The sequence below is a fragment of the Trueperaceae bacterium genome, from assembly GCA_023954415.1.
Lineage (GTDB): Bacteria > Deinococcota > Deinococci > Deinococcales > Trueperaceae > JAAYYF01.
In genome coordinates this window covers 57,508-115,178 of the sequence record JAMLIB010000008.1, presented here as the reverse complement: position 1 = coordinate 115,178, position 57,671 = coordinate 57,508, and the positions used below count along the sequence as shown (strand labels likewise).

At 72.1% G+C, this 57,671-nt stretch carries 46 protein-coding genes (2 of these 46 only partly in view); 25 read left to right on the top strand and 21 right to left on the bottom strand.

Annotation, left to right across the window (positions count from 1 at the left end; translation table 11 throughout):
- The 3 genes in view from M9914_11100 to M9914_11090 are tightly spaced (at most 11 nt apart) and all read left to right on the top strand, a layout consistent with a single transcriptional unit that may run on beyond the window.
- Positions 1 to 814, top strand: partial view of an SPFH domain-containing protein gene (locus tag M9914_11100; GenBank protein MCO5174724.1) — the 3' portion only. 65 nt of this gene lie to the left of the window's left edge; only the last 814 of its 879 coding nucleotides appear in the window; the start codon falls outside the window, past its left edge; its stop codon occupies positions 812 to 814.
- 11 nt (positions 815 to 825) lie between these two features.
- Positions 826 to 2,628, top strand: coding sequence for an alpha/beta hydrolase (locus tag M9914_11095; GenBank protein MCO5174723.1), 1,803 nt, complete (start codon positions 826 to 828; stop codon positions 2,626 to 2,628).
- Positions 2,629 to 2,639: 11 nt separating this feature from the next.
- Positions 2,640 to 2,843 (top strand): PTS ascorbate transporter subunit IIC, encoded by a 204-nt coding sequence (locus tag M9914_11090; GenBank protein ID MCO5174722.1) that lies wholly within the window; start codon positions 2,640 to 2,642, stop codon positions 2,841 to 2,843.
- An 87-nt stretch (positions 2,844 to 2,930) separates the two neighbouring features.
- On the opposite strand, the gene mltG is transcribed toward M9914_11090, so the two are convergent.
- From mltG to alaS, 4 genes are all read right to left on the bottom strand, one after another.
- Positions 2,931 to 4,010 carry an endolytic transglycosylase MltG gene (gene mltG, locus M9914_11085; protein ID MCO5174721.1) on the bottom strand — a complete coding sequence of 360 codons (1,080 nt, stop codon included), beginning with the start codon at positions 4,008 to 4,010 and terminating at the stop codon, positions 2,931 to 2,933.
- Complete coding sequence (gene ruvX / locus M9914_11080) at positions 4,007 to 4,507, bottom strand: Holliday junction resolvase RuvX (GenBank protein MCO5174720.1); 501 nt, start codon at positions 4,505 to 4,507, stop codon at positions 4,007 to 4,009. Before ruvX ends, mltG begins: the two co-directional genes overlap by 4 nt.
- Entirely contained in the window at positions 4,500 to 5,279 is a 780-nt protein-coding gene (locus M9914_11075) for a Cof-type HAD-IIB family hydrolase (GenBank protein MCO5174719.1), read from the bottom strand. The genes ruvX and M9914_11075 overlap by 8 nt, the downstream gene beginning before the upstream one ends.
- A 96-nt stretch (positions 5,280 to 5,375) precedes the next feature.
- Positions 5,376 to 8,114: an alanine--tRNA ligase gene (gene alaS, locus M9914_11070; GenBank protein ID MCO5174718.1), complete on the bottom strand. Its 2,739-nt coding sequence runs from the start codon at positions 8,112 to 8,114 to the stop codon at positions 5,376 to 5,378.
- A gap of 102 nt (positions 8,115 to 8,216) precedes the next feature.
- Here alaS and M9914_11065 point away from each other — a divergent pair, with 102 nt between their 5' ends.
- Entirely contained in the window at positions 8,217 to 9,374 is a 1,158-nt protein-coding gene (locus tag M9914_11065) for an MFS transporter (protein ID MCO5174717.1), read from the top strand.
- Here the strand turns inward: M9914_11065 and M9914_11060 are convergent.
- The 8 genes from M9914_11060 to M9914_11025 all read right to left on the bottom strand — a co-directional run bounded on the left by M9914_11060 (position 9,313) and on the right by M9914_11025 (position 16,261).
- Entirely contained in the window at positions 9,313 to 10,557 is a 1,245-nt protein-coding gene (locus tag M9914_11060; GenBank protein MCO5174716.1) for a hypothetical protein, read from the bottom strand. The genes M9914_11065 and M9914_11060 overlap by 62 nt on opposite strands.
- 5 nt (positions 10,558 to 10,562) lie before the next feature.
- Positions 10,563 to 10,997: a hypothetical protein gene (locus tag M9914_11055; protein MCO5174715.1), complete on the bottom strand. Its 435-nt coding sequence runs from the start codon at positions 10,995 to 10,997 to the stop codon at positions 10,563 to 10,565.
- A 42-nt stretch (positions 10,998 to 11,039) separates the two neighbouring features.
- Positions 11,040 to 11,858, bottom strand: a complete 819-nt coding sequence (phnE, locus tag M9914_11050) for a phosphonate ABC transporter, permease protein PhnE (GenBank protein ID MCO5174714.1) — start codon at positions 11,856 to 11,858, stop codon at positions 11,040 to 11,042.
- 8 nt (positions 11,859 to 11,866) lie between these two features.
- On the bottom strand, positions 11,867 to 12,652 hold the full coding sequence (gene phnE / locus M9914_11045) for a phosphonate ABC transporter, permease protein PhnE (GenBank protein MCO5174713.1): 786 nt from the start codon (positions 12,650 to 12,652) through the stop codon (positions 11,867 to 11,869).
- Positions 12,645 to 13,439: a phosphonate ABC transporter ATP-binding protein gene (gene phnC, locus M9914_11040; protein MCO5174712.1), complete on the bottom strand. Its 795-nt coding sequence runs from the start codon at positions 13,437 to 13,439 to the stop codon at positions 12,645 to 12,647. The genes phnE (M9914_11045) and phnC overlap by 8 nt, the downstream gene beginning before the upstream one ends.
- Before the next feature lie 100 nt (positions 13,440 to 13,539).
- On the bottom strand, positions 13,540 to 14,421 hold the full coding sequence (locus tag M9914_11035) for a phosphate/phosphite/phosphonate ABC transporter substrate-binding protein (GenBank protein ID MCO5174711.1): 882 nt from the start codon (positions 14,419 to 14,421) through the stop codon (positions 13,540 to 13,542).
- A 116-nt stretch (positions 14,422 to 14,537) separates the two neighbouring features.
- Positions 14,538 to 15,263: an amino acid racemase gene (locus M9914_11030; protein MCO5174710.1), complete on the bottom strand. Its 726-nt coding sequence runs from the start codon at positions 15,261 to 15,263 to the stop codon at positions 14,538 to 14,540.
- Complete coding sequence (locus M9914_11025; GenBank protein MCO5174709.1) at positions 15,263 to 16,261, bottom strand: D-cysteine desulfhydrase; 999 nt, start codon at positions 16,259 to 16,261, stop codon at positions 15,263 to 15,265. The genes M9914_11030 and M9914_11025 overlap by 1 nt, the downstream gene beginning before the upstream one ends.
- An 88-nt stretch (positions 16,262 to 16,349) precedes the next feature.
- Between M9914_11025 and deoC the strand changes: the two genes are divergently transcribed.
- The 8 genes from deoC (at position 16,350) to M9914_10985 (ending at position 33,723) form a co-directional block, all read left to right on the top strand.
- The gene (deoC, locus tag M9914_11020) at positions 16,350 to 17,357 is read left to right on the top strand and encodes a deoxyribose-phosphate aldolase (protein ID MCO5174708.1); all 1,008 of its coding nucleotides are present in this window, start codon (positions 16,350 to 16,352) and stop codon (positions 17,355 to 17,357) included.
- 73 nt (positions 17,358 to 17,430) lie between these two features.
- Positions 17,431 to 19,848 (top strand): aldehyde dehydrogenase family protein, encoded by a 2,418-nt coding sequence (locus M9914_11015; protein ID MCO5174707.1) that lies wholly within the window; start codon positions 17,431 to 17,433, stop codon positions 19,846 to 19,848.
- Between the two features lie 221 nt (positions 19,849 to 20,069).
- Positions 20,070 to 20,489 (top strand): cupredoxin domain-containing protein, encoded by a 420-nt coding sequence (locus M9914_11010; GenBank protein ID MCO5174706.1) that lies wholly within the window; start codon positions 20,070 to 20,072, stop codon positions 20,487 to 20,489.
- 178 nt (positions 20,490 to 20,667) lie between these two features.
- Positions 20,668 to 21,891, top strand: coding sequence for a glycine C-acetyltransferase (locus M9914_11005; GenBank protein ID MCO5174705.1), 1,224 nt, complete (start codon positions 20,668 to 20,670; stop codon positions 21,889 to 21,891).
- Positions 21,888 to 22,919 carry an L-threonine 3-dehydrogenase gene (tdh, locus tag M9914_11000; protein MCO5174704.1) on the top strand — a complete coding sequence of 344 codons (1,032 nt, stop codon included), beginning with the start codon at positions 21,888 to 21,890 and terminating at the stop codon, positions 22,917 to 22,919. Before M9914_11005 ends, tdh begins: the two co-directional genes overlap by 4 nt.
- A 59-nt stretch (positions 22,920 to 22,978) precedes the next feature.
- The gene (locus M9914_10995; GenBank protein ID MCO5174703.1) at positions 22,979 to 23,989 is read left to right on the top strand and encodes a CopD family protein; all 1,011 of its coding nucleotides are present in this window, start codon (positions 22,979 to 22,981) and stop codon (positions 23,987 to 23,989) included.
- Positions 23,990 to 24,238: 249 nt separating this feature from the next.
- On the top strand, positions 24,239 to 25,168 hold the full coding sequence (locus M9914_10990; GenBank protein MCO5174702.1) for a universal stress protein: 930 nt from the start codon (positions 24,239 to 24,241) through the stop codon (positions 25,166 to 25,168).
- Positions 25,165 to 33,723, top strand: a complete 8,559-nt coding sequence (locus M9914_10985) for a hypothetical protein (protein MCO5174701.1) — start codon at positions 25,165 to 25,167, stop codon at positions 33,721 to 33,723. The genes M9914_10990 and M9914_10985 overlap by 4 nt, the downstream gene beginning before the upstream one ends.
- A gap of 49 nt (positions 33,724 to 33,772) precedes the next feature.
- Here the strand turns inward: M9914_10985 and M9914_10980 are convergent, their stop codons facing one another.
- Together M9914_10980 and M9914_10975 are read right to left on the bottom strand one after the other, a co-directional pair.
- On the bottom strand, positions 33,773 to 34,009 hold the full coding sequence (locus M9914_10980; protein MCO5174700.1) for a ferredoxin family protein: 237 nt from the start codon (positions 34,007 to 34,009) through the stop codon (positions 33,773 to 33,775).
- Positions 34,010 to 34,534: 525 nt separating this feature from the next.
- Positions 34,535 to 36,646, bottom strand: coding sequence for a sodium-translocating pyrophosphatase (locus tag M9914_10975; GenBank protein ID MCO5174699.1), 2,112 nt, complete (start codon positions 36,644 to 36,646; stop codon positions 34,535 to 34,537).
- Between the two features lie 335 nt (positions 36,647 to 36,981).
- Between M9914_10975 and pgm the strand changes: the two genes are divergently transcribed.
- Complete coding sequence (gene pgm / locus M9914_10970; protein ID MCO5174698.1) at positions 36,982 to 38,724, top strand: phosphoglucomutase (alpha-D-glucose-1,6-bisphosphate-dependent); 1,743 nt, start codon at positions 36,982 to 36,984, stop codon at positions 38,722 to 38,724.
- A 90-nt stretch (positions 38,725 to 38,814) separates the two neighbouring features.
- Here pgm and M9914_10965 read toward each other — a convergent pair whose 3' ends face one another.
- Positions 38,815 to 39,648 (bottom strand): universal stress protein, encoded by an 834-nt coding sequence (locus tag M9914_10965; protein MCO5174697.1) that lies wholly within the window; start codon positions 39,646 to 39,648, stop codon positions 38,815 to 38,817.
- A gap of 181 nt (positions 39,649 to 39,829) precedes the next feature.
- On the opposite strand from M9914_10965, the gene M9914_10960 reads away from it, so the two are divergent.
- Genes M9914_10960 through M9914_10945 form a run of 4 tightly spaced genes read left to right on the top strand, consistent with a single transcriptional unit; the run spans position 39,830 to position 42,270 of the window.
- Positions 39,830 to 40,279 carry a universal stress protein gene (locus M9914_10960; protein MCO5174696.1) on the top strand — a complete coding sequence of 150 codons (450 nt, stop codon included), beginning with the start codon at positions 39,830 to 39,832 and terminating at the stop codon, positions 40,277 to 40,279.
- 27 nt (positions 40,280 to 40,306) lie between these two features.
- The gene (locus M9914_10955; protein MCO5174695.1) at positions 40,307 to 40,891 is read left to right on the top strand and encodes a universal stress protein; all 585 of its coding nucleotides are present in this window, start codon (positions 40,307 to 40,309) and stop codon (positions 40,889 to 40,891) included.
- A 21-nt stretch (positions 40,892 to 40,912) separates the two neighbouring features.
- Positions 40,913 to 41,611, top strand: coding sequence for a histidine kinase (locus M9914_10950; protein MCO5174694.1), 699 nt, complete (start codon positions 40,913 to 40,915; stop codon positions 41,609 to 41,611).
- Positions 41,612 to 41,619: 8 nt separating this feature from the next.
- Positions 41,620 to 42,270 carry a response regulator transcription factor gene (locus M9914_10945; protein ID MCO5174693.1) on the top strand — a complete coding sequence of 217 codons (651 nt, stop codon included), beginning with the start codon at positions 41,620 to 41,622 and terminating at the stop codon, positions 42,268 to 42,270.
- A gap of 9 nt (positions 42,271 to 42,279) precedes the next feature.
- Here the strand turns inward: M9914_10945 and M9914_10940 are convergent, their stop codons facing one another.
- Positions 42,280 to 44,787, bottom strand: a complete 2,508-nt coding sequence (locus tag M9914_10940; protein ID MCO5174692.1) for a hypothetical protein — start codon at positions 44,785 to 44,787, stop codon at positions 42,280 to 42,282.
- Between the two features lie 314 nt (positions 44,788 to 45,101).
- Here M9914_10940 and M9914_10935 point away from each other — a divergent pair, with 314 nt between their 5' ends.
- The 4 genes from M9914_10935 (at position 45,102) to M9914_10920 (ending at position 48,791) form a co-directional block, all read left to right on the top strand.
- Positions 45,102 to 45,869 (top strand): SDR family oxidoreductase, encoded by a 768-nt coding sequence (locus M9914_10935; protein MCO5174691.1) that lies wholly within the window; start codon positions 45,102 to 45,104, stop codon positions 45,867 to 45,869.
- 174 nt (positions 45,870 to 46,043) lie between these two features.
- On the top strand, positions 46,044 to 46,994 hold the full coding sequence (locus M9914_10930) for a WYL domain-containing protein (GenBank protein ID MCO5174690.1): 951 nt from the start codon (positions 46,044 to 46,046) through the stop codon (positions 46,992 to 46,994).
- A gap of 49 nt (positions 46,995 to 47,043) precedes the next feature.
- Positions 47,044 to 47,820, top strand: coding sequence for an NTP transferase domain-containing protein (locus tag M9914_10925; GenBank protein ID MCO5174689.1), 777 nt, complete (start codon positions 47,044 to 47,046; stop codon positions 47,818 to 47,820).
- Positions 47,817 to 48,791, top strand: coding sequence for a hypothetical protein (locus M9914_10920; GenBank protein ID MCO5174688.1), 975 nt, complete (start codon positions 47,817 to 47,819; stop codon positions 48,789 to 48,791). Before M9914_10925 ends, M9914_10920 begins: the two co-directional genes overlap by 4 nt.
- Positions 48,792 to 48,872: 81 nt before the next feature.
- Here the strand turns inward: M9914_10920 and M9914_10915 are convergent, their stop codons facing one another.
- Genes M9914_10915 through M9914_10900 form a run of 4 tightly spaced genes read right to left on the bottom strand, consistent with a single transcriptional unit; the run spans position 48,873 to position 53,041 of the window.
- The gene (locus tag M9914_10915; GenBank protein ID MCO5174687.1) at positions 48,873 to 49,382 is read right to left on the bottom strand and encodes a GreA/GreB family elongation factor; all 510 of its coding nucleotides are present in this window, start codon (positions 49,380 to 49,382) and stop codon (positions 48,873 to 48,875) included.
- Complete coding sequence (locus tag M9914_10910; protein MCO5174686.1) at positions 49,379 to 51,421, bottom strand: hypothetical protein; 2,043 nt, start codon at positions 51,419 to 51,421, stop codon at positions 49,379 to 49,381. Before M9914_10910 ends, M9914_10915 begins: the two co-directional genes overlap by 4 nt.
- 46 nt (positions 51,422 to 51,467) lie before the next feature.
- Positions 51,468 to 52,775 carry an amidohydrolase family protein gene (locus tag M9914_10905; protein MCO5174685.1) on the bottom strand — a complete coding sequence of 436 codons (1,308 nt, stop codon included), beginning with the start codon at positions 52,773 to 52,775 and terminating at the stop codon, positions 51,468 to 51,470.
- Positions 52,772 to 53,041 (bottom strand): hypothetical protein, encoded by a 270-nt coding sequence (locus M9914_10900; GenBank protein ID MCO5174684.1) that lies wholly within the window; start codon positions 53,039 to 53,041, stop codon positions 52,772 to 52,774. Before M9914_10900 ends, M9914_10905 begins: the two co-directional genes overlap by 4 nt.
- Positions 53,042 to 53,175: 134 nt before the next feature.
- Between M9914_10900 and M9914_10895 the strand changes: the two genes are divergently transcribed.
- The 4 genes from M9914_10895 to M9914_10880 all read left to right on the top strand — a co-directional run bounded on the left by M9914_10895 (position 53,176) and on the right by M9914_10880 (position 57,181).
- On the top strand, positions 53,176 to 53,817 hold the full coding sequence (locus M9914_10895) for an ABC transporter ATP-binding protein (GenBank protein MCO5174683.1): 642 nt from the start codon (positions 53,176 to 53,178) through the stop codon (positions 53,815 to 53,817).
- Positions 53,814 to 55,280, top strand: a complete 1,467-nt coding sequence (locus M9914_10890) for a hypothetical protein (protein ID MCO5174682.1) — start codon at positions 53,814 to 53,816, stop codon at positions 55,278 to 55,280. Before M9914_10895 ends, M9914_10890 begins: the two co-directional genes overlap by 4 nt.
- Positions 55,281 to 55,361: 81 nt before the next feature.
- Complete coding sequence (locus tag M9914_10885) at positions 55,362 to 56,312, top strand: hypothetical protein (protein ID MCO5174681.1); 951 nt, start codon at positions 55,362 to 55,364, stop codon at positions 56,310 to 56,312.
- A 74-nt stretch (positions 56,313 to 56,386) separates the two neighbouring features.
- A complete protein-coding gene (locus M9914_10880) occupies positions 56,387 to 57,181 on the top strand; it encodes a hypothetical protein (protein MCO5174680.1) in 795 nt (264 codons plus the stop codon).
- Here the strand turns inward: M9914_10880 and M9914_10875 are convergent.
- Positions 57,178 to 57,671, bottom strand: the end of a protein-coding gene (locus M9914_10875; GenBank protein ID MCO5174679.1) for a hypothetical protein. 2,278 nt of this gene lie beyond the right edge of the window; only the last 494 of its 2,772 coding nucleotides appear in the window; the start codon falls outside the window, past its right edge; it ends in the stop codon at positions 57,178 to 57,180. The genes M9914_10880 and M9914_10875 overlap by 4 nt on opposite strands.

Genomic DNA, 57,671 nt, shown 5'->3' with positions numbered 1-57,671 from the left:
GCTCGCCATCCTGGGCGGCGGCGCCATGTTCGTCCTCGGCATCTACTACGAGGTGTGGCCCATCTTCGCGGCCGGCTTGCTGCTCGTCCTCGTAGGCGTGTTGGGGGCCAACGGCCTCGTGGCCGTCCAGCCCAACCAGGCCCGCGTCCTCACGTTCTTCGGCTCGTACGCCGGGTCCGTCCGCCGCTCGGGCTTCTGGTACGTGAACCCGTTCACCGCCAAGAAGAGGGTGAGCCTGCGCGTCCGCAACTTCACGAGCGAGCGCATCAAGGTCAACGATGCCGACGGCAACCCCGTCGAGATAGCCGCCGTGGTCGTATGGCGCGTGGCGGAGTCCGCCAAGGCAGTCTTCGACGTCGACGACTACGAGCAGTTCGTCGGCATCCAGTCCGAGACGGCGCTGCGCGGCCTCGCCACGCGCTACCCGTACGACTCGGCCGGCGAGGAGCGCCCGTCGCTGCGTGAGAACCCCGAGGAGCTCGCCAACGCGCTGCGGCTCGAGCTGGAGGAGCGCCTCCAGGTCGCCGGGGTGGACGTCATCGAGGCGCGGCTCACCCACCTGGCCTACGCGCCGGAGATCGCCCAGGCCATGTTGCGCAGGCAGCAGGCGCAGGCCGTCGTCTCCGCCAGGCGCCTCATCGTCGAGGCGGCGGTCGGCATGGTCGAGGACGCGCTCAGGGGCCTCTCCGAGCGCGGCGTGGTCGACCTGGACGACGACAAGCGCGCAGCCATGGCCAACAACCTCATGGTCGCGCTGACGAGCGAGCAGTCCGTCTCGCCCGTGGTCAACGCCGGCACGCTGTACGGCGGCTAGGAGGGGTGGCGATGAACCGCACGACGTTCGCACACCGCCGGCCGGCACCGCGCACGAAGCTCCTGGTCGGCCTTACCGGCCTCTCGGCCTTCCTGGCCCCTCTCGCCGCGGCTCAAGGCGCGGCGGGGACCGGCGAGCCCGCCCCCGCTGTCGTCTACGACCTGTCGGTCGGCGGCGCCGCGATCGGCGAGGTCGGGGTCGCGCTCACGAGGGCCGGGGCCGCCGGCGGCGAGTCGCGCTCGCACCTCGAGGTGCCGGGCGCCTTCGACCTCACGGATCACCTCGTCACCGCCGAGAACGGCGCCGCGCGCGCCTACGCGCTCACGGGCACGTTCCAGGGCGTGGCGATCTCGATAGCGGTCGGCTTCGCGCCGGACGCCGCCGCCTTCACCATCGAGCAGGGCGGCCAGAAGCAGCAGCTGAGCCTGCCCCTTCCGGGCGACGTCTACGTCATGGACAACAACTTCCTCGACGGCATGCAGTTCATCGTCGACCGCGCGGTGGCGGCAGGCGGTGACCTCGAGGTCGACGTGATCGTGCCCCAGGCCGTCGTCCTCGGCCGCATGGAGCTGCAGGCGCCCGTCGCCGCCACCGTCCGGTACGCGGGCGCCGAGGTGGCGGCCAGGCGCGTCGAGGCCTCGATGAGCGTCGGCGCGCAGACGGCCAAGCTCGTCGCCTACCTCGACGACGCCGGCACCATCCTCGTGCTTACGTCCGACCCCGGCGCGGCCCGCTTCGAGCGGCGAGCGCAAGGCGCGGAGGACGCGGGCGCCCAGGGCGCCGCGCGGGCCACGGGCGCCGCCGCGACGCTCGCAGCGCAGCAGGCGGCGCTCGACGCGCGCCTCGCCGAGCAGTCCGCGTGCCTGGTCGAACGCGACGCCGCCGTCGTGAGCGCCGGCGCCCAGCTGGTGGGCAAGCTCACCCTGCCGCGCTCCGCCGCGGACGGCGGACGCCCCGCACCGACGCTCGTCCTGCTGCCGGGCTCCGGCCCCGTCGACCTCGACGGCAACACGCCCCCCGTGCTCGTCAACGCGGGCTACAAGCAGCTCGCCTACGCCCTCGCCTGCCACGGCTACGGGGTCCTGCGCGCCTCCAAGCTCGGCATCCCGCCCTCGACGGGCGACGCGAACGCCGTCACCATCGCGACCTACGCCCGGAACCTCGCCGACTGGTTCGCGTTCCTGGCCGACCAGCCGGGCGTCGACGCGACCCGCCTAGGCGTGATGGGCCACTCCGAAGGCGGGCTCGTGGCCCTGTACGCCGTGGCCGAGGGGTACGTCGCGCCGGCGGCCGTCGTGCTCCTCGCCAGCCCGGGCCGACCGCTCGACGTGGTCCTCAGGGAGCAGCTCCTCGCCCGCAGCGCCGAGGCGGGCGCCGGTCAGGAGCAGCTCGCCGAGCTGGCCGGCCAGATCGACGACCTCGTGGCGGCTGTTCGCGCCTCGACCGGCACTGCGCTGGAGGTCACGCCCGAGCTGCAGGCCAACCCGCTCACGCCGCTCTTCGCCAACGCCGCCGGGCTGCTGCGCAGCGAGTTCGCCCAGGACCCGGCCGAGCTGGCGGCGCGCGTGAGCGTGCCCGTCGCCGTCCTGCAAGGGGAGAAGGACATCCAGATCGGCGTGAACGACGCCGAGGCCATCGCGGGGGCCGCGTCCGGGTCCACGCTCTTACTGTTCCCGGACCTCACGCATAACCTCGTCGATACGCGCGGCCCCGCCCTGTCGCTGCCGTTGCCGGGCGCCGGAGCGCAGGTCTCGCCGACGCTCGTCCAGGTCATCGCCACCTACTTGGCCGGCAACCTGCGCCCCGGCAGGTGAGGCGGGCCTAGATGCCCGAGAAGCACCGCTTCCTGCTGCGGCTCGACCAGAAGGTGCACGCTGCCGTGGAGAAGTGGGCGGCGGACGACATGCGCAGCCTCAACGCCCAGATCGAGTACCTGCTGACCGAGGCGTTGAAGCGGGCCGGTCGTTACAAGGAGGACCCGGCACGCGAGGCAGCGGGCGCCCCGCGTCCGCAGGGGGGCGACCGCTAGCGCCGGCGCCGACCGCCCCGCCTGCGGCGAAGCGCCCCGTGCCGCGAAGGCGGCTACCGCCGGCGCCATCCTCTCCGCTCGTCGGTATCAGCGCGACGGGTTGCGCAGGTAGCGGTCGACGTCGCGGTTATGCGCCTGCAGGTTCGTGTTCGGGCGGAAGATGGGCTGGCCGCCCTCCGTCCCGTGGAGGAAGTAGAGGTACGGCACCCCCTCAGGGTCGAGGCGCTGCGGCTGCAGCACGGCCAGCAGCGCCTCGCGCCCCGGGTTGCCGATGGGCCCCTCGGGCAGGCCCGGGCGCGTGTAGGTGTTCCACGGCGTGTCCTTGCGCAGGTCGCCGGCCACGGCGTCCAGCTCGGGGAGCGCCTTGCCGAGGCCGTACGCCACCGTCGGGTCGGACTGGAGTGGCATCCCGTCGTCGAGGCGGTTACGGAACACCCCGGCGATGATCGGCATCTCCTCGGCCGACGCGGCCTCGGCCTGGACCATGCTCGCGAGCGTCACCCACTCGTGCACCCGCAACCCGCTGGCCGCGAGGTCGGCCACGACGGCGCCCGTCAGCTCGTCCTCGAAGCGCGCTACCAGCGCGCCGAGCGCCTGCGCGGCGCTCGTGCGCACGGGCAGGTCGTAGCTGGCGGGGAAGAGGTACCCCTCCAGCGAGGCGCCCTCGGGCAGCCCCGGCGGGGCCAGCTCGCCGGGCGAGCGCACGAGCGCGGCGAGCTCCAGCTCCTCACCCAGGTCGTTGGCCGCCAGGCGGGCGATGACCGCCTCCGCGCGCCAGCCCTCGGGGATGACTATGCGAACCGTGCGTGGCCGCCCGCCCGCGGCGAGCGCCGCCGCGATCTCGCGGCTGCTCATGGCCGGCGTCAGGTCGTAGAGCCCCTCGCCCATCTTGCGGTCCAGGTCGGTGAGGCGCAGGAGGAGCTCGAACGCCAGCGCGGAGCGCACGAGCCCGGCCGCCTCCAGGGCGTCCGCGATCCGCGAGCCGCCCCAGCCGGGCAGGACCTCGAACTCTACGGGCGTCGCGGTTGCGCTCACGGGCGAGAGGACGAAGCGCACTGCGCTCGCCCCTAGCGCGGCCAGCACGACGAGCACGAGGAGCGCCAGCGCCAGGCCGCGACCCCTGCGCTTCGGCGGGCGGGCGGGTGGGGTGGTGGCGGCGCCACTCATGCGGCCCCGCTCCCGGCCGGCTCGTTCACCCGGCGCAGGTACGACTCCAGGATGAGCACGGCCGCCGCCTCGTCGAGGAGCGCCTTCTCCTGCCTGCGCGACCGGGGCAGGTCCGAGCCGCTCAGCTGACTCTGCGCGATACGCGTGGTGAGGCGCTCGTCCTCGAAGAGCACGGTCGCCCCGGCCTCGCCGAGCGCAGTGGCGAACCGGCGCACCCGCTCCGTCTGCGGCGACTCGCTGCCGTCCAACCGGATCGGGATGCCGACGACCACGGCCGCCGCCCCCTCCGCCGCCACCTTGGCGAGCACGGCGGGCACGTCCTTACGCGTGCCCTGACGCGTGATGGCGCCCCTGCCGAAGGCGAGGAGCGAGCCGACCGTGCCTACGGCCACGCCGATGCGCGCGTCGCCGACGTCGAGGGCGATGACCTTGGCGCCGACAGGAAGCCGGCCTGCCGGGCTTCGAGACCCGAGCGGTCGGTCCAGCGCGTCAGGCACGCAGCCAGCTCTCGACGACCTGCGCCAGCCCGTCCTCGGAGTTGGGCGGACCGAGCACGTCGGCCGCCTCTAGCGCCTCCCGCTCCGCGTTGCCCATCGCCACCCCCACGCCCGCCCAGGCGAGCATGCCGCTGTCGTTCTGCTGGTCGCCGAACGCCGCGACCTCGCCGGGCGCGACGCCGAGCTCGGCGCAGAGCCACGCCAACGCCAGGCTCTTGTCCACTTGCGCGTCGTGCACCTCCAGGAGGAACGGGAGGCTCCACATCCCGACCAGGTCGAGGCCGGCCAGCTCGGCTGCGAGGCGCGAGGGGTGGAGCTCATCGTGCACCACGTTCAGCTTGATGAGCCCCCCGCCGAAGAACCCCTCGAGAGGCCCGACAGCCAGGGGCGGGCCGCCGCGGTAGAGGTGGGCGAGCTTGCCCGCCGGCAGCGCGGCGTCGACCCCGGCCGCCGGTTCCAGGAACCAGCCCTCGGCCGTCTCGAGTGCCAGGCTGGCGTCCGGCGCGAACGCGCGCAGCCTGGTCAGGGCGTCGGCGGCCGCGAGGGCGCCCAGCTCGCGGACGAGCTTGAACTCGCCGCGCCAAAGCATGGCGGCCCCGTTGTAGGCCACGACCGTTTCGCCGATGCCGAGCTCGGAGGCGATGGGCACGGACGTGCGCAGGGGGCGGCCCGTGGCGAGCACGACGTGTGCGCCGCGCGCCTGCGCCGCCCTCAGCGCGGCCGCGGTACGCCCGCTCACGGCGCCGTCAGGGGTGAGCAGGGTGCCATCCATGTCGCACGCGATCAGGCGCGGGAGCGGCGCGCCTGACGGTAGCGGGGGTGGTGAGCCGGTGAACGGCGCGGGGGTGCGCATGCTGCCGCCGGCTGCTCAGGCGCCCCGGGCCTTGCCCGTGGCCGCGACCGGGGTCGTTCCCGGAGCGGCGGACGTGGCGGCGCCCGCGGCGAGAGCAGGACCGACCGCGGCCAGCGCCTCGCTCAACCGACCGGCGTCCTTCACGCCTGCCTGCGCCATGTCGGCGCGGCCGCCGCCGCTGCCCCCTACGCTGGTCGCGGCGGCCCGCGCGATGCGGCCCGCGTCGGCGCCCCGCCCCTGCGCGGCGGGGGAGACCTTCACGACGAGCGCGTTGCCGGAAGCCACCGCGACCACGTCGGCCCCGCTCTTCGTGAGCAGCGCGTCGGCGGCGTTGCGCAACGCGTTCGCGTCCAGGCCGTCGAGCAGCGCCGTAAGGTACTTGTACCCGCCCGCCTCGCGCGTCTCGCTGCCGGCCCCACCCGCGTTCGTCTGCGCCGCGGCCAGCCGGTCGCGCAGGCGCGCGGCCTCCTTCAACGCCTCCTTGTGATCCGCCTGGAGCTTGGTCAGGCGCTCTTCCAGCTCGGAGGGGCGCCCGCCAAGGTGCGCGGCGAGGCGCCCCTGGGTGTCGCGGAGCTCTTGGAGGTAGCGCAGCGCGGACGCGCCGACGCGCGCCTCGACACGCCTCACGCCGGAGGACACGGCCTCCTCGGCGACGATGACGAACGGTCCGATCTGGCCCGTCCGGGCGACGTGGGTGCCGCCGCACAGCTCGCGCGACACGGCGTGGGGCAGCTCGCCCATGCTCACCATGCGCACCCTCTCGCCGTACTTCTCCCCGAAGAGCATCATGGCGCCCGCGCCGCGCGCCTCCGCGATCGGTACCACGCGCCAGTCGACGGGCAGGTCGTCCTGCACCCACCGGTTCACCAGCTCCTCGACGCGCCGTTGCTCGGCGGGCGAGACGGCGTGCGGGTGCGAGAAGTCGAAGCGGAGCCTGTCGGGGGCCACGAGGGAGCCGGCCTGCGCCACGTGGGCGCCGAGCACGTCGCGTAGCGCCGCGTGCAGGAGGTGGGTGGCCGAGTGGTGCTTCTCCGTCTCGCGCCGCGCCGGGTCGACGCGTGCGACGACGCTCTGGCCGCGCGTGAGGGTGCCGCGCACGACGCGGGCGTGGTGGAGGGTCAGCCCATGGCGGGACTTGCTCGTGCCGCTCACGATGGCCTTCCCGCCCTCCCACTCGAGCACGCCGGCGTCGCCGACCTGACCGCCGCCCTCGGGGTAGAAGGGCGTGCGACCGAGGATCACCGTGCCGGTCGCGCCTTCGCCAAGCGCGTCCGTCTCCTCGGCGGCGTCGCCGGGCGTAACGAGCGCCACGACCGCGGCCTCCCCCTCCGTCTGCCGGTAGCCGAGGAACTCCGTCTCGCCGACGCGCTCGGCCACCTTGCCGAGCGCGTCCGAGGTCGCGGCGAAGAGCTCGCGCCCCGCGGTGCCGCCGCGCGACAGCTCGCGCGCGCGTTCCCGGGCGGCCTCGTAGCCGTCGGCGTCGACCTCGACGCCCCGCTCGGCCGCCATCTCGCTCGTCAGGTCGAGCGGGAAGCCGTAGGTCTGCCACAGGTCGAAGGCCACGTCGCCGGGCAGCACGGCGCCCCGCAGGTCGTCGAGGAGCACGCCGACCCGCTGGATCCCGGCCTCGAGGGTGCGAAGGAACTGCTCCTCCTCGGCCTGGATGATGCCCTTGACGCGCCGTGCGCCGTCCTTCAGCTCCGGGTACGGCTCTCCCATCGCCTCGACGACCTGGTCGACGAGCGTGTGCAGCACCGGCTCGCGCAGGCCTAGCAGCCAGGCGTGGCGCGACGCCCTGCGCACGAGCATCTTCACGACGTAGCCGGCGCCGTCGTTGGCGGGTAGCACGCCGTCGGTGATGGCGAACGTCACGGCGCGCAGGTGATCGGCGATCACGCGGTGCGAGACGGAGGCCTTGCCGGCGTACGGCACGCCGGAGAGCGCGGAGACGCGCCGGATCGTCGGCTGGAAGAGCTCGGTCGCGTACGCGTCCTCCAGGCCCGTCATGACGGCGACGAGGCGCTCGAAGCCGAGGCCCGTGTCGATGTTCTTCTGGGGCAGGGGCTCGAGGTGCCCGCCGTCGCGGCGGTCGAACTGCGTGAAGACGAGGTTCCAGAACTCGATGTAGCGGTCGCCCGAGCCCGTGTTCGGGCCGGACTCGTCCGCCGAGCCGAAGTCGGGGCCGCGATCGTAGAAGATCTCGGAGCACGGCCCGCACGGGCCGTTGGGGCCCTTGCTGACGGCGTTGGCCGGCCAGAAGTTGTCGTCCTCGCCCCAGCGGGAGATGCGCGCCTCGGGCACGCCGACCTGCTCGCTCCAGATGCGGAACGCCTCGTCGTCGTCCTGGTAGACGGTGACGTACAGCCGCTCCGGGTCGAGCCCGAGGTACTCGCTGGAGGTCGCGAACTCCCAAGCCCAGGCGGCCGCCTCGGGCTTGAAGTAGTCGCCGAACGAGAAGTTGCCGAGCATCTCGAAGAACGAGTGGTGGCGCAGGGTGCGCCCGACGTTCTCGATGTCGTTGATGCGCAGGCACTTCTGCGCGGTCGTCACGCGGTGCCACGTGCCGCTCACGCCCGCGAACTTGGGGGTGGCGCCGAGGAAGTACGGCTTGAACTGCACCATGCCGGCGCTCGTGAACATGAGGGTCGGGTCGTCGCTCTTCAGCGACGCGGACGGGTGGATGAGGTGCCCGCGGTCCTGGAAGAAGCGCAGGTACTTCTCACGCAGTTCGTTGATCTGTTGGATGCCGTTCACCACGAGGTGCCTCCGAGAGTAGCCGAGGCGTAAGTATACCCGCCTGCCCCGGCATCATCGGGTGGCGCGCCGGCGCTCTCCGGCGCGGTAGATTCGCTGGACATGTCGAGCCAGCTCGCGGCGCTAAAGCCCGTCACCTCCCGGCCCGTCACCCGCAGGGCCGTCCTCTGGGCCGCCATCGCGGCCTTCTTCCTCATCGGGGCGGTCCAGGCCCTGTACGGCCCGGCCTTCCCCCTCCTCAGGGAGCGCTTCGGCATCGGCCTCGAGCGAGTGAGTATGGTCGTGAGCGCCCAGTTCCTCGGGGCCTTCCTCGGCATCATCCTGTCCGGGCTGCTGCTGAGGGCTCTCGGCTACCGTCGAGTGCTCCTCGCCGCGTGCGTGACCCTCGCCATCGGCGTAGGCGTCGTCGCCGTTGCCCCCGTCTGGTTGGCCGTCCTGGCGGGGGCCGTGCTCGCCGGAGCCGGGACCGGGCTCCTGAACGTCAGCGGCAACCTGATGATCGCGGTCGTGTTCCGCCCGAAGGCGGCGCCTGCGCTCAACTACATCAACGCCGCCTTCGGCGTCGGAGCCGTCGCCGGCCCGCTCCTCGTCACGTTCATGGCGCCGCACTACGGCTGGGCGTTCGCGGCCGCGGCCGCGGTGGCCGTCCTGCTACTCCCGTGGTTCGGCCGGCTGGGCGTGCCGGACACGGCGCCACCCGAACGGGGCGCCGCTCCCGTCGCCTGGGGCAGCCTGGTCGCGTTCGTGCTCCTCTACGTGTTCTACGTCTCGGCCGAGGTCGGCGTCACGTCGTGGGAGACGGAGTACCTCACGCCCAGCTTCGGCGCGAGGGCCGGGGCGTTCACCTCGCTCTACTGGCTCGCCATCACGGCCGGGCGGCTACTGGCCGCGCCGCTCTCCGCCAGGATCCGGACGCACCACCTCGTCCTGGTCGCCACCGCCGCCACGCTCGTCTTCATGGTGGCCGCGCACCGCGTGGAGAGCGCGCCCATCGCGTTCGTGCTCGTCGGCCTCAGCCTCGCGCCCATCTTCCCGACCGCCCTGGCCTGGCTGACGGAGGTCTTCCCGCAGCGCGCCGAGCAGGTCACGCCCGTCGTCGTGGCGGCCGCCAACTTCGGCCCCGCCCTGAGCGCGCCGATCATCGGCACCGTGGTGAACGCGTGGGGGGTGCAGGTGGTACCCAGCGCCCTGTCCGCCCTCACCTTCGCGCTGTTGCTCGCGGTCGTATGGCTCTGGAGCCGGACCAGAGGTCGAGCCTGAGCAGCGCCTGCAGGGCCACGAGCAGGGGCCCGAGGCTCGTGACGGCCGTCGCGTAGAGCACCCAGGGGCCGGACAGGGCGCTAGGCCAGACAGGCGTCAGGGTCACGAGCGCGCCGACCATCACCCCCACCGCGACGATGAAGGCGGTCGCCCCCTTGAAGGCCGTTGGACCGATGGTCGTGCGGACGCCGTACAGGAGCGAGAAGCTTACGGCGCCGAGCAGGAAGGCGTGGAGGAAGAAGACGTGGAAGGGTGCGGCCATGAGCTCCGCGCGCACGGCCGGCAGCGCGCCGGTGAGCTCGACCGTCCCCTTGAGCGCGATGAGCGCCAGTGCGAGCTGCCGGAGCCACAAGGTGCTGCCACGCAGCTCCGCCTTGGTGGCGACCGGCCAGACGGCCCGCACGAGCAGCAGGCAGGCGAGGGCGGCGACCGCGCTGGCGACGGCGTCGAACCCGGCGGGCCACTGCCAACCGAGCCCGTCCGTGGCGAAGCGGGCGGCGCTGCGCACGCCGATGGCCGCGACGAGCGCCCACGTCAGTAGCCCGACGGGGGTCCGGCTCAACCCGGCGGGAGGCGAGTGCCTGGCCGCGAGCGCCAGCACGGCGAGGCCGAACCAACCGTCCGCGAAGCACGTGAGGAACCAGTCGACGAGCGCGAGCATGAGCGGCCGCGCCACCTGGCCGCTCATGCCGAGGTAGGCGAGCCCGGCTATCGCGACCGTGCTGATCACTATCATCGCCACGGCCCCGTCGAGCAGCCGGAGCACGGGCCCGCGCCTCACGCGCCACGTGGCTACGAGGTAGGCGGCGACGAAGAGGTACCACGCCACGCCGTTGGCGCCCGAGATCATCATCGATATCGGCAAGGCTTTCGAGCCGACGACCATCAGGTGGTAGCCGCTCTTCAGGAACGGGAGGTAGGTCGCGAGCCCGCTGAAGGCGGCGAGCGCGGCCGTGAAGCCGAAGAGGCGGGGCCTCAGCCCCGCGCGCGCCAGGTACGCCCCGACGAGCAGCACCAGGACGGGCGTCACCCACGAGAAGAACATCAGGTGCGAATGGGCGTGCCTGACGTACTCGAGCACGCCGGGCAGCGGGTAGACGAGCTTGAGACGGTAGTAGGCGCCGGTGCCGGCCGCCAGCACGAAACAGCCGAGCGCCAGGCCCCAGACCCAGCGAGCCTTCACGGTGCTCAGCCTGGCATCTTCAGGAGGCGCTTAAGCTCGCTCAGGAACGCCGCCTCGTCGGCGCTGATGCCGCCCCAGAACCCGCCTGACGCCTTGGCGACGCGCTCGGCCAGCTCGAAGAGGAACGTCTTGAACTCGGCGCCCTCCTCGTCGTCGTTGAGGGCCTCGCCGACCTCGGCCAGGCGCTCGAGCAGGCGCTCCCTCGTGAGCGGCTCGTCGTCGCTAGCGCGCTCCTCGTTCGACGAGGTGTGCTCGAAGAGGGCGGTGATGAGCGCGTTGTGGGCGTACTTGCGCTGGGCGTCGTAGAGGTAGCGGCCGGCGGCCAGCACCTCGCGGTAGTAGGCGATCACGCCCGTGCGGTCGGCCGCGACGGTCGCTAGTAGCACTTCCGCCGCTGCGTCGAGCAGGCGGGCGCGCGTGGCTGGTGGGTAGTCGCTCATCCTGGCGATCATGGCACGCCGGGACGAGCGGCGGGGCTCGCGCTAGACGAGCCGGCGCCGGACCCGGGAGCTCAGCGCGTCGACCACGATGATGAACACGACGATGACGATGAGGAACATCGACACCTCCGCCCAGCGGCGGAACTGCAGGCGCTGGATGAGCGGCAGGCCGATGCCGCCCGCGCCGACCATGCCGAGGACGGCGGCCGAGCGCAGGTTGATCTCGAAGCGGTAGAGCACGTTGGAGGCGAACTCCGGCAGGACCTGCGGCACGACGGCGAAGAGGAACGTGTGGAGCTGGTTGCCCCCGGCCGCGCGGATGGCCTCCATGGGCCCCTGGTCTATCCCCTCGATTACGTCCGAGAAGACCTTGCCGAGGTAGCCGATCGAGTGGATGCCCATCGCCATGATCCCGGCCGTCGGGCCGGGGCCGGCGGCGGCAACGAAGATGACCGCGAGGACGATCTCCGGGAACGTCCTGACGGCCACGAGCAGCGCCTTGCCCGGTAGCGCCCAGCGTGTGCCGCCGAGGAGGTTGCCTGCCGCGATGAACGAGAGGGGGAAGGCGAGCAGGGCGCCGAGCGCCGTGCCGAGGATGGCCATGAAGAAGGTGACGACCATCGAGTTCCACGCCAGCTCGAAGACCTTGGTCTCGGGCCGCACGAGCCCGCGCAGGAGCGGGAGCGCGTTGCGCTGCAGGCCGCTGGCGACGCGCGACCAGGTCGGCAGGCTCATCGTGGCGATGGCGAGGACGAAGAGCGCGACGAGGACCGCGATGCCGGCGATGAGCATGGCGCGGTTCCTGCGCACGTGGGCAGGAGCGGGCGGTATCACGGTCGAGACGGGGCGAGCGGCACTCATCCGGCGCCTCAGATGAGCCGCGAGCGAGCCCAGACGCTGAGCCCGTCGATGGCGAGGACGACGATGAAGATGACGAGGATGAGGGCGCCGAGGCCGGGGTAGTCGAAGAAGTTCATGTAGGTCTGCAGGAGCACCCCGATGCCGCCCGCGCCGACGAAGCCGATCACGACGCTGGCGCGCACGTTGATCTCGAACACGTAGAGCATGTAGGAGACCATGGTCGCCGCGATCTGCGGCACGACGGCGAAGACGATGGTGCGGTTGCGGCCGGCGCCGACGGCCTTGAGCGCCTCGAGCGGGCCGGGGTCGATGGACTCGACGGTCTCCGAGCCGAGCTTGGCGAGCACGCCGACGGAGAAGAGCGTGAGCGCGACGACGCCGGGGAGGGCCCCGAGGCCGAGCACGGCTACGAAGAGGGCGGCCCACAACAGGTCGGGGATGCTGCGCAGCACGGTCAGGAGCGTGCGCGCCAGCCACATCGACACGGGGTCTACGGCCGTGTTGGCAGAAGCGAGGAACACGAGCGGGATGGCGATGACGGCCCCGATGATCGTGGCGACGTAAGCGATCTGGATGGTCTGCAGGAGCGGCGGCCAGATCTGCGGCAACGCCGTCAGGTCGGGGGCGAGGCGGCCGAAGAAGCGGAAGAAGTCCGAGGCCCCCGTGAAGAGCGCTCCCAAGTTGAACTTCGTCTGGCCGAAGGCCACGACGAACAGGGCCGCCACCAGGGCGAGCGTCACGAAGGACTTGACGCGACCCGTGGCGCGCGGAGGCGCGGACGCGCCGTCAGGCACCGCGCAGGTCCTTGTCGTCGATCGGGCGGCCGTAGATCTCCTCGAAGGCGGCGTCCGTCGCCTCCTTTGGCGTGCCGTCGAAGACGACGACGCCGTCGCGCATGCCGATGATGCGATCAGCGTAGTCGCGCGCCATGTCGATGAAGTGGAGGTTGACGATCGTGGTGATGCCGTCCTCCCGCGCGATGCGCTTGAGGTCGGACATGACGGCATGGGACGTGGGCGGGTCCAGGCTCGCGACCGGCTCGTCGGCCAGCATCACGCTGGGGCGCTGGGCGAGGGCCCTGGCGATGCCGACGCGCTGCTGTTGACCGCCCGAGAGTGCGTCGGCGCGCACGTAGGCCTTCTCCGGGATGCCGACGCGGGCGAGGCAGTCGTGCGCGTAGGCCTGATCGGCCTTGGGGAACGCGCTCAGCACGCCGCGCCAGGCCGGCAGGTCGCCAAGCCGGCCGGACAGGACGTTGCGGATGACGCTCGAGCGCTTCACTAGGTTGAAGGTCTGGAAGATCATCCCGATGTCGGACCTGGCGGCCCTCAGCGCCTGCCCGCGCGCGTGGGTGACGTCCACGCCCTCGACGACGACGCGCCCGGACGACGGGGTGACCAGGTTGTTGACCGTACGGATCAAGGTGGACTTGCCCGCACCGGAGAGGCCGACCACGACGACGAATTGGCCTCTGGGGATGCTGAGCGTCACGCCTTTCAAGGCCTTCAGCCCGGTCTTGTAGACGACCTCGACGTCATCGAACGCGATATGTCCAACGGCAGGTCCAACGGTTTCTGTCACGACGGCAACAACGCTACACGGAAACGGGCGGCCGGGTCTATATCCCGGCCGCCCGTTCGCGCTCACCCGGTCGGCTAGACCCGGGTGGAGCCTGCCCGACTCAGCGCTGGAAAGTCTTGGAGACCTCGCGCACGATGTCGTACGCGGACGCGTCGACGCGGGCGAACTCGGTGACGTTGAAGAGGGTGCTGGTCAGCGCCTTGCCCTCGGGGGTGTTCGCGATGTCGATGAGGGCCTGGGTGATCTGCTCGACGAGCTGCGGGTCGAGGCCCTTGCGGACGACGGCGCCGTCGTTCGGGATGTAGTCGGAGTAGCCGAGGATGCACACGACGTCCTTGACGTCGGGGTAATCGCCCTCGATGGTCTCGCGGCCGTCGGAGCCGGGGGAGCCGCCGAACGTGACGGACACGTCGACGTCACCGTTGTAGACGGCGAGGGCGGACGCGTCGTGCGAGCCGGCGAAGATGGAGGTCATCTCCGTGTTCGGGTCGATGCCGTACGTGGTCTTGAGGGTCACGAACGGGAACTGGTAGCCGGAGGCGGAGCCGGGGTCGACGAAGGCGATCGTCTTGCCGCGGAGCTGCTCGAAGGTCGTGATGCCGCTGTCGCACCGCACGTTGAACTGCGCGCGGTAGGACGTGGCGCCCTGGCGCACGGAGGCGAGGATGACCTCGGCACCGTAGTTGTCGACGGCCTGGACGAGCGCGGCGGGTCCGAAGAGGCCGATGTCGACGCGGCCCGTGCCGACGGCTTCCACGAGGCCGACGAAGTTCGTCGACACGAAGGTCTCGACGGGGATGACGAGGCGCTCGGACAGCATGGCGGCGATGGGGTCGAGGCTGTCGACGATGGCGTCGGCCTCGCGGCTCGGGACCATGCCGAGCACGAGCTTGCTCGGGATGTCGCCCTGCGCGGCGGCCATGCCCGAGAAGAGCGTGACGGCCAGGACGAGCGCGATCGAGGTGGAGATGAGTCGCTTCACTTATCGCCTCCGAAGGTGGTGTTCGAGGCCCAACTCGACCCGCGGGCGTGCCCGTAGCGGTCTCTCGTTGGCGCCTTCGCGGGGGAAGCTTAGCACGGTGGTTCGAGCGCCGAGGTTCATCTCTCGTCGACGGGCGGACGGGCGCCCGTCCCGATGGCCACGGCCGCGCTCACCAGTGCGTCCGTCGACGAGACGAGCGGGACCGATCCGACGTCGGCCTGGGCCAGGACGAGCGGGACCTCGGTGCAGCCGGCGACAACGGCCTCGGCTCCGAGCCCCACGAGCTCGAGCGCGATGGCGCGCATGTCCGAGCGCGCGCCCTGCCCCGTGTCGCCCGCCTTGACGCGGTAGAGGAGCGCCATGAACCGCTCGCGGAGCTCGCCGTGCGGCTCGACCACGTTCACGCCGTGCCGGGCGAACTCCGTCTGGTAGAGCCGGGCGTCCTGGGCGCCGGCCGCGGCCAGGACGCCGACGCGCCGCGCGTTCGGCGCGGCCGCCAGCGTCGCCGCCGCGGTCTCCTCGATGATGCTCACCAGCGGCACGGCGACCGCGGCGCGTATGGCCGGCGCGTAGGCGTGGGCGGTGTTGCACACCATGAACAGCGCCTCGGCGCCGGCCGCCGCGAGGCGCGTCGCCATGCCGACGAGCTGGGGCTCCGGGCTCGGACCGACGCCCGCCACGGCCTCGTTGCGGTTCGGCGTGCTCGGGTCGGCGTCGATGATCACGTGGATGTGATCCTGGTCGCGCAGCGCCGGGGTGGCCGCCACGAGCTTGGCGTAGAAGTCCACCGTGGCGGCCGGCCCCAGCCCGCCGAGGACGCCGATGACCCGCCGCTCGCCCATCAGTCGGTCAGGACGTCCTGGTAGGCGTACAGCGCCGGGCTGCCCCCCGTGTGGAGGAAGACGACGTTCTCATGGCGCCCGAACGCCCCGCGCCGCACCATGTCGATCAGGCCGGCCGCGGCCTTGCCCGTGTACACGGGGTCGAGGAGCACGCCCTCGTGCCTGGCGAACAGCTTGACGGCCTCGATCATGCCGTCCGTCGGCAGCGAGTAGCCCGCGCCGACGTAGTCGTCGAGCACGACCACGTCGTCCGCCGTCGGCAGCGAACGCGCGCCGGCCAGCTCGGCCGTCGCTCGCGCCAACCCGAGGATCTTCTCTTCCTGGGGCGCCTTGGGCGCGCGCACGCTGATGCCCGTGATCGGCACGCCGGCGCCCGTGCCCGTCAGGCCCGCGACGACGCCGGCATGGGTGCCGCCGCTGCCGCTGGCCGTCACGAGGTGGTCGATACGCAGCCCCGTCTCGAACGCCTGCTGCATCAGCTCCTGGGCGCAACTCACGTAACCGAGCGCGCCGAGGGTGTTGGAGCCGCCGCCCGGGATGATGTAGGCCGATCGCCCTTGCGCGGCCAGCTCCGCGGCGACCTTGTTCATCTCGGCCATGAGGTCGGTGCCGGCCGGCACCACGGTGACCGCCTCGACGCCCAGGAGGCCGAAGAGGAAGTTGTTGCCGCTCGCGCCGGGCGAGTAGCTGTTCGCGACGCGCTCTTCCAGCACGAGGCGGCACGCGAGCCCTTCGCGCACGGCCGCCGCGAGCGTGAGGCGGCAGTGGTTCGACTGCACGGCGCCCGTCGTGACGAGCGTGTCGGCGCCCCTCTCGATCGCGTCGGCGACGAGGAACTCGAGCTTGCGCGTCTTGTTGCCACCGGCGGCGAGGCCCAGCAGGTCGTCGCGTTTGATCCAGAGGTTCGGTCCACCCAAGTGGGCGCTCAACCGCGGGAGTGGCTCTAGGGGAGTAGCGGCCGCCGTGTAGCGGCGGCGCGGGAACTCGGTGAGTCTCATCGTTTGCCTCCATGGGCCGCTTGAAGTTGGCAGTGGCGAAAGATCCGACCCAGACGCCAGTGTATGCTCCGTTCATAGGAGAGAAGGCATGACCATCTCGCGTGAAGTAGAAGCCGGGCTGGAGCAGGCCGTCGCCCACGCCTCGCCCCTCCAGCGCAACGAGGGCATGGCCCTCGAGCTCGACTGGGTGGAGGGGGTGCGCGTCAACCTCAGCGCCGTCGAGCGCCGCGCGGCCACCCTCACCACGCGCCGCAGCGTCAAGAAGGAGTGGCAGGCCGCGTGGCTCCTCAAGGCCGTCACGCTCATCGACCTGACCACGCTGGCCGGCGACGACACCCCCGGCCGCGTGCGGCGCCTCTGCGCCAAGGCCATGCACCCCGTGCGCCAGGACCTGCTCGACGCCCTCGGCGTCGGCGACTTGCGCATCACCACCGGCGCCGTGTGCGTCTACCACGACATGGTGCCGGCGGCCGTCGCCGCCCTGCGCGGCTCGGGCGTGCCGGTCGCGGCCGTCTCGACCGGCTTCCCCGCCGGCCTCTCGCCGCTCGAGACCCGCATCGAGGAGATCCGCAGGTCCGTCGCCGCCGGCGCCGCCGAGATCGACATCGTCATCTCGCGGCGCCATGCCCTCACACACGATTGGGCGGCGCTGTACGAGGAGCTCAGGCTGTTCAGGCAGGCTTGTGGAGCTGCGCACATGAAGGCCATCCTCGCTACCGGCGAGCTCGGCACGTTGCGCAACGTCTACAGGGCGAGCCTGGTGGCCATGATGGCCGGCTCCGACTTCATCAAGACGTCGACGGGCAAGGAGCCCGTCAACGCCACGCTGCCTGTCAGCCTCGTCATGGCGCGCGCCATACGCGAGTACTTCGAGCGCACGGGCGTCGCGGTCGGCTTCAAGCCGGCGGGCGGGCTGCGCACCGCCAAGGACGCCCTCGCCTGGCTCGTGCTCATGAAGGAGGAGCTCGGGCGCCGCTGGCTCGAGCCCGACCTCTTCAGGATCGGCGCCAGCTCCCTGCTGGCCGACATCGAGCGGCAGCTGGAACACCACGTCACGGGCCGCTACTCCGCCACCTACCGCCACCCGCTCGGCTGATGGCCGGAGCTTCTCGGCGCGCGAGCCCGGCTGGTCGGCCGGCTCGCCCGCCGGCTTAAGGAGTCTTTGAGAGATGAGCGTGAAGGAGATCTTCGAGACGCTGGAGTACGGTCCCGCCCCCGAGGCGGCCGACGTCGCGTGGGCGTGGCTGGAGCGCCACGGCAGGCGCTTCGGGCACTTCATCGGCGGGCGCTTCGTCAAGCCGGTTGCCGGCGAGACCTTCGCCACCCACCACCCTGGCGACGGCAAGGAGCTGGCCCAGGCGGCGCAGGGCGACGAGCGCGACGTGGCGAAGGCCGTCAAGGCGGCGCGCGCCGCGCTCCCCGCCTGGCGCGACCTCGGCGGCCCCGGCCGGGCCCGCTACCTGTACGCCCTCGCCCGCCACGTGCAGAAGCACGCCCGGCTCCTTGCCGTCCTCGAGGCGCTCGACAACGGCAAGCCCATCCGCGAGACCCGCGACCTGGACGTGCCCTTGGTGGCGCGCCACTTCTACCACCACGCCGGGTGGGCGCAACTGCTCGACAAGGAGTTCCCCGACCACGAGGGGGTCGGCGTCTGCGCCCAGATCATCCCCTGGAACTTCCCCCTGCTCATGCTCGCGTGGAAGGTGGCCCCCGCCCTGGCGGCCGGTAACACGGTCGTCCTCAAGCCGGCCGAGTTCACGCCCCTCACGGCCCTGCTCTTCGCCGAGCTCGCCAACGAGGTCGGCCTGCCCGCGGGCGTCTTCAACGTCGTGACGGGCGACGGGCGCACGGGCGCCGCGCTCGTCGAGGCCGACGGCATCGACAAGGTGGCGTTCACGGGCTCCACGGAGGTGGGGCGCATCATCCGCCGCGCCACCGCCGGGCGCGGCGTGAAGCTCTCGCTCGAGCTGGGCGGCAAGTCGCCGTTCGTCGTCTTCGACGACGCCGATCTCGACAGCGCCGTCGAGGGTGTCGTGGACGCCATCTGGTTCAACCAGGGCCAGGTCTGCTGCGCCGGCAGCCGTCTCCTCGTGCAGGAGAGCGTCGCGAAGCGCGTGGAGGCCAAGCTCATCGCGCGCATGGAGACGCTGCGCGAAGGCCCGTCGCTCGACAAGGGGATAGACATCGGCGCGATCATCGCGCCCGTCCAGCTCGCCAAGATCGAGCGCCTCGTCGAGCAGGGGAGGGCCGAGGGCGCGCGCTGCTACCAGCCGAGCTGGAGCGCGCCCAAGGACGGTTGGTACTACCCACCCACCCTCTTCACGGAGGTCTCCCCGGCCGCCGCCATCGCCCAGGAGGAGATCTTCGGGCCCGTCATCGTGAGCCTCACGTTCCGCACCCCGGCCGAGGCGGTCGAGCTGGCGAACGACACGCGCTACGGCCTCGCCGCGAGCGTATGGACGGAGAACGTCAACCTGGCGCTCGACATCGCGCCCAAGCTCAAGGCGGGCGTCGTGTGGGTGAACTGCACGAACCAGTTCGACGCGGCGGCCGGCTTCGGCGGCTACCGCGAGAGCGGCTTCGGGCGCGAAGGCGGCAGGGAAGGGATGTTCGAGTACCTGAAGCCCCGGTACGAGGCGCGGCTGGCCCGTTACGCGGGCACTGACCTCGCTACGCCCGCGCCCGCCTCCGACCTCGACGCGGGCCTCGAAGGCGCTCAGGGGGCGGGCGCGGCGTTCGCCTCCATCGACCGCACGCCGAAGCTCTACATCGGGGGCAAACAGAAGCGCCCCGACGGCAACTACTCCTACCCGGTGCTCAGCGCGGCGGGAGCGCGAGTGGGGGACGCCCCCCTCGGCAACCGCAAGGACGTGCGCGACGCCGTCGAGGCCGCCGCGAAGTCCGTCGCCTGGACCCAGGCGACCGCGCACGCTCGCGCCCAGGTCCTGTACTACGTGGCGGAGAACCTGGCCGTGCGCGCGCCCGAGTTCGAGGAGCGCCTGCGCGGTCTGGTGGGGGGCACGCGCAAGGCGGCCGGCCGCGAGGTCGAGAAGAGCGTCGACCGCCTGTTCTCGGCCGCCGCGTACGCCGACAAGTACGACGGGCGCGTGCACCCGACCCCCATGCGCAACGTCACGCTCGCCATGAACGAGGCTTACGACGTCCTCGCCGTCGTGTGCCCTGACGAGGCGCCGCTCCTCGCCTTCGTGTCGCTCGTCGCGCCGGCGCTCGCCATGGGCAACCGCGTGGTCGCCGTGCCGAGCGCGCGCTGGCCGCTGCTCGCCACCGACCTCTACCAGGTGTTCGACACGTCCGACGTGCCGGGCGGCGCCATCAACATCGTGACGGGCGTGCGCGACGAGCTCGCCAAGGTCCTCGCTCAGCACGACGCCGTCGAGGCCATGTGGTACGTGGGTTCGGCCGAGGGGAGCGCCATGGTCGAGCGCGAGAGCGCAGGCAACCTGAAGGCGACGTGGGTGAACTTCGGCAAGGCGCGCGACTGGTACGACGACGCTCAGGCCGCCGGCCCCGAGCTCCTGCGCCGAGCGGTGCGCGTCAAGAACATCTGGGTCCCTTACGGCGAGTGAGCCTGCCCGGGTAAGCGGATCAGGAGAAACGTGCGGGTTCGGTTAAGGACCTGCGTAACCCCGTCCTAGTTGCGTGAGCGCGACGCTGGTTAACATCGTGGCGTTTGCCGCACGCCGGCCGCCACAGCGACCGCGTCGACGGTGACGCATCATGCGTGGCTTCAGGTCGCTGGGCCGGTCGCGTGCCCATGACCCGCCGGGAGCCGGAGAGGTAGTACCAGATGTCCAAGTTCGCCAAGCTGTTGTTGGCCGCAGTCGTAGCGTTCGCGTTCGGGGCGGCGTTCGCCCAGGATCAGGAGCCGACGGTCGAGTTCACCCTGCACGGCGGGATCGGCACGACGGGCTTCCAGTTCCTGGGTGTCGGGGGCGACATCGACGGTGTGGTCAACCCTGACCTGAACGTCAAGGTCGGCGACGTCGTCAAGGTGACCATCATCGCCGACGCCATGGAACACGACTTCACCATCGACGCCCTCGACATCAAGTCCGAGTCGGTCATGGGTGAAGGCGAGAGCGTCAGCGTCGTGTTCACCGTCACCGAGGCCGGCACCTACATCTACTACTGCAGCACGCCCGGCCATGCGCTGCCGGAATCCGGCATCGGCATGTTCGGTAACTTCATCGTCGCCGCGGCCGAGTAAGAACGAGCTTGCGGTAGCCCCTGCCGCCTCGCCTCGCGGGCGCCGGTCGTCCGGGGTGGGGCGGCAGCGGCGTCAAGCGACACCGTGGACCGCGCGCGCGGCCTGCTCGCGCGCGGTCCACTAGCCACTATTGAAGTGGGCCTGCGCACCCGGCGGGTGCTGGTAACCTGAGCCGACTATGAACCGTTGGCAGCGATTCACCGATCACCTATCAGCCTCGCTGAGCGAGTTGCGTGGCGCCGGACTCGAGAAGGTCGAGCGCCGGATCGTGTCGCCGCAGGGGCCGCTGGTCGAGGTGGCGACCGCGCGCGGCACCGTCACGGCTCTCAACCTCTGCGCGAACAACTACCTGGGCCTCGCGAACCATCCGGCCCTCGTGGAGGCCGGCCGCGAAGCGCTCGCCCGGCGCGGCTTCGGCATGGCCTCCGTGCGCTTCATCTGCGGCACCCAGGACCTGCACGAAGAGCTGGAGGACAGGCTCAGCGCCTTCCTGGGGACCGACGACACCATCCTCTACTCGTCGTGCTTCGATGCCAACGGCGGCCTGTTCGAGACGCTGTTGGGGGAGGCGGACGCCATCATCTCCGACGCCCTCAACCACGCCAGCATCATCGACGGGGTCAGGCTCAGCAAGGCCGCCAGGTTCCGCTACGCCAACAACGACATGGCCGACCTCGAGCGGCAGCTGCAGGCGGCGGCCGGCGCGCGGTTCCGGCTCATAGCCACCGACGGCGTCTTCTCGATGGACGGCATCATCGCCGACCTGCAGGCCATCTGTGACCTGGCCGACCGCTACGACGCGCTGGTGATGGTCGACGACAGCCACGCCGTCGGCTTCGTGGGCGAGGGCGGGCGCGGCAGCCACGAGGCTCGCGGCGTCATGGACAGGGTCGACATCCTCACGGGCACGCTGGGGAAGGCCCTCGGTGGCGCGTCTGGCGGTTACACGAGCGGCAGGCGCGAGATCGTCGACTGGCTGCGGCAACGCAGCAGGCCGTACCTGTTCTCGAACTCCATCCCTCCCGTGGTCGCGGCCACCTCGTTGCGGGTCCTCGACCTGCTGGAGGACGACTCGCCGGCCGGCGGTGGCGCCGAGCTGCGCGCCAGGTTGCGCGCCAACAGCGACCACTTCCGCGGCGCGATGACCGCGGCCGGCTTCGACCTGGCGGGCGACGGACATCCGATAATCCCGGTGATGGTCTACGACGCCGCGTTGGCCGGACGCATGGCCGATCGGCTACTGGAGGAAGGCGTGTACGTAGTGGGCTTCTCGTTCCCAGTGGTACCTCACGGCCAGGCGCGCATCAGGACGCAGATGTCGGCCGCGCACACCACCCGGCAGCTGGACATGGCCGTGGCGGCTTTCACCACGGTCGGCCGCGAGCTGGGCGTGATCGCGTGAGGGCGCTCTCCAAGCTGGAGCCGCGCGAGGGCATCTGGCGGGTGGATGCCCCCGAGCCCGTGCCAGGGCCGAACGACCTGCTGATCCGCGTTACCAAGACGAGCCTCTGCGGCACGGACGTCCACATCTACAACTGGGACGCCTGGTCCCAGCGGACCGTGCCCGTTCCGCTCGTCACCGGCCACGAGTGGGTCGGTGTCGTCGCCGGCATGGGGTCCGAGGTGAGCGGCTTCGCCGTCGGCGACCGCGTCAGCGGCGAGGGGCACATCACGTGCGGCCACTGCCGCAACTGTCGGGCCGGCCGCAGGCACCTGTGCCGCAACGCCGTCGGCGTCGGCGTGCAGCGCCAAGGGGCCTTCGCCGACTACCTCGTCCTGCCGGCGTTCAACGCCTTCAGGCTGCCAGGCGCCATCCCGGACGACATCGGCGCCATCCTCGACCCCTTGGGCAACGCCGTCCACACCGCCCTCACCTACGACCTCGTCGGCGAGGACGTGCTCATCACGGGCGCGGGGCCGATCGGTCTCATGGCGGCCGCGGTCGCCCGTTTCGTGGGCGCGCGTAACATCGTCGTCACCGACGTCAAGCCCGGTCGCCTCGCCATGGCGCGGAGGATGGGGGCGACCGTCGGCGTCGACGTGTCCGACCCGGCCACCGACCTGCGCGACGTCATGGCCGCCCTGGGCATGAAGGAGGGCTTCGACGTCGCCCTGGAGATGTCGGGCGCGGCGCCCGCCTACGGCGAGATCCTTGACACGATCATTCACGGCGGCAAGGTCGCGCTCCTCGGCATCCCCTCGCGGGACATCGCCATCGACTGGAACAAGGTCATCTTCAAGGGCCTCAACCTGCAGGGGATCTACGGCCGGCAGATGTTCGAGACCTGGTACAAGATGAGCAACCTGTTGCAGGCCGGGCTCGACGTGACGCCCGTGATCACCCACCGCTTCGCCGCGGAGGAGTACCGGCAGGCGTTCGACGTCATGCGCTCCGGCGAAGCGGGCAAAGTCATCCTCGACTGGAGCTGAGCGGTGCGGGGCGGAGCGCGGAAAGCGGCGCGAGGTGGGGCCCGGGGGCGCTCCCGACGATGATGGCGACCGCCGCCGCGCTCAAGGCCTCGGCCTACCTTGGCACGATGCTGCTCGTCGGCGGCGCGGTCTGCGCCGCGTGGCTCGCACCGGCCCTGGTGCGAGGCGAGGGCGGTGCTCCGCCCAGCGTTCCCGGTGGCGTCACCGCCGCGAGGAGGCGGGCGCGCCTGGCCTTCGGCGCTCTCGTCCTGCTCGGCGCCGTCGTCCTCGTGGCGGCTTCGCTCCTCGAGGTCGCCAACACGCTCCGCGAGGTCCTGGGCCGGGTAGACGCCGACCTCATGCGCAGCTACCTCGCCTCGACGTTGCACGGTCGGGTCGTGCGCGAGCGCTGGTGGCAGGCCGTCCTCGTGGCGGCTTCCGCCCTGGCGCTCGCCCGTTGGCCCGACCGCCCGGGGCGACCGGGACGCGTGCCGGCGCTCGCTCGTGCGGCCCTGAGCGCGGTCGCGGCCTGCGCCTCGCTGGCGCTCATGTACGGTTTCGCGCGGCTGAGCCACGCCGCGGCCATGGGCGGGAGCGTGCCGCTCGGTGCAGACTTCATGCACCTGCTGGCCGCGGGTGTCTGGGCCGGCCCGCTAGGCTACTTGGCGCTGTTGGCCCCGGGCGAGGACGGGCGCTCGGCGTTGGCCGCGGCCGTCAAGCGGCTGTCGGCCGTCGGCGCCCTGGCGGTGGTTGTCCTCGCGGTCACCGGCGCCTACAGCGCCCTCGGCCACATGGAGGAGCCGGCGGCCTTCGCCGCCTCGGCTTACGGCACGGCGCTCTGGATCAAGCTCGGTCTCTTCGCGCTCGTGGTGGCGGCTGCCGCCCTCAACCGCTTCCGCTACCTGCCGCGCTTCCTGGCCGGCGGCCCGGTGGCGCCGCTGCGCCGCGCGCTGCGCCTCGAGGCCGCCTTGCTCGCGGCGCTCCTCGTCGTCACAGGCGCGCTCACGACCTCGCCGGTGCCGCATGCCGGCGCCGGTGCGAGCGGCGCGCTCGCGAACCTGCTTCATCTGATCGAGCTACTGCGTCGTTGAGGCGCCCCTTACGCGGTCCGTTGGGGTGAGCGGTCCGTCGCCGCGCTCCTGACGGGCGCTCGGCGGCCGCCGTCGTCGAACGCCCCCGACGGACCGCGTGCGCCGAGCCGCGGAGCGCGGGGTGAGCACTGACCCCCGTCTGACGCGGGGGCGGGCCTACACTGTCGTCACGCGGCTCGCCCCACCGTCCGCCACCGCGCTCGTCGCCCCGCCATGGGGCTGCTGCCTCACGGAAGGAGGGGTTCGCGCATGTTCAGCCACCTCTTGTTGCCGTTGACCGGTACCGATCTCGACCGACCCGCCATCGCGCACGCCCGGGACCTGGCGCTCGAGTCCGGCGGAACCGTCGAGTTGATGTACGTCCTGGAAGGGCCGGCCGGGGGCCCGCAGGCGGTGGACGCCGTCGAATGGCATGCGCGGCGCCTGGCCGGTCAGGCCTACCTCGAGCAGGTGACCGCGCAGCTCGCGGACGCCGGGCTCACCGTCAGCCACTGCCTGCCCGAGGGCAGGGTGACCGAGCACATCGTGCACCGCGCCCATCAGGGCGCCGACCTCCTGGTCCTGCCGACGGGCGCGTCGGGCCATGGCCACGTCGGGGCCGTCGAGGGACAGGTCCTCTGGCGGTCGTTCGTCTCCACGCTGCTCGTCAGGGGCGACGCGCCGGCGCGACATGGCGGCAGCCTTTACGGGACGGTCCTGGTGGCGCTCGACGGCTCCCAACGCGCCGAGTGCGTGCTGCCGGCCGTGCGCTTCCTGGCCGAGCGCTTCGGGGCGCACGTGATCCTGGCGCACGTGGTGGAGGAGCCGTCCGTGCCTCGGCCGCTCCCGCCCGTCGCCGAGGAGCGGCAGCTCGCCGCGCGGCTGGTCGAGCTCAACACCGCCGCCGCCACGCAGTACTTGGGCGACCTGGCCACCGGCCTCGGCAACGGCGCGGAGACGCGCCTGGTGGCCGGCCGTCGGGCGGCGCCCGTGCTTCACGAGCTCGTGCGCGAGTGCGAGCCCGACCTCGTCGTCATGAGCGCCCACGGCTACGGCGGCGACCATACGTGGCCGTTCGGGGAGGTGACTACCAACCTCATAGGTTACGGGCCCACGCCGCTCCTCGTGATCCACGACCTGCCCTGGCAGGAGCGCGCCGCCCGCCAGAGCGACGCTACGGAAGAAGAGTGGGGCGGATGACGGGCGCGGGCGCCGCCCCGGACGGACCGGTAGCGCCGACCGACGAGGGGCGCGACCCTGCCGCCCAGGCGCGCGCCTGGGCGGAGGAGCACGTCGGCGCCGGGCTCCGGCCGAGCGCGCGCGCCCGGCAGGCCCCGGCCGCACGCCTCGCCGAGCTGACGCGCAAGCTGGCGCGCGCGCACCGGGCCTTCGGCGTCGCCACCGCCGCCAAGGAGTCGGGCTCGTACGCGGCCGAATGGTTCCTCGACAACTACTACCTCATCAGGGAGTCCGTGAGGCAGGCGACCCAGGACCTCCCGACCGATTTCTATCGCCGTCTCCCGTGCCTCGCCGACGGCGCGGTGGGTGGCGGCGCGGCGCGGGCGGAGGCCCTGGCCGTCCTGCTCCTCGACGAGAGCGCCGGTCGCCTGGACGTCGCTAGGGCGGGCGAGCTGCTCGAGGCCTACCAGACGGTCGCGCCGCTATCGATGGGCGAGCTGTGGGCCCTCCCGAGCCTCCTGCGCCTGGTCCTCCTCGACTGGTTGACGAAGAGCGCCGAGCTGCTCACGGCGCCGCCCGACCGCGAGACCGACGACGCCGAGCGCGAGAGTCACAACCAGCGCGTGGCCGACTGCATCGTCGGCCTGCGGACCGTCAAGAGCACCGACTGGCGCGTCTTCTTCGAGGCGGCCAGCCACTGCGAACGAGAACTGCGGCGGGACGCGAGCGGCGACTACGCGGGCATGACGTTCGCGACGCGCGACCGCTACAGGAAGGCGGTCGAGAGGGTGGCGCGCCGCACCGGGGCGGACGAGGTCGCCGTGGCCGGGGAGGCCGTACGCCTCTCTCGCGCTGCCGGGGAGGACCCCGCGGCGCTCCGGCGGACCAGGCACGTGGGCTACTACCTGATCGACCACGGCGCGCGAGCGCTCGAGGACGCCTTCGGCTACCGGCGCGGCGTGGGCGAGCGGTCGCGCGCGTTCGTCAAGGCCCACCCGACCCTCGTCTACCTGGGGAGCGTCGGGCTCGTGGCGGCCGTGCTACTCGCTTGGGGCGGCGCCTACGCCGCGGCGTCCGGCGCGGCGGCTTGGCTGGTCGCCCTCGCGATCGCGCTGCTCCTCGTGCCCGCGTTCACCGTGGCCGTCGCGGTCGTCAACTACGCCCTCAACCGCCTCATCGCCCCGGCGCTCCTGCCGCGCCTGGACTTCGGCGGCGGCCTGCCGCGCCCGGCCGGGGACGACGACCCCCTGACCCCGCGGTACGCCGCCCTCGTCGTGATGCCCGTGCTCGTGGCGAGCCTGGAGGAGCTGGATGCCCTCCTCGGGCAGCTGGAACGCCACTACCTCGGCAACCCGGACCCGCGCCTCGCGTTCGCGCTGCTGACCGACTTCCCTGACGCCGCCGCCGCCACCCTCCCGGGCGAGGCCGACCTGCTCGCGCAAGCGCGGCGGCGGGTGGCGCGCCTGAACGGCGCGTACGGCCGAGCCGCCGGCGGAGGCGCGGGGGTCGCGGGCGCGGGAGGGCGCTTCTACCTCCTGCACCGCGGCCGGCGCTGGAACGCGAGCGAGGGCGTATGGATGGGGTGGGAGCGTAAGCGCGGCAAGCTCATGGAGCTCAACCGGCTCCTGCGCGGCGCGGACGACACGACGTTCGAGCTGATCGTCGGGGACGTAGCCGAGCTCTCAGGCACGGAGTACGTCCTGACCCTCGACGCGGACACGCGCCTGCCGCCGGGCGCGGCGCCGAGCCTCATCGGCACGCTCGCGCACCCGCTCAACCGCGCCGAGTTCGACGCCGACGGCCGAGTCGTCGCCGGTTACAGCCTCCTGCAACCGCGGACCGACGTGCTGCCCGAGAGCGCCAACGCCTCGCGGTTCAGCCGCCTGTTCGTCGGGGAGAACGGTCTGGACCTCTACACCCACGCCGTCTCGGACGTCTACCAGGACCTGTTCGGCGCCGCGATCTTCGTCGGCAAGGGCCTCTACCGTGTCGACGACTTCCAGCGCGCGCTCGCCGGCCGCGTGCCGGAGAACAGCCTCCTGAGCCACGACTTGCTCGAGGGCATCTACGGCGGCGTGGCTCTCGTGAGCGACGTCGTCCTCTTCGAGGAGTACCCACCCACCTACCTCGCGCAGGTCAAGCGCGCCCAACGCTGGGTCCGCGGCGACTGGCAACTCCTCCCCTGGCTGCTCGCGACGCTGGTCGGCGCGCGCGGCAGGGGGGAGCGTCTCGGGCCGGCCGGTGCGTGGAAGATCGCGGACAACCTGCGGCGCAGCCTCGTCGCGCCCGCCCTCTTCGCCCTCTTCGTGGCCGGTTGGCTCGTCCTCCCGGGGTCGCCCGGCGTCTGGACCCTGATAGCGCTCTCCACCCTGGCCGCTCCGCTGCTCGCCGGCGCGGTCATCGCCTACCTCGACGGCCTGATCGAGAACTACACGGTGCCGGGGCGCCGGAGGCTGATGCCGTGGCAGCCGTTGAGCCAGGCGTTCGGACGCTTCGCGATCACGCTCTCGTTCGTCCCTTACGAGGCCGGCATGGTGGCGCGGAGCGTCAGCCTCACCCTCTACCGCCTCTTCGTCACCCATAGGAACCTGCTGGAGTGGCGCACGGCCGCGCTCACGAACCGCGAGCCCCCGCCCACGCTCGGTGGCGATGTCCGTCGCATGGGGTGGGCGCTCGCGCTGAGCGTGGCCGCGGCGCTGGCCGTCGCGTACCTCAGGCCCGCGGCTCTCCTGGTCGCCGCCGTCCCCCTGGTCGTCTGGCTCCTCGCCCCGGTCACCGCGCACCTGCTCTCGCTCGCGAGCGACGGCGCGCCGCGCGAGCTCACGGACGCCGAGCGACGCGAGCTCCACGGCCTGGCGCGGCGCACCTGGCTCTACTTCGAGCGCTTCGTCGGCCCCGAGGACAACTGGCTCCCACCCGACAACGTGCAACTCGGCCACGATCCGGTCACTGCCCACCGCACCTCCCCGACCAACGTCGGTCTCATGCTCCTCTCGACGCTCGCGGCCCACGACCTCGGTTACCTCGGCGTCGTCGACCTCTCATTGCGGTTGCGCCAGACGCTCGACGTCCTGGGACGCGTCGAGCGCTACCGTGGTCACCTCCTGAACTGGTACGACACGCGGAGCCTCGAGCCGCTGCACCCGCGCTACGTGTCGAGCGTCGACTCGGGCAACTTCGCGGCCGCGCTGGTGGCGTTGCGGCAAGGGTGCTTGCAGTTGCTCGAGCGTCCCATGGACGTCGCCGCCTTCTTCGGCGGCCTGACGGACGCGCTGGCCGTCCTCGAAGACGCCCTCTTCACCGCCATGCCGGAGCGGCCCGCCGCCGCGGCCGTCGCGGCCTTGCGCGAGCGCGTGGAGTCCGCCGCGCTCGCGCGCGAGCTATGGCCGAGCACCATCGCCCTCCTCGAGGGTGACGCCTGGCCGTCCGTCGAACAGGCGATCGTCACCGCCATGCACGATGGCGACCTGACGGGCCGCGACCTCGACGCCGTGCGGCTCTGGGCGGAGCGCGTGCGGCACGGGATCAGGGTCACGCTCGGCGAGGTCGGCTCCCTGGCGCCGTGGGTGCGCGCCCTGGGGGCGGCGCAGGCATGGACGGGCTCCCTCCCCGAAGGTTCACCGGCGCGCGTCGCCTGGCGGGCGGTGGCCGGCGCTTTGGCGTCGGAGCCGCCGCTGCGGGAGGTGGGCGCGTGGGTGGGGGAGGCGCTCGCCGCGTTGCGCGCGTTCCGCGCCGCGCTGGGCGACGAGTCGGCTGCCGCCTCCGCCGGCCGCGCCTGGTGCGACGACCTCGCGCCGCGTCTGGCCTCGGCTCGTAACGCCGCGGCCGGGTTGGTGCGAGCCTTCGAGGAGCTGGCGGCGCGCAGCGAGGCTGAGGTGGAGGCCACGGACTTCACCTTCCTCTACGACCCCGACCGCCAGCTCCTGCATATCGGCTACAACGTCGATACGGAGCAGCTCGATACGAACCACTACGACCTGCTGGCCTCGGAGTCGCGCCTCGCCAGCCTGGTGGCCGTGGCGAAGAGCGACGTTCCGATCAGCCACTGGGTCCACTTGAACCGCCCCTTGAGCGACCTCGGCGGGCGCGCCGCGCTCCTCTCGTGGAGCGGGACCATGTTCGAGTACCTCATGCCCGAGCTGCTCACGCGGCGCTACGGAGCGACGCTGCTCGACCAGAGCTGCGCGGCGGCGGTAGACGTGCAGATGGCGTTCGCGAAGCGTAACGGCGTGCCGTGGGGCGTGAGCGAGTCGGGTTACGCGCGCGTCGACGCCGCGGGCAACTACCAGTACCACGCGTTCGGAGTGCCGGAGCTGGCGCTGAACCGCTCCTACTCGAGCGACCTCGTGATCGCCCCGTACGCGAGCATGCTGGCGCTCAGGCACCGGCCCGAGGCGGTGCTCGAGAACGCGGCGCGCCTCGCCGAGGCCGGCGCGCTTGGGCCGCACGGCTTCTTCGAGGCCCTCGACTTCACGCCCGAACGCCGACCGCTCGGGGCGGACCGCGCGCTCGTGCGCTCGCACATGGCGCACCACCAGGGCATGATCCTGCTCGCGGTGGCGAACGCGTTGACGGACGACGCCATGGTCGAACGCTTCCATGCCGACCCGCGGGTGGCCACGGTCGAGTACCTGCTGCAGGAGCGCATCCCGCTCGACGTGCCCGTGATCGACGACCTCCGCCCGGAGGAGAGCCCGAGCGTGCCCGTCGACGTCGCCACGCTCGACGAGCCATGGCCGGTGCCCGTCGACACCGCCACGCCCCTCACGCACCTGCTCTCCAACGGCAGTTACACGGTGCTGCTCAGCGAGGCAGGGGGCGGCTGGTCGGCGGCGGGGGACGTCGCCATCACGCGGTGGCGCCCGGACGGGACCCGCGACGCCGACGGCACCTGGATCTTCGTCCGAGACGAGCCGGGCGGCTCCGTGTGGTCTGCGACGCCAGGCCCGCTGCCCTCGCGCGTCCAGGACGAACGGGTCGTGTTCTACCCTTACAAGGTCGAGTACCAGCGCGAGTTCGACGGCATCCTGACGCGCCTGGAGGTCGTGGTGGCGAGGGGCGCGGCCGAGCTGCGGCGCCTCACCGTCGTCAACCGTGGCGAGACGAGTCGCGTCCTGCGCGTGACCTCCTACGCCGAGGTCGTGCTCGGCTCCGCCGCGGCCGACGCCCGCCACCCGGCCTTCAGCAAGCTCTTCGTGGAGAGCAGCTTCCTGGCCGGTCGGTCGGCCATCCTGTTCCACCGCCGGCCGCGCTCGGCGGACGAAGCGGAGCTCTTCGCCGCCCACGCCGTCGTCAGCCGTGACGACCCGGGGCCGTGCGAGTACGAGACGGACAGGGCGGTGTTCCTCGGCCGCGGCAACGACGTCACGACGGCCGTGGGGACGCGCGGACCGCTGCGGCGGGCCGACGGCGACGGAGGGACGGGGGCGCCGGCGGAGCCGGACGCCACGCTCGACCCGGCCATGGCGTTGGCCGTGCGGCTCGAGCTCGAGCCGCACTCGCAGGAAGAGGTCACGTTCGTCACGGGGAGCGGCGCCAGCGCCCGCGAGCTGACCGACCTCCTCGACGAGTTGCGCAAGCCGGGCATGGTGGCGCGGGAGTTCGACCTCGCGCGCTTGCGTAGCCGCGTCGAGCTGCAGGAACACGACCTGACGCCCGCGACGGTGGAGACCTATCAGCGGCTCTACTCCGCCGTCGCCTACCCGCTGCCGGAGCTCAGGGCCCCCGCTGCGACGTTGGCGTCCAACACGCTCGGCCAGCCCGCGTTGTGGGGACAGGGCATCTCGGGCGACATGCCCATCGTCCTCGTCCGGCTCGACTCCACGGAACGGTTGCCGCTCGTGGTGGAGACGCTCCGGGCCCACGCCTACTGGCGCCGGCGCGGGGTGAAGGTGGACGTCGTCGTGCTGAACACGCAGGACACGGCTTACGACCAGACGCTCCACGCCCGCCTGCGCGCCCAACTCGTCCGGCTCGGCAGCGACGAGTGGCTCGGCGCGCGCGGCGGCATCTACCTCCTGCGGCGCGACCAGCTCGCCCAGGCGGACCTCGTGGCGCTCGAGAGCGCCGCGCGGGTCGTCCTGGACGGGGAGCACGGCTCGTTGGCCGAACAGCTCCGGCCGCTCGGTCTGCCGCCCCGCCCCGGCCTCCCGCTGCTGGCCCCCGTCATGGAACGCCAGCAGGGCGCGTCGGAGGGCATGGAGACGACGGACCTGCGGTACGACAACGGTTGGGGCGGGTTCACCGCGGACGGGCGCGAGTACGTGATCCGCGCGAGCAGGGGTGCGTTGCCGCCGGCGCCCTGGTCGAACGTGATGGCCAACGAGGTGCTCGGCTGCCTGACGACCGAGGCCGGCCTGGGCGCCACGTGGGCCGTGAACAGCGGCGAGAACCGCCTCACGCCGTGGAGCAACGACCCGGTGACCGACCCCAGCGCCGAGGCCGTCTACCTGCGCGACGAGGAGACGACGGAGGTCTGGTCCGCGACGCCGCACCCGGCCGGGGGCGATGCGGCGTTCGAGGCGCGCCATTCCGCGGGTCGCACGACCTACCGGCACGTGAGCCACGGCCTCGAGCAGGTGCTCGAGGTGTCCGTGGCCGCCCAGGACCCCGTCAAGCTCGTGCGCTTGAGCGTGAGGAACCTGTCGGACCGCCCGCGGCGCGTGACCGTCACCTACTACGCCGAATGGGTCCTCGGCGTCGATCGCCAGAGCACGAGCCTCCACCTGCTGCCCGACTACGTGCCCGAACGGTGCGCGCTCCTCGTCCGCAACCCCTACTCCACCGACTTCGGGGAGCGCGTCGCGTTCCTCGCGGGCAACAAGACCCCACACGGCGTCACGACGGACCGGCGCGAGTTCCTCGGCCGGTGGGGCTCGCCTGCCATGCCCGACGCGCTGCGGCGCGTGGGCCTCAGCGGCGCCGTCGCCCCCGGAGGCGACCCGTGCGGGGCCATGCAGCTGCACCTCGACCTGGGTGCCGACGGCTCGGAGGACGTCCTCTTCGTGCTCGGTGAGACCGAGGGCCGCGCTTCCGCCCTCGAGCTCGCCGACCGCTACCGCGACCTGGGGGCGTACGCGGAAGCGCGGGCGGCGGCTGAGGCGGCGTGGGACGCCCGGCTCGACAAGGTGCGGGTGAGCACGCCCGACCCGGCCCTAGACCTCCTGACGAACCGCTGGCTCGTCTACCAGACGCTCTCGAGCCGTTACTTCGGGCGGACGGCGTTCTACCAGCCCGGCGGCGCGTACGGCTTCAGGGACCAGCTGCAGGACGTCGTCGCGCTCCTGCACGCCGCGCCGGAGCTGGCGCGCGCGCAGCTCTTACGCGCGGCCGCACACCAGTTCGAGGAGGGCGACGTCCTGCACTGGTGGCACCCGCCCTCCGGCCGCGGTGTGCGCACCCGCATCAGCGACGACCTGCTGTGGCTCGTCTACGCCGCCGAGCGCTACGTCACGACTACGGGCGAGAGCGGGGTCCTGGACGAGGTCGTGCCGTTCCTCCACGGCCGACCGCTCGCGCCGGGCGCCGAGGACCGTTACGACGCCTACGCGCCCGGGCAGGGGTCCGGCACGTTGCTCGAGCATTGTCGCAGAGCGATGGAGAAGGGCGCGACGGTCGGCAAGCATGGGCTGCCGCTGATGGGCACGGGCGACTGGAACGACGGCATGAACCGCGTCGGGGCGGCGGGGAAGGGCGAGTCCGTGTGGTTGGCGTGGTTCCTGGTCGACGTCATCCGGCGCTTCGTCGGGCTCCTCGACCGCGTCGGCGGGAGCGACGGGGAAGCGGAGCGCTGGACCGCGCGGGCCGACGCCTACGCGCGGGCGTGCGACGGGGTCGCCTGGGACGGCCGCTGGTACCTGCGCGCCTTCTACGACGACGGCACGCCCCTCGGCACTGGCGCCGCGTCGGAGTGGCGCATAGACTCCATAGCCCAGTCGTGGGCCGTCCTGGCGGGCGCCGCGCCCGCTGAGCGCGCGACCGTCGCCATGCGCTCCGTGGAGGAGCTCTGCGTGCGGTGGGAGGAGGGCCTGATCAGGCTCGCCACCCCGCCGTTCGACCGCTCGCAGAAGGACCCGGGGTACATCAAGGGCTACCTCCCCGGCGTGCGCGAGAACGGCGGGCAGTACACCCACGGTGCCATCTGGAGCGCGTGGGCGTTCGCCCGGCTGGGCGAGCGCGGCAAGGCCCACGCCCTGCACCGGCTCCTCGACCCCGTGCTGCACGCTGCCGACCGCGAGGGCGCCGAACGTTACGTGGTCGAGCCGTACGTGCTGGCGGCCGATGTCTACGGGCAGCCCCCGCACGTCGGGCGTGGCGGCTGGAGTTGGTACACGGGCTCGGCCGCCTGGTTCTACCGCTTCGGGCTGGAGGGGTTGCTAGGGCTGGAGCGCGTGGGCGACGAACTGCGCCTCGACCCTCACGTCCCGGCCGAATGGCCGGGGTTCGAGGTGCGGTACCGCCATGGGGCGAGCACCTACGTCTTGCGGGCGAGACCGGGAACCGCGCCGGCCAACCTCGTCACGCGGCTGGTCGATGACGGCGTAGAGCACGTGGTGGACGTGGTCTACGCCGCATAGGCCGGTTCGGGCGCGTTCCGGGCGCGCCGGAACCCGCCCGCGGAGCGGCTCATAGGCCCGATAGACGCGTGTTCTTCTCGATGTACGAGGCCCAGTCCTCCGGCACGTCCATCTCGGGGTAGATGGCGTCCACCGGGCAGGCCGGGACGCAGGCACCGCAGTCTATGCACTCTTCCGGGTTGATGTAGAACTGGTCGTCGGCCTCGTAGATGCACTCCACAGGGCAGACGTCCACGCACGAGGCGTCCTTGACGCCGATGCAGGGTTCGGTGATGACGTAAGCCATTGTCGCCTTCCTTGTCGCCTGACGCGAGTCGCTTACGGGTCCCGACTGCGACGCGGAGGCGACCTCGCTAGAGGCAGTTCTAGCAGGTGCGGGCCCATGGTGGCAAGAACTTTCGTACCTAGCGGGCAGCAGGCATGAGAACGGCCCCGGCTGCCTTTTCTTCGCTCCGTCGGTGCCCGTCTCCCGTACTGCCTGGTCTCGCGCCTTGCCGCGGTGCCTTTCGGGTGGAGCCGGGTTACTCGGTCGAGCCTCTAGTGGCGCAGGGGCCGCTCTTTCGAGAAGTGGTCCGTGATCTCTATGGTGCCAGACCTCCTTCCACTTCCAGGGTACTGCCGGCGCCGGCCCATGAACAGGGCCACACGTCATGGAAAACGCGTGGCCCTTTGCGTAAGCTGGTTGTTTGGGGCCGCCCGCGGGCGGCGCCTGATGGGCGCTGGCCGCAGGCAGCGCCGGCAGGCACGAGCTCCGCCAACGGGCGCAAACTGCGCCAACGGCGCTAGCGCGCTGGCAGCGCCCGCGCTTGCCTCAGAACAAGAACCAACCCCCCGCCACCGCGATCACGCCGGCGAAGATGAGCGCCACGGTGTTGATGACCTTGATGAGCGGGTTGATCGACGGGCCGGCCGTGTCCTTGTACGGGTCGCCGACCGTGTCGCCTACCACGCTCGCGGCATGGGCGTCGGAGCCCTTGCCGCCGTGGTTGCCGTCCTCGATGTACTTCTTGGCGTTGTCCCACGCGCCGCCGCCGTTGCTCATCATGAGCGCCATCATCAGGCCGGAGCCGATGACGCCGATCAGCAGTCCGCCGAGGGCGAGGGGCCCGAACAGGAAGCCGACGACGAGGGGCGCGGCCACGGCGATGATGCCGGGGAGCGCCATCTCGCGCAGGGCCGCGGCAGTCACGATGTCGACGGCCTTGCCGTAGTCGGGCTTCGCCTTGCCTTCCATGATGCCCTTGATGGTGCGGAACTGCCTGCGCACTTCCTCGATCACGGAGCCGGCGGCCTTGCCGACGGACTCCATGAGGAACGCGCTGAACAGGAAGGGCAGCATGGCGCCGATGAGGAGGCCGACGAGGATGATGGGGTCGTCGAGTCGGAAGGCGCCGGCGCCGAACTTGACGGGGTCGACGAGCTTGAGGCGCTCGGCGAAGTCGGCGAAGAGCACGAGGGCGGCCAGCGCGGCGGAGCCGATGGCGTAGCCCTTGGTGACGGCCTTGGTGGTGTTGCCGACGGCGTCGAGCGCGTCGGTGTTGGCGCGCACGTTGGCAGGCAGGTCGGCCATCTCGGCGATGCCGCCCGCGTTGTCGGTGATGGGGCCGTAGGTGTCCATGGCTACGACCATGCCGGTGACGGAGAGCATGGCGACGGCGGCCACGGCGATGCCGTAGAGGCCCGCGATCGAGTAGGCGACGAAGATGGCGAGCACGAGGACGATGACGGGGAGGGCGGTCGACTGCATGCCGACGGCGAGGCCGGAGATGATGTTGGTCGCGCTGCCGGTCTCGGACGCCTTGGCCACGCGCCTGACGGGCGCGAAGCGCGTGCTCGTGTAGTACTCGGTTATGAACATCATGGCGATGGTCACCACGATGCCGACGAGGCTGGCGACGAACAGCGAGCCCCAGCCCATGTCGCGGCCGAGGACGCTGAAGTCGAAGCCGTTGAACATGGCGTAGGTGAGGACGCCGAACGCCACGACGCTGATGCCGGCGCTCACGAACACGCCCTTGTACAGGGCGCCCATGATGTTGTTCGAGCCTTCCGGCAGGCGCACGAACTGCGTGCCGATGATGCTCGCGATGATGGCGATGGCCCCGAGGAGGAGCGGGTAGAGGACGAGGTTCGTGACCGCGCCAGTGCCGGGGAGCAGGTAGCCGAGGAAGACGGCGCCGATGGCGGTGACGGCGTAGGTCTCGAACAGGTCGGCGCCCATGCCCGCGCAGTCGCCGACGTTGTCGCCGACGTTGTCGGCGATCACGGCCGGGTTGCGGGGGTCGTCCTCGGGGATGCCCGCCTCGACCTTGCCGACGAGGTCGGCGCCGACGTCGGCGGCCTTCGTGTAGATGCCGCCGCCCACGCGGGCGAAGAGGCTGATGAGGGAGGCTCCGAACGCGAAGCCGACGAGGGGTTCGACGGGGTTGGAGAGCCCAAGGACCACGTGGAAGAGCCAGAAGAAGCCCGAGACGCCGAGGAGCGCGAGGCCCGCGACGGCGAGGCCAGCGACGGCGCCGCCGCTGAACGCTATGCGCAGCGCGCCGGCCAGCCCGCCGCGCGCGGCCTGGGCGACGCGGACGTTGGCGCGGACTGCGACGTTCATGCCGACGAAGCCGCTGATGGCGCTGAAGAGCGCGCCGATGGCGAAGCCGGCCGTCGTCCACCACCACAGCGTGCGGTCGTGGTCGTTGCCCGACGTGAGCGCCACGACGGCGAACACGGCTGCGATGATCACGGCCACGATGGCGATGGTGCGGTACTGGCGGTTCATGTACGCAGCGGCGCCCTGGCGCACGGCGTCGGAGATCTCGACCATGCGCGCGTCGCCTGTCGGCGCGGCCATGATGCTGCGCGCCAACACGAAGGCTGCCACCAGCGCCAAGATGGCGGCCAGCGGAACTAGGGTGATCAACAGGTCCATTCTTCCTCCAACAGACTTACCGGCGCGCAGTCTTCAAGCGCGCAGGTCCCCAGCCGGGTACTTGCGTCCACGTTCCCACCGCCCTCGAGTCGGGCCCCGCCGGTCGGGGTCGCACCCTTGGCCGTGCTTCCGGGCCACTGCTCGCCTGGGCGGCGGTTCGCCCGATGAGCGGCGGCAAGCTTACCACTAGCGAGCGCGTTGGCGCCCCGGCGCGGGGGCGGCGGTCGCGTCCGGCGGCGGCGCTTCCGGCGCGCGGTCCGGACCGGTCGCGCGGTAACCTTGGGCGGTGAAAGTGCCAAGCAGCGCCGTCAAGGACCGTGAGAGGTGAAGGCATGGTGAGCGAACCGTCCGCCAACCCCGGAGAGCCAGCGCGAGAGGGGCCCCAGGCAGGTCCCGGGGCGAGCCCGCTCGCCGGTAAGCCGGCCCCACGCGCGCTACTCATCGACGTGCCGCGCCTCGTCACCGACTACTACTCCGTCAAGCCGGACGCCGGCAGGGCGGAGGAGCGCGTGGCGTTCGGCACGTCCGGCCACCGCGGCACGAGCGGGGCCGCCGGCTTCAACGAGGACCACATCCTCGCCGTCTGTCAAGCCATCGCCGACAGGCGGGCGTCGCAGGGCATCTCGGGGCCCCTCTTCCTCGGGGCCGACACCCACGCCCTCTCGACCCCGGCGCTCGTCTCGGCCGTCGAGGTCCTGACGGCCAACGGGGTGAACGTCGTGGTCGCGCGCGGCTTCGCCGCCGTGCCGACCCCGGTCGTCTCGCACGCCGTGCTCACGCACAACCTGGGGCCAGGCGCGCACGGTAGGGCGCCCGGCGCAGTGCTCGCGGCCGACGGGGTGGTCATCACGCCCTCGCACAACCCTCCCGCTGACGGCGGGTTCAAGTACAACCCGCCCCACGGCGGTCCGGCCGGCACGGACGACACCTCCGAGATCCAACGCGCCGCCAACGCCTACCTCGAGGCCGGCCTGCGCGGCGTGCGGCGCCAGACGTTGGCCCGGGCCCGAGCGGCCGGCGCCTTCGAGGAGCGCGACCTCATGACCCCGTACGTCGACGACCTCGGTTCCGTAGTGGACGTCGGGGCCATCGCGGCGGCCGGTGTGCGCATGGGCGTGGACCCGTTGGGCGGCGCGTCCCTCGCGTACTGGGGACCCATCGCCGAGCGCTGGGGGCTCGACATCACCGTCGTCAACGACGTCGTCGACCCGACGTTCGCGTTCATGCCCGTAGATCACGACGGCAAGATCCGTATGGACTGCTCGTCGCCGTACGCGATGGCCAACCTGATCGAGTTGCAGCACCGCTTCGACGTGGCCTTCGGCAACGACCCGGACGCCGACCGGCACGGCATCGTCACGCCGAGTAGCGGGCTCGTGAGCCCGAACCACTACCTCGCGGTCGCCATCGACTACCTCTTCACGCACCGTCCCGGGTGGCCGGCCGGCGCGAAGGTAGGCAAGACGCTCGTCTCCAGCTCGTTGATCGACCGCGTGGCCGCCGGGCTCGGTCGCGAGGTCGCCGAGGTGCCCGTCGGCTTCAAATGGTTCGTGCCGGGGCTCCTCGGGGGCGACCTCGCCTTCGGCGGCGAGGAGAGCGCGGGCGCGACGTTCCTCCGCACGGACGGAGCGCCGTGGACCACGGACAAGGACGGACTCATCCTTGGCCTGCTCGCGGCCGAGATCCGCGCGGTGACGGGGGAGGACCCCGGCGAGCGCTACGCCGGCCTCACGCGCAAGTACGGTGCGCCTACCTACGCCCGCAGCGACGTGCCGGCCGGCAAGGAGCGCAAGCGGGTCCTCGGCAACCTCAGCCCGGAGGCCGTGCTCGGCGCGGGCCGGAAGGAGCTGGCGGGGGAGAGGATAGTGCAGGTCCTCAGCCGGTCGCCGTGGGGCGGCGAGCCCATCGGCGGCATCAAGGTCGTGACGGAGAGCGGCTGGTTCGCCGCGCGCCCGTCCGGCACCGAGGACATCTACAAGATCTACGCCGAGAGCTTCGCCGGACCGGAGCAGGTGGCAAAACTGCAGGCGGAGGCGAGGGCGCTCATCCAGGAACAGTTCGAGCTGGCCGGCGTGTGAGCCACTGAGCGCGGCGGCGGTTCCGAGCCGCCGCCGCGCCCGGGTCCGGGCCCAAACCGGGTCCAGCCCGGGCGGGGCCCCGACGAACGCCTACTCGTCCGCCAGGGGCACGCTCAGCACGGGGACCTTGCTCGACCGGATGAGGGCGTCCGCGCGGCTGCCGAGCAGGAGGCCCGCGGCGGCGCGGTGCTGCCTGATCCCGATGGCGATGAGGTCCGCGCCGGCCTCAACGGCGAGCTCCGGCAAGGCGGTGACGGGGTTGCCGGCCCGCACCACGATCCGGGAAGCCTCGCCGCCGGAGAGCTCGCTCAGCTTGTCGGTGACGGACTGGATGTGAGCGGCGTCGTCCCTGACGCGTTCGTCGTCGACGACATGCGCCAGTACGAGCTCAGTGCCCTCGCCCGTCAGGTCGCGTACGAACCGCCAGGCGGCCCAGGAAGCCGCGCCGAAGTCGGTCGCGACGAGCACCCGCCGCACCCTGCCGACGTCGGCCTCCTCGCGCACCGTGATGACCGGGAGGTAGCTGCGGCGCACGAAGCGGCCGGCCACCCCGCCGAGGAAGACGTTGTCGAAGCGGTTGGCGCCATGCGCCCCCATGACCACGAGGTCGAAGCGGTCCTGCATGGCGAGCAGCTCCACTACGGGGTTGCCCCAGACGAGCTCGCTCGTCGCGTCGGGGCTGGCGAGGTGCGACAGCATGCCGCGCAGGCGCTCGACCTCCTGACCCCGGCCCTCCTCGACGCGCCGGTTGAGCTCGAGGTTGAGGCTGTCCAGCTGCGGCCGCAGCCGGGCGCCCTCCGTCTCGAAACGCTGCTGCACGTGTACGACGTGCAGCGTGCCGTTGGTGCGACGGCGCAGGTCGCGCGCCAACGCGAGCGCCATCTGCGCCGGCTGGGAGAAATCCGTCGGGTGCAGGATCCGCATGCGTACCTCCATCGCGTTTATCGCCCCATCATACGGTCGGGACCGGCGGTGCCCGCCTCGGGCGCTCCACTCACGCCCGTGTCCGCCGAACTCCTACGCGGGCCTGGGTCTGATGACCACGCGGGTTCACATCCGTCGGGATTACCCTGGGGTTGGGCCAAGGCCCGTTAGGAGGCTGGGCATGTACAAGAGGATCCTGATGCCGACGGACGGTAGCGCGAGTTCCGACCTCGCCGTCACGCAAGGGCTGGAACTCGCCAAGCAGCTCGGCGCGGAGGTCACTTTCCTCCATATTCTCGAGAACCCGCTCACCGCCGGTTACGCGACGCCGGAGACGCTGCCTTACGCCGCCGAGCTGTACCAGGACCTGCGCGAGGCGGGCGCACAGCTCCTCGAGCGGGCCAAGGCGAAGGCCGCGGCGGTCGGCGTCACGGCGAACACCGTCCTCGTCGAGCACCACGACCCCGTCGAGGCCGTCCACGATGCCGAGGCCGATCACGACCTCGTCGTCATGGGCACGCACGGCCGCAGGGGCTTCAACCGCTGGATGTTCGGCTCGGTCGCGGAGGGCGCGTTGCGCCGTTCGACCAAGCCGTACCTGGTCGTGAGGGCGCAAGACGCTAGCGAGTGAGGCTCGGTAGGCCTCTGGAGGTCATGCATGAGCTCAACCGTGAGGAGTGAGCGTGTGCGGGTGCTCGTCCCGCTCGACGGCTCCGAGTTCGCTCGTCAGGTGATCCCGTACGCCATCCGGGTCCTGCGGCCGGAGACGCACGCGCTCACGCTGCTCAAGGTCGCTCCGGTGCCGGAAGGGTATAGCCCCGTGGCCGCGCGGCCCCTGACGCTGGAAGGCTGGTCGGCCCGCGACGGCTGGACGGGTGGCGAGCCGCCCGTCTACTACAGCCAGGTCTACGATAGTGCGGTCGCCAACCTCGAGGAGGAAGTGTTCGCCGACGCCAGGCGGCTCGTCGCCGCCGGCTTCGAGGTGACGCCGGAGGTGCGCTTCGGCGACCCGGCCGACGAGATCGTCTCGCTCATCGCGGAGGAGGGCTACGACCTGGTCGTGATGGCCACCCATGGGCGTTCCGGCCTCGGCCGCGTCCTCATGGGGAGCGTCGCGGGGGCCGTCCTCAAGCGCGTGCACGTCCCCGTCATGATGGTCAGGCCGCTGCCAGAAGGCGCCGGGGAGGGGCTCGGGGCCGTCGACCGCGCACCGGTGAGGGCGACGACCGACGTCATCACGTGAGGGGCTGAAGGGCCGGATCGCGTGTCCACCGCCGACGCCGCGCTCCTCAGGGCCACCCTGGCCGCCCAGGACCAGGAGCGGGCGCGCATCGCCTCGGAGCTCCACGAGGACGTCGGGCAGGCGCTGAAGGCCGTCATCCTCGGGCTCGATCGGCTCGATCGGCTTGGCCGGGCGGACGACGCCGCCGCCAAGGCCGAACGCCAGCGCCTGCGCACGGCGGCGGTGCGGAGCCTGGAGGCCGTCAGGCGCATCGCGCTCGACAGCCGCCCACCCACCTTGGACGAGCTCGGCCTCGCGGCTGCCATCCGCACGCTCGCCCGTGAGGCCGAGGGGCGCGGCGGACCGCCCGTCGGCGTGCTCGTCACGATCGCGCCGACGCGGGAAGGGGCGGCGGGCGCGCTCGGCCCGCGCCGGACGCGGTCGGGCAAGGCGAGCGAGGTCGAGGTCGCCCTCTACCGCGTCGCCAAGGAGGCACTCGCCAACGTCGTGCAGCACGCGCGGGCCGCGTCGGCGTCCGTGGTCGTGTCCGGCACGCCGGACAGGTGGTCCATCGTGGTCGAGGACGACGGCGTGGGGTTCGACGTGGCGGCCCTCGCGCCTGAGGCGGGGCTCGGCCTGGCGTGCATGCGCGCCCGCCTCGTGGCGCTCGGCGGCAGCCTGGACGTCGAGAGCGCGCCGGGGGGAGGAACGTCCGTTTACGGCAGGCTCGGTACGCCCTAGCGTGGAGCATGACGCACCGCACGGTTCGACTCCTGCTGGTGGACGACCACGCACTGGTCCGGTCGGGTGTCAGGGCGCTGCTCGAGGCGCACGAGTCGCCGGCCACGACGCTCGCCGTCGTCGGTGAGGCCGCCACGGCCGAACAGGCGCTGCAGCTCGTCGGCGCGCTAGGCCCCGACGTCGTGCTCCTCGACCTCTCGCTGCCTGGTCGCAGCGGCATCGCCGCCCTCCCCGAGCTGACGGCCGCCGCTCCGGCCACGCGCTTCATCGCCCTCTCGATGCACGAGGACGCCGAGTACGTCCAGAGCTTCCTCGCGGCGGGCGGCTCGGGTTACGTGCCGAAGACGTCGCTGGAGACCGAGCTCGTCGACGCCGTCCTGGCAGTCGACCGCGGCGAGTACTACGTGCCCGCCAGGCTCCTCGCCGCCCTGACCCGCGAGCTCGCCCACCCCGACCCGCGCCGCGCGGCGCAGCTCACGGAGCGCGAGACGGACGTCGTGCGCGGCATCGCGTCCGGCTCCACCTACCGCGAGATCGCCCGGACCCTCGGCCTCAGTGAGAAGACCGTCGCGACGTACCGCGAACGCGCCAGCGAGAAGCTCGGCGCGCGCTCACGCGCCGAGCTCGTCAGGTGGGCGGTGGAGCGGGGGCTCGTGTGAGCGGTAGGCTCAGCCCCCCTGCAACTTCTTGAACAGCCCGCCGCAGAGCCCGCCGTAGCCCGTCTCGGGCACGCCGCCCCAGAGGGCGTCGATCGTGCTCAGGATGATGATGTTAGTCCAGTTCGTGTCCGGACCGAAGGAGAGCGCGGTGTTGACGCCCGAGCAGACGGTGGTGAACACGCACTCCGCGAACTCATCGTTGACCCCCTGCGTCTGGCCCTGCAGCGGCATGGAGAGCATGATGCCGAGGCAGCGCCCGATCGAGGCGTACTGGTTGAGCACCGTGCGGAGCTGCAAGACGATGTTCACGCCTTCCGTGTACTCGGAGAACGCCTGCCCCCAACCGCGGTCCCCGATGCCGAGCACCGCCCCCGTCGAGGGGTCGAGGCGCCACCAGCCGACGGCGTCTGCTCCGCCCGGCGGCACGACGACCAGCCTGCCGGCGCCCAGGTCGCCCGCGATCCGCGCGCGCAGGTCGGGGCTCAGGTCCGGCGCGGTGGCGTCGAGCTCCTCGACCGTCCTGACGACCGTCCACGGGCGCCCCGCGGCCAGGTCGGCGGAGTAGGCGACCGCGACGGCCGCCTGCCCCGCGGCCGGAACGGCGAGGTCGGCGTACCGCTCCTGGAGGACGGACTCCGTGACCGTGTCCCTGACGCCCTGGACGAGCGCGGGCTCGTCGTCGCCTTGGCCGGCCGTCACGGTGCCGGACACGATGTCGAACGCCGCGCTGCGGCTGAGGTCGGGCTCGAGGCTCTGGTGGTAGGCGACGACCAGAGGACCGGTCGGGCTCCCCGTCAGGTGGTCGGTCCTGAACTGCTGGAAGCGCTCGAGCGGCGTGACGAGGGCGGCCACGTCGGCGAGGCGGTCGGCCACGACGCGCGGGCCCAGCGTGCCGCCCTGGAAGTAGAACTCCGTCCACTCGGCGCGCTTGTCGAGCAGCCTGGCGGCCGACGCGAGCTCGATCGCCGCGCCGGGCAGGCCCGCACCCGTGACGACGATCTCCGTCTGGCCCGAGAGGGCGACGGCGCGCGCCAGTTCCTGCGCCTCCGTCAGCTCGACGGCCGTTACGCCGGCGGCGCGCGCGGCGGGGCCGATGAGGTCGAATACTTCCCTGCGCTCGACGCTCTCGAAAGCGCCTGCCGCCGTGACCGTGTACTCCAGCCACATGGCCGTGAACGCCCCCGCGCCCTCGTCCTCGGCCCCTGCCGCCGCGCCGCCGAAGCCCCCGAACATGCCGCCGATCCCCCCGCCGAGCATGCCGGCGTTGCCCGCCGCGCCCCCGCCGCTACGCCCCCCTTCGCTCAAGGTGCCGTCCGCGCCCACGGTCGTCGTGCCGACGGTCTGGTCGTCAACGAACAGGGCCGGCTGCCACGTCTTCACTTCCATGAGCGCTTGCCGGTAGGCGTCCGACGGGCGCTCGGTGGTGTACAGGTCCAGGTCTTCCGGGAAGTCGCTCGGGATGGCGGCGAACGCCACGGTGCGCCCGAACCCCTCGGCCGCCAGGAGGTCGGTCGAGGCTACCTCCGTCTCGGTGAGCGACTCGCCGTCCCACGTCTCGACGACCACGGCGACGCGCACGCGGTGCAAGCGGTCGCCGCACGAGAGGTCGCGGCACGAGCCGTCCACGGCCGCGAGCAGGCGCAGGTCCGTCAGGTCGAAGCGCAGCTGCGCCGGCGCCAGCACGTCGCCGACGGTGCTCGCCGGCAACGTTGGGTCGAGGTCGACCCACGCGCCGTCCCGTTGCACCTGGAGCCACCAATGATCGGCCGCGTTCGCCGCCGCGTCCATGCGTGCCGTCGGGGCCGGGGCCCCGGCCGCGGCGAGGGCCGCGCTCAGCGCTGCGCTCTGGTAGGCGGTGCGCTCCTCGATGCTGCGGTCCAAGGCGGCCTTGGAGGCCGCGAGCTCGCCTAAGCGCGCGCCGACTTCCCGGGCGTCGAGGCCGTAGAGATCGGCAAGGCGCTCGGCGCCGTCGGCCGCCGGCTCCGCCTGGGCAGCGGCGAGCTTGCCCGGGCGCTGGGCGGCGACGGCCGCTGCGGCTGTCTGCGCGTCGAGCACCGCGTGCGCCACGATGGCCTGGGTACCGTTCGCCGCCAGGAGGGCCTTGAGGAGCAGGGCCCGGTCGAGGGCGTTGCCCGTGCGGTCGACGAGCACGCCAGTAGGGCCCTTGAGCGCGCCGCGGTACGGCACGAACCCGATGTCGTCCCGAACGAAGGCGAAGATCGTCTCGAGCGGCACCTCGCCGGGCGTGCCGAGCGCCGCTAGAGCGGCGTCGACGTCGAAGCCGGCCGCGGGCACCTCGGCGGCGGCCTGCTCCAGCTGGGCGAAGAGCGTGTCCGGCTCGGGCGGCGTCTGCGCGGCGGCCGGGCCTGCCATGCCGAAGGCGGCCAGCAGGGCGAGCGCGGCGCGGCGCCAGGACCGCGGTGAGGTGGTGGCCGCGAGGCTTCTCGCGAACGGGCGTTGCTGGGTAAGCGCATGCCGGGCTCCGGCGGGTAGCGGATGCTGGGGATCGGTTCTCACTGGCGCCTTCACCTCCATGGTCGGTTCGGAAGTCGACCCTCACTGTAGCGTCGAGGCGGAAGGAGGGCGTCATAAGGCCGTCAAAGGCGGAGAGGCCGCCGCTAGCCGTCACCCGCTCGCGCCACGCCCCGCCCGGGCGGCCTACTGCGCCCGCGGGCTCCCCGCGTAGGACTTAATCCGACATGGGCGTAGGCGGAGCGCCACGGCGCGAGCGCGTAGCGGGCGCGTAACGTTCAGGAGAGTCGCGGCACGGGCCGGACCGCAGCGAGCCTCGCGGCGGCCGCGCTCAGGGCCGCATGCGCTAAGGAGGCGACGTGAGCTCGAGGTTGGCAGGCAAGGTCGCGGTAGTTACGGGCGCCGGTTCGGGCATGGGGCGGGCCATGGCGGTACGGTTCGCCGCAGAGGGCGCGAGCGTGCTCGGAGCCGACTGGAACGAGGAGGCCCTGAAGGCGGTCATCGACGAGGTGACCGCGGTCGGCGGGACCATCAAGGGCGTGAAGACTAACGTGGCGGACCGCGCCCAGGTCGAGGCGATGGTCCAGGCCGCCGTCGACGCGTTCGGTAAGCTCGACGTCCTCGTCAACAACGCGGGCGTCATGGACCTCAACCAAGGGGTGGCGGAGCTCGACGACGACCTCTACCGGCGCGTGATGGGCGTCAACGTCGACGGGCCGACGTTCGCCAGCCGGGCCGCCATCAAGGCGATGGGCGAGAACGGCGGAAGCATCCTCAACATCGCGAGCGTCGCCGGTGTTGGCGGCGGCGCGGCCGGCGCGGCGTACACCATGTCCAAGCACGCCGTGATAGGCCTGACCCGCAACACGGCGTTCATGTACGGCCCCAAGGGGATCACGTGCAACGCGATCGTGGTGGGCGCCGTGGCCACGAACATCATGTCGAGCATCGACCCGACCAAGCTCGATCAGTACGGCATGAGCCGCTCGCAGCGCTACTACGGCCTGATCCCCGCTCAGCTCCAGCCGGACGACATCGCGAACCTCGCCCTCTTCCTCGTGTCCGACGAGGCCAAGATGGTCAACGGCGCGCTCGTCGCGGCCGACGGGGGTTGGCGCGCGGCTTGAGCGCGTTGAGCGACCGCTAGGTCGCGAGGGGGCGACGTGCGCTGCGTCGCCCCCTCGACGTGGCAGCGGGCGACGGGCAATGGGCGCGGCGAGGGCGGCCCCGCCCTGGTCGTGGTGCCCCCTGCGGCACGAGAGGCGCCGCGCCTCGGCCCCCGCGCTGGTACGCTTCCTCGCATGAGCCGCACCGTGGGCAAGGCGCAGCGCCTCGCGCTGCTGAAGGAGGAGCTCGCTCGGCGGCCCCGCCGCGTGGTCGAGCTCGCGGGCGAGCACGGCTGCACGCGGCGCACGATCGAGCGCGACCTCGTCACGCTCGTCGAGCAGCTCGGCGTCGAACTGCGCAAGGACGGCGACGGCCGGTACTTCGTGCCGCGCAAGGCCTCCGCCCTGAACGAGGTCGAGGCGCTGGCCGTGTACAGCGCGACCCGGCTGCTCACGCATACGGGGGTGGGCGAGCGACACTACCGCACGGCCCTCGAGAAGCTCGCCAACCAGGTGCCGGAGCCGGCGCGCACGTCGCTGCTCCGCAGCGTCGACGACCTCAGGCAGGGCCCGGAGGACCGGACGCTCGACCTCGTGGCGCAGGCCTGGTTCCAGCGCCGCGTCCTGCGCTGCGAGTACGACTCGGCCAACTCCGGGACGACCAGCCCGCGCGAGCTGGAGATCTACTTCTTCGAGCTCAACCGCCGCAACCTCGAGCCGTACGTCCTCGCCTTCGACCGCACGAAGAACAAGAAGGTCGTCGTGCTCAAGCTCGCCCGGATGAGGAACGTCATGCTCAGGGACGAGAACTACGAGATCCCGAGCGACTTCGACCCCAAGGCGAGGCTGGACCCGGCCTTCGGCATCGTGGTGGGGGAGGAGTTCGAGGTGACGCTGCGCGCGGGCGACACCGTCGCCAAGCGCATGACGGAGAACGGCGACCGCAGCCTGCGCCTGGGTGCCGACGCGGGCGAAGGCAGGCGCTTCGTGCACGTCACCGCCACGCGCGACTCCCAGGGCAGGCCGTTGGAGATCCTTCCGTGGCTGCTGGGTTGGGGCTCTGCCATCGAGGTCGTCGCCCCCGACTTCGTGCGCAGCGCCCTGCGCGCCGAGCTGGCGAAAGCCCTCGCCGCCTACCCGGAGTGAGCGGGGGCTCGGGCCGCCCGTGGCCGAGGCGCGCTAGGGCGGGGTTCGCATGAGCCTGGAGTTCGTCTGCCTGGCCGCCGGCCGCGGCACGCGCATGGGCCGCCTCGGCGCCTACCTGCAGAAGTGCATGTACCCCGTGGGGCTCCGCCCGTTCCTCGAGCTCACCATGGCGCAGGCCGCCGGCGCCGGCGGCGCGCGCGTGCACGTCGTCGTCGGCCACCACGCCGAGCAGGTCGCCGCGTACTTCGGGAGCGAGTTCGGCGGCATGCGCGTCGAGTACGTGCGGCAAGACGAGCCGCTCGGCACGGGCCACGCCCTCGGCCTGCTCGCCGAGCGCCTCGCCGGGGCGGCGCGCGTGCTCGTGTGGCAGGGCGACGTGTACGTGCCGAGCGCGGTGTTCGCCGCCCTGGACGCGCACGGGTCGCCCAACGCCGTGACGCTCGTCTCCGAGCCGGAGGCCGGGCCCGAGCTCCTCGCCACCGTCGAGGGCGACCGGGTCCGGCGCGTGTGGGGCGGCGCCGGACCCTTGAGCGACGGCGGCGTCTGGAAGCTCGAGGCGCGGCTGCTCGCCGCGCTGGGCGGCCGTGGCGCGCCCTCCGGTCCGCTCACCGCCGGTGTCCCGGGCGGCTCCCGCGCGCCGTCTCGTGCCGCGAACGCCGAGGTCAGGGCCCTCGCGAACCTCCAACGGCTGATCGACGCGGGCGAGGCCGAGGTCGGCGCCGTCGTGGTCGGCACGCGCCTGCACCTCGGCGGCACCCACCCGACGCCCGAGGCCAACGTGGCCGGCGTCGTGCGGCGCCTCCTCGCGGAGGGGCACGGGCGGTGAGCGGGATGCTCATCGCCAGGGCGCCGCTGCGCGTGCCCCTCGCCGGCGGCCTGACGGACGTGAAGCCGTACGCCGAGCGGTTCGGCGGCGTCACGCTCAGCGCCACCATCTCGTTGGCCGCGCGGGTCACGTGGCTGCCCAGCCTCGACGGACGCTTCGAGGTCGTGGCCGAGGGCCGGGCCGAGTCGGCGGCCTCCGCCGCCGGCGTCCGCAACGACCTCGTGCGCGCCGCGCTCACGACCTTCGGCGAAGGGCTGGAGCCGGCGCGCGTCGGTGTGTGGCTCGACGTGGCAGGCAACAGCGGGCTCGGCGCCTCGGGGGCGATCTGCACGGCGCTCGTCCACGCCATGCTCGCGGCGCGCGGCGCTGCGGCGGAGCCCGCGGCGGTCGGGGCGGCGGCCGCGCGGCTGGAAGTGGAGGAGCTCGGGGGCGCGTCGGGCTACCACGACGCCAACATCTCCGCCAGAGGCGGGTTGCGGCAGCTGCGCTACGCCGGCGCGAGCGTAACGGACGTGCCGCTGGGCATGACCGACGCCGCGCGCGCGGCCGTGGTCGGCTCCCTCATGCTCTTCGCGACGGGGCGCACCGGCCTCACCGGACCGTCGCTCGCGACGCTCGTCTCGCGCATCGACCACGCCTTGCCCGTGCTGCATGACATCAAGGCGGTGGCCATGCGGCTCGCCGGCGCCTTGGCGGCCGGCGACCTCGGCACGGTGGCCTGGTGCGTAGGCGAGCAACAGCGCCTCAAGCAGCGCCTGCCGGGCGACTTCGTCGACGCGGACGTGCTCGCGCTCACGGCGCGCGTCGCGGCGACCGGCGCGAGCGCCCAGGTGCCGGGCGGCAAGATCGGCGGCTACCTGCTCGTCTGTTGCCCGGACGGCCAGCAGGAGGAGGTGCGTTCGGTCCTGGCGGGGTTGCGGGAGGTGCCGCTCGCGTTCACCACCGAGGGGAGCGGCGTCGTCCGGTTCTGACCCGCGGCCCCGCTACGGTTCCTCGGCCGAACGGCCGGCCGTCCGGCGCCGCACGACCGGGGCGGGCCGCGGCCGGGCGCCTCAGTAGCTCACCGACTCGAGCTGCACGACCAGCTCGGCGTTGCCGGCCTTGAACGCACCCTCCGCGCCGACGCGCTTGCCGAGGAGCGCCTGCGCGACGGGCGCCGTGAACGCCACGCGACCCTCGAGCGGGTCCGCCTCGTCCACCCCGACGAGGGTGAACTCGGCGGTACGGCCGGCCTGCGGGCCCGTCAGGTAGCGGACGAGCACCGTCGCCCCGACGTCGACCACGTCGGGGTCGCGGGGCGGCGCGACCACCTGGGCGGTGGCGATGCGGCCGAGGAGGAGCTCCAACTCCTCCTCGGCGGCGGCCAGCTTCCGCCGGCCCTCCGGCGTAGGCTCGGAGGCCGCGATGGCCTCCAACTCGTGCCTGCGTTCGTCGCGCTCCCGTTCGAGCGCCGCCAGCCCGGCGGGCGTGACGAGGTTGGGCACGCCGTCCGGCAGAGGCGGGCGATGGGTGACCACCACGTCCTCGCCGGAGGCGTCCTCCTTGACGAACGCCCTGCTCACTGCCCCAAGCTGCCGATGAGGGCGTCGATCCGCTCTTGCATGGCGGCGAGCTCGGCGCGCACCTCGGCGCGGCGTTCGGACGACGCTGCCAACTCGTCCTCCTGCGCGGTGAGGTCGTCTACGTAGCGGCGGTACAGGGTGGAGTTGCGGTCGAGCTGGGCCATGTTCTGGCGGATGCGCGACTGCTCGCTGTCGATCTCGGCGGCGCGCGCGGCGAGGGAGTCGCCTTCGCGCTGCAGCGTGGCGTACTGACCCTTGAGGTCGGAGAGCTGCTCGAGCTTGGCGCGATCCGCATCGCTCAGCTCGGCGTTCTGCAGGTAGTAGAGGAGCGTGTCGGGTGACGTGCCGCTCACGCCCACCCTGCGCAGGTCCGTGCGCTCGAACACCACTGTCAACCGGCAGGCGGCCGAGGTGTCGTCGCAGCTCAGCTGCGTCGGCAGGTCGGCGTTGGTGCCGCCGTCGATGGAGACGCCGAAGCGGTAGCTAGTGTCGGTCATGAGCGGGGCGGGTCGCGGCGAGACCACGTCGAAGCCGGGCACGCGCGGCAGCTCGACGACGAGGAAGCGCGCGTCGTCCGTGCGGGTGGCGATGGTGACATCGGTCGTGCTGCGCGTGCGGACGGTGCTCTCGAACATGCCGTTCACGAGGCGGATGGCCGTTACCTGCTCCTCCCCCTGGCCCCGCTCGACGTCGAGCGCCAGCTCGAGGTCGACGGCGTAGCTGAGGATGCGCGCGTCGCCGGGGATGACGTCGGACATCTGCGCGGTGCCGGCGAAGCCACCGGCGTCGTAGAGCGTCACGGTGCCGGCGGCCAGGTGCAGACCCGTGTCGTTCGTGAGGCGCACGGCGCGCAGCGGGTTGCCGGCGAGGGTCGCCTCGGAGTAGATGGAGAGCTGCTCGGCGCTCACGTCCGTGAGGACGATGGGCACCATGGCGGACTCGTACGCGCCGACGGTGACGGGCTGAGAGACGTCGTAGCTGAACGTGGCGCCCCCACGCGTGCCGGTCGCCATGGCCTCGACGCCGGCGCCGCCCAGCTGAGGAGCGGCGGCCCCGGCCACCGCGGGAGCGGGCATCGCGTACATGCGGGCGGCGGACATGTCCGCCATCTCGTTGGCCATGAAAACCTCGGAGTCGGCGCCAGGGGCGATGCCGGCCGCGAGCTCGGTCCTGACGCGCGGACGCTCAAGGTAGATGGGCTCGTAGAGGTCCGTGATGAAGGAGATCGGCTGCCCGGCGACGAAGCTCATCTGGACGCCGTCAAGCCGCGTGTTGGTCGGGTTGTCGACGATGGCCCAGCCCTGGAGGGTCGCCTTGCCGGCGTCGCCGAGGACGAGGCGGTACGTGCTCTTCCAGACGGGCATCTCGCGCAGGTAGGCGATGCGGACCTGGCGCTCGCCCTCCCCCTCGAACGCGAGGCTGACCGTGGCGGTCTCCTCGCCTGCATAGGTCGAGAGCGCCGTGAGGGCGGCGTCGAGTTGCGCCTTGAGCGCCTCGTCCTCGAAGCGCACCTCGTCGAACTCGTCGAGCGCGACGCGCGCCACGCCGGAGCTCGTCGCCAGCGTCACGAACGTCCTAGGCGCCTGTTCCGGGGCCTGGACGCGCTCGGTACCGACGACGGTGCCCTTGACGGTCCGGCCGCCGACGAGCTCGACGACCTCGCCGCGCGCCTGGGCGAGCACGTCCTCGAGGGTGAGGTTCTGGGACACGTCCACGCGGTAGCCGTCGAGCACGCGTTCGAGCGGGTCGCGCGCCGTGTAGCGCACGGGCCTGATGGCGCCACCGCCGAAGTCCTGCAGCACGAGGCTCTGGAGCATGTCGTCCATCTCGCTACGCGGCACTTCCAGGTTCAGGACCTGGTTGCCCGTGACGGTCCCCTCATGCTCGAAGTAGCCGACGCCGTTGGTGAAGAGCACGACGCGGGTGACCGGCAGGTCGGCCTGGTCGGCCCCCTGCGCGAACGCGAAAGCGGTCATGAGTACCCCCAATGCCAGGGTCGACAGGAGCCTAAGGGTCCGAACGGGGTGCGGAGTAACCATGGGCGGATGCTAGCGCAAGCCAGGGCCCGTTTCGGTTGAGATTCCGTCAACCGTCCGCTCCTGTGACGCTCACACTCTTGGGAACGGCGCGGGCGCCGCCTATGTACGCGGCCAGCGGTTCGAGGGCGGGCGAGAAGAGCGCGAAGTCGGCGTCCTTGCCGGGCTCGAGGCTCCCCTTGCGCCCGGCCGCGCCGACGGCCCTGGCCGGGTTGAGCGAGGCCATGCGCACGACCTCCGCCAGCGGCAGGCCGACCTCGAAGTGCATCACCTGGAGCATGCGGTCGAGGAGCGTCGTGCTGCCCGCGAACGCGGTGAGGTCCTTCAGCATGGCCACGCCGGGCCCTACGACGATGTCGAGGCCGCCGAGCTTCAGCTCCGTCCCCTCGGGCATGCCGGCGCCGTGCGTCGCGTCGCTGACGATGCAGAGGCGGTCCGGACCGATGGCCTTGTACGCGAGGCGCAGGAGCGTCGTCGGGAGGTGGCGGTGGTCGGCGATCACCTCGACGGTGAGGCCGTCGAACGCGAGCGAGGCCTCCAGCAGCCCGGGCTTGCGCCACGGGCCCTCGCGCACGGTGGTGGACTGGGCGCTGAACAGGTGGATGACGTGCGTGAGCCCGCGCGCCATGGCCGCCGCCAGGTGCTCGTCCCTGGCGCTCGAGTGGCCGGCGGCCGGCACGATGCCGAGCGCGCTCAGCCTGGACGTCAGTTCCAGCGCGCCGGGCAGCTCGGGCGCGAAGCTCATCAGCCTGATGGCGTCGGCGTAGGCGAGGAGTTCGTCCACGGTGCCGTCGTCCGGGTTCCGGATGTGTGCAGGGTCCTGGGCACCCGACTGCGCGAGGGCGAAGTACGGGCCTTCCACGTGCATCCCGAGAACCTGGGCGTGCGCCGGCGCCCCGTCGCCGGGGTCCGGCTCGTACGGCGTACGGTCGCGTGGCGTTCCGTCGCGCGCCGACCGGGCGGCCGGCGAGCGCAGCCACCGCCGCCCTTGTGCCAGCGCGGCCGTGAGCTCCGGGATGCTCGCCGTCAGCGTCGTAGGCAGCACGCTCGTGACGCCGTGCGCGAGCTGCGTCGCGAGGATGCTCGACCACGCCTCGTCGTCGGCTTCGTTGAACAGCCGGCCGCTGGCGCCGTGGGTATGGATGTCGACGAGGCCAGGCAGCACGTAGGCGCCGCCGGCGTCGAGCGTGGGTGCGGCCAGTTGGTCCGCCGTCAGCTCCGACTCGGGCACGACGGCCGCGATCGTCCCGTCGACCACGACCAGCGCCGCGCCAGGCGCCAGTCCGTCGGGGAGGACTAGGGTGCCGCCTCGCACCACGAAGCCGGCCCCGGGGCGCGGAACCGCGCCGTCCGTCACCGGTCCGCCGCTCGCAACTCGATCGTATAGTGCATGTCGCCTCCGACCCCTTCGTCCCCTGGCGTGCCGCTCAGAGTCCCATCGTACGTGGTCGCTTGGCGGTCCTGTGATCCGAAGGTGAAGGTGAACAGCGCCTCCGCGTCCTCGTCGGCCCCGAGCGGGAAGGTTGGCACCCTGACCGGCCTTCGCACCGCCGTCCCCGTCGCGTTCGGTATGAGTCGACTGCCGCGCTTCCCGTGGTTCCCCACCCCGCAAGTCTTGTTCATGACTGGATTCTGGCAGCGGGAGGGCCCCCGAGCGCACGGGCACACGGCGGTGCGTTACAACGGACCGGCGGCCGTTCGGCCGGTCATGGCGCGACGCCCGGGCGGCACCGGCGAGCGGTTGGTACAGTGCCGGCATGTCTGCCGATCCCGCGCCGCTCAACGTCGTCGACCTGCGCGTGCGCCTCGCCGGCGTGAGCGTGCTCGACGAGGTGACCTTCCGACTGGCCGCGGGCGACGTCGCGCTCCTCGTCGGACCGAACGGGGCGGGCAAGAGCACGTTGCTGCGCGCCGTCATCGGACTCCTGCCCAGCAACGGCGAGGTCGAGATCTTCGGGCGCCCGAACCGCAGCATGGGTGCCCGTTCCAAGTTCGTCTTCGCCCCCGACGACCCGGCGCTCTACGAGGACCTGACCTTGCGCGAGCACGCTCGTCTCAACGCCGTCCTGTACGGCCGGCCGGACGCCGACGCCAGGGCGCTCGAGTGGCTGGGCGCGTTCGGCCTGGATGCGCGCCTGGACGAGTACCCCGGCACCCACTCCCGCGGCATGCGTCAGAAGCTCTCGCTCTCGCTGGCGCTGGGGTTGGAACTGCCCCTCACCATCCTCGATGAGCCCTTCAACGGCCTGGACATCGCCTCGCAGGAGCTGCTCGCCGCCGGCCTGCAAGCGCGGGGCGCGGCCGGGGGCGCCGTGCTGCTGACGGGCCACCAGCGCGACCTCGAGAGCGTGCTCGAGGCGAGGCGGCTCGAGCTCGTCGACGGCACGCTACGCGCGTGACGGCCGGCGTCGCTTACCTGAGGCGGCGCACGGTCGGGCGCGCCATGCGCGCCTACCGCGACTGGGTCGGCCGCGCCGTCGGCTGGTGGACGATCGTCTACCTGGTCGCGTGGCTGGTGGTCTTCGTCATCGCCGGCCTCGAGACGCTCGAGCCCCTGGCCGCGCCGCTCGCCGGCCCCCGGCCGTACCTGGTTGGCGTCTTCGTCGCCTCGTTCGCGAGCGTCATACTCGCCAGGCGGGCGCCGCCCCTCATCCTCGACCGGCGCGACCTGTTCCGCCTCGGTCTCGCCCCCGTGCCGCCATGGTCGGCGCTGCGATGGCGCTTCATGCTCAAGGCGGCGGGCCTCTTCGCCATGGGTGTCTTCGTAGGCCTCGTGTGGACGGCCATCGCTCCGGCACTCTTCTGGCGAGCGACCCCGTTCGCGGCCCCCGTGATAGGGCTCGTCCTGGTGGCCCGGTTCTGCGCCGCCTGGCTCGTGTACGCCTACCGGGCGTCCGGCCTACGCGCTTGGCACGTCGCCCTGCTCGGTATCGCCCTCAGCGCGGTGCCCTACGGGTTCGCGGACGCGCTCCTCGGCGCCTCGCCCGTCGTCCTCATCGCCCCCATCGCCGTCGTCGCGCTGGGCGTCGTGTCCGTCAGGTCGTCGTTGGCGGAGGAGTGGCCGCCGCGCTTCGCCTCGCAGAGCCTCGTCCTCACCCAGTTGCAGGCCATGCGCCTGATGCAGCTCATGGCCGGGATGGCCAGCTTCATCCGCCAGGCGGCGGCCGACGGCGGAGAACGCCGGCGCCTCCTGGCCGCCCTCTACGACACTCCGGGCGCCACCCGGCCGAGTCGGTCACTGCCGCTCCCCGCCGCGGAGGCCCCGGTCTGGCGTGCGTTCGCCTGGCGCGCGCTGACGCACTTCTGGCGCGCCCCCTGGTGGCGGCAGGTCGCTACGCTCTGCCTCGCGCTCCTCGCCGGCGGCCTGGCCGCCATGGTCGGCGCCGGCGGAGGGGCGGGCGCGTTGGGTACGACGCAGCCGTCTGCCGGCACGCTCGGGAGCCTGTTCGGCGGCCCGTTGGCCGTGTTCGCGGCGGCGATCCTCGTCGCCCGCGCCGGGACCGGGCTGCTTGGTCCGGAGTTCGCCGTCGGGGTCATGCCGCTCGACCCCTACTCGCGCACCCTTGGCCGGGTCGTTCCAGCAGCGGCCGTCATCGTGTTCGCGCTGCTCGCGGCGAGCATCCTCCTGGGCGACGCCGCCGGTGGCCTGTTCTCCGGCGCGGCGCTCGTGCTAACCGTGCTCTTGGTGGTGGAGAAGTACGGCTCCTGGAGCGGCACCGGCGCAGCGCGCTTGGAGGCCCAGCTCGTCGCCGCGCTGCTCGCGGCGTTGCCTGCCTTCGTGCTGGCGGCCTTCGGGGTGCCCGGTTGGACGTTCGGGGCGCAGATCGGGCTGCTCATCGTCGTCTCCCTGATCGGCGTGTGACGGCCGTCCGCGGCCGTCCGCGCTATTAAGCGGGATTTAAGCACCCCTCTCCTAACCTTGGCTTACCTTAAGGAGGAGACCGTGCGCATCCGCACCTTAGTCTTCGTGGCCTTGGCCTTGACTCTCACCTCGGCGCTCGCCCAGCAGTTCAACGGCACCTTCGTCGACCAGGCCAACGGCATCAGCATCGCGTTCCAGCAGGCTCAGAACGGCACCTTGTCGGGGGCCGTCATCACTGGCAACGGCCAGTTCCCGCTGCAGGGGCAGGCCGACGGGCAGTACGCGTACGGCGCCGTGCAGTCGCAACAGGGCGTGCTCGGTTTTCAAGCGCAGGTCAGCCCGGACGGTTCGATGCTGCAGGTCCAGTTCTACGAGATGGGGCCGAACGGCCAGCCCGTCGGGCAGGGGCAGACGATGGTCCTGCAGCGCCAGGGCGGCGCTCAGACCGGCTTCCCGACCCCGCCTCCAGGGGCCGTGCCGGTGAACCCCGGCGCCGGCACCCAGCCCGGTACGCCGACCCAACCCGGCATGCCCACCCAACCTGGCATGCCCACCCAACCCGGTTTCGGCACGCAGCCGGGCTTCGGCACCCAGCCCGGCATGCCCACCCAACCCGGTTTCGGTACGCCCACCCAGCCTGGCATGCCGACGCAGCCGGGCTTCGGCACGCCGACCCAACCCGGCATGCCCACCCAGCCGGGTATGCCGACCCAGCCCGGCTTCGGCACGCAGCCGAGTACGCCGACCCAGCCCGGCTTCGGTACGCAGACCGGCGACATGACGGGCACCTACGTCGGCAACAACGGCGCGTTCGTGCTCTCCTTGCAGGGCGCGCAAGGCGGCTACGTCGGCTACATCCAGGACCAGGGGCAGCGCTACCAGTTCCAGGCGCACATCGACGACGACGGGTCGGTCCACGGCCAAGGCAACCAGTTCGAGTTCTGGGTCTACGAGGACGGCGGCTACACGATGCTGGACATCGGTGACACGACCTACATGCTCCAGAAGACCTCCAACCAACCCACGCCGTGAGCGCGACCGGCGATCGGGGAAGCGGGAAGGTCACGCGCCGCGCCGTTCATGGCGGCCTACGGAAGGAGGCGCAGGTGAGTGAGTTCGGACGACGCAGCGCGCTGGCGCTGCTTTGCGCGGCGGCGCTCGGCCTGGCCGCTGGCCAGTACTACCCGTACGGCTACCCGGCCGGGTACCCCTACGGCTACCAGTACGATCCCACCATGGGTGGCATGTACGGCATGCCCTACGACCCGACCATGGGCGGCATGTACGGCTACCAGTACGACCCGACGATGGGTGGCGCGTACGGCATGCCCTACGACCCGACCATGGGCGGCATGTACAACGCCAACCTCGATCCGATGGCGCAGATGGACCTCATCGGTCAGCAGATCCAGGCGAAGTTGGACGAGTACAACAAGTACTTCATCGACCTCTACCGCAAGACGACGGGCGACATGACCTCGCCCGACTCCTACGCCCTGCAGATGGGGCAGGCGATCCACTGCCAGCAGAACCCGCTCGACTGCCAACTGGCTTACCAGGGCTCGAAGGCGGCGCAGGCCAGCCAGCAGGCGAGCTTCGACGCCTGGATGGCGGGCGTGAAGCAGCGCGACGCGGCCAACGACGCGGCCATGGCCGCCTGGTGGCAGCAGCAACAGGCGCAGGAGGCGGGCGTCGCCGACTTCAACCGCACCGTCATCCGCGAGGAGGACCAGTACACGGACCCCACCACGGGGACCACGTACGACCTGCCCTACGCCCCTAGCCAGAACACCTACTACCAGACGCCGACCGGCTTGCCGCTGGTCTTCGACCCCGCCTTCAACGTGTGGTACCAGATCAACCCCGACGGGAGCAGGACCCCGTACTACGGGGCGCCTTAGCCGCCCTCCGCCTTGTCGAGCAGGGCAAGCGTGCTGGGCTGCGGTTCCAGCCCCGTCTCTTGCCGCAAGAGCTGGGCGAAGCGCTCCAACGTGCGTTGCGCGTCCCTACGGCGCCCAAGACGCATGAGGAGGCCGAGCAACACCTGCACGGCCTCCTCATGCATGGGCTCCAGCTCGAGCAGGCGCTTCAGGTAGCGAACGGCGTCCTCGACCCTCCGGGTGCCGTCCGGTTCGCTGACGTCAGCGGAGGCGTTCGCCTCGGCGCCCGCCAGCAGGGCGTCCAGGACGCGCTCGTGCAGGTTGAGGCGCTCCTCGACGACGGTGTCACCGTCCACACCCGGCGCGAGCGGACCGCGGTACAGCGCGGTCACCGTCTCCGTGTCGCCACGCCCTAGCGCCGCCTCGAGGCGCGCGTGGTCCGACTCGAAGCGCGTCAGACCGCTCTCGAGCAGGTAGGTCGTCACGCCCCAGGGCTCCAGGAGCTTGCGCA

What these genes read in the sequence shown, in the direction of transcription:
- M9914_10995 (MCO5174703.1), top strand. Translation starts at nt 22,979, where the DNA reads ATGATGGCGACCGCCGCCGCGCTCAAGGCCTCGGCCTACCTTGGCACG.
- M9914_10895 (MCO5174683.1), top strand. Translation starts at nt 53,176, where the DNA reads ATGTCTGCCGATCCCGCGCCGCTCAACGTCGTCGACCTGCGCGTGCGC.
- M9914_10955 (MCO5174695.1), top strand. Translation starts at nt 40,307, where the DNA reads ATGAGCTCAACCGTGAGGAGTGAGCGTGTGCGGGTGCTCGTCCCGCTC.
- M9914_11025 (MCO5174709.1), bottom strand. Translation starts at nt 16,261, where the DNA reads ATGAGACTCACCGAGTTCCCGCGCCGCCGCTACACGGCGGCCGCTACT.
- mltG (MCO5174721.1), bottom strand. Translation starts at nt 4,010, where the DNA reads ATGAGTGGCGCCGCCACCACCCCACCCGCCCGCCCGCCGAAGCGCAGG.
- M9914_11065 (MCO5174717.1), top strand. Translation starts at nt 8,217, where the DNA reads ATGTCGAGCCAGCTCGCGGCGCTAAAGCCCGTCACCTCCCGGCCCGTC.
- phnE (MCO5174714.1), bottom strand. Translation starts at nt 11,858, where the DNA reads ATGAGTGCCGCTCGCCCCGTCTCGACCGTGATACCGCCCGCTCCTGCC.
- M9914_11015 (MCO5174707.1), top strand. Translation starts at nt 17,431, where the DNA reads ATGAGCGTGAAGGAGATCTTCGAGACGCTGGAGTACGGTCCCGCCCCC.
- M9914_11010 (MCO5174706.1), top strand. Translation starts at nt 20,070, where the DNA reads ATGTCCAAGTTCGCCAAGCTGTTGTTGGCCGCAGTCGTAGCGTTCGCG.
- M9914_10990 (MCO5174702.1), top strand. Translation starts at nt 24,239, where the DNA reads ATGTTCAGCCACCTCTTGTTGCCGTTGACCGGTACCGATCTCGACCGA.
- M9914_11095 (MCO5174723.1), top strand. Translation starts at nt 826, where the DNA reads ATGAACCGCACGACGTTCGCACACCGCCGGCCGGCACCGCGCACGAAG.
- M9914_10930 (MCO5174690.1), top strand. Translation starts at nt 46,044, where the DNA reads ATGAGCCGCACCGTGGGCAAGGCGCAGCGCCTCGCGCTGCTGAAGGAG.
- M9914_10910 (MCO5174686.1), bottom strand. Translation starts at nt 51,421, where the DNA reads ATGGTTACTCCGCACCCCGTTCGGACCCTTAGGCTCCTGTCGACCCTG.
- M9914_10975 (MCO5174699.1), bottom strand. Translation starts at nt 36,646, where the DNA reads ATGGACCTGTTGATCACCCTAGTTCCGCTGGCCGCCATCTTGGCGCTG.
- M9914_11005 (MCO5174705.1), top strand. Translation starts at nt 20,668, where the DNA reads ATGAACCGTTGGCAGCGATTCACCGATCACCTATCAGCCTCGCTGAGC.
- M9914_10900 (MCO5174684.1), bottom strand. Translation starts at nt 53,041, where the DNA reads ATGAACAAGACTTGCGGGGTGGGGAACCACGGGAAGCGCGGCAGTCGA.
- M9914_11055 (MCO5174715.1), bottom strand. Translation starts at nt 10,997, where the DNA reads ATGAGCGACTACCCACCAGCCACGCGCGCCCGCCTGCTCGACGCAGCG.
- M9914_10965 (MCO5174697.1), bottom strand. Translation starts at nt 39,648, where the DNA reads ATGCGGATCCTGCACCCGACGGATTTCTCCCAGCCGGCGCAGATGGCG.
- M9914_11030 (MCO5174710.1), bottom strand. Translation starts at nt 15,263, where the DNA reads ATGGGCGAGCGGCGGGTCATCGGCGTCCTCGGCGGGCTGGGGCCGGCC.
- M9914_10945 (MCO5174693.1), top strand. Translation starts at nt 41,620, where the DNA reads ATGACGCACCGCACGGTTCGACTCCTGCTGGTGGACGACCACGCACTG.
- M9914_10985 (MCO5174701.1), top strand. Translation starts at nt 25,165, where the DNA reads ATGACGGGCGCGGGCGCCGCCCCGGACGGACCGGTAGCGCCGACCGAC.
- M9914_10960 (MCO5174696.1), top strand. Translation starts at nt 39,830, where the DNA reads ATGTACAAGAGGATCCTGATGCCGACGGACGGTAGCGCGAGTTCCGAC.
- M9914_10980 (MCO5174700.1), bottom strand. Translation starts at nt 34,009, where the DNA reads ATGGCTTACGTCATCACCGAACCCTGCATCGGCGTCAAGGACGCCTCG.
- M9914_11090 (MCO5174722.1), top strand. Translation starts at nt 2,640, where the DNA reads ATGCCCGAGAAGCACCGCTTCCTGCTGCGGCTCGACCAGAAGGTGCAC.
- deoC (MCO5174708.1), top strand. Translation starts at nt 16,350, where the DNA reads ATGACCATCTCGCGTGAAGTAGAAGCCGGGCTGGAGCAGGCCGTCGCC.
- M9914_10925 (MCO5174689.1), top strand. Translation starts at nt 47,044, where the DNA reads ATGAGCCTGGAGTTCGTCTGCCTGGCCGCCGGCCGCGGCACGCGCATG.
- M9914_11075 (MCO5174719.1), bottom strand. Translation starts at nt 5,279, where the DNA reads ATGGATGGCACCCTGCTCACCCCTGACGGCGCCGTGAGCGGGCGTACC.